The following is a 50,582-nucleotide window of genomic DNA, read 5'->3' as shown; positions in this document are numbered from 1 at the left end:
GCTTTAAAGAAGTATAAACTAGATGATGATTATAGTTCTAAAGCTTATGTGAGCTTTGGGAAGTATTTTTGAGTTTTAGCAAGAAGTTTTTCTTGCTAAGGGTGGATTTATAGAATTTAAAATAAATTCCATAAATTCATCACTATCATTAGGGCAACTTATCAAATCATAATCACATTTTGCTAAATGTTTATACTCCATACCTAACTCAAAAATCGTTTCAGAACAATCAATGCAAAAAGAAATAGGATAAATCAAAGCTTTATCGTTTAAATTTGCTAAAACATCACTTGTATTTGGTTCAAGCCATTTTACAGGGCCTAGTTTAGACTGATAAGCTAAGATAAATTCATCAAAATGATCTTTTAGCTTTTCTTTTAAAATTTCTACATGATCATTTACATGCTTTTCATATAAATCACCTTTGTCAATAATGCTTTGTGGTAAAGAATGCGCTGAAAAAATCAAAATTTTGGCATCAAATTTATTTTTTTTAGCCAAAATGTGCGAAACTATCATCTCATTATAAAGCTCATTTTTGTAAAAAATATCTATAGTTTTTACTTTTGCTTGAATTTTTTGCTTTGAAATTTCATTTTGCAGAACTTCTAAAGATGAAGTTACTGTGGTGCAAGAATGGTGCGGATAAAGTGGAAAAAGAATGATTTCATCACTTTCATTTAAAGTGTATTTTTGCAAAATTTCTGTGGCAAAAGGAGGCACATAAAGATTTACAAAATCAAATTTAAATTCATCTTGTTTTAAATTAAGCTTGTTACACAGGCTTTGAGTAAGTTCGTTTAAAGGGGATTTTCCACCCATTTTTTTATAGTTTTCTTGCATGGCTTTAACGCGAGCCTTTGTTATGATCCATGCTACAAATTTTCTTAAAAATCGATTTTTGATTCCTAAAATATAAGGATCATTAAACATATTTTTTAAAAAAACTTCACAATCTTGTAAATTCGTAGCTCCGCCCATATTTAAAAATAAAACTAATTTCACGCAAACCTTTCTAAAATTTCTTGAACTTTGTAAGCATCGCTCGTGCTGGCTAAATGATTGGGTTGATTATCGATAAGTTTTAACAAAGCTTCGTGTTCTGAAAAAAGTGGACTTTGTTGAGTAAGTTCTATAAAATTTCCATCTTTTAATAAAGAAAAGTCATTTAAATTGGCTTCATAAAAATGATTTTTAGTAATAAGATGAATTTTTCTTAGTTTTTGTGTGCTATTCCAACTTTGATGTATGCTAGCAATACATTTTTCAAGCTCACATAGAATAATGCTTTCACTTTCTCTTGTTTGATCTTGGGTGTATTTTTTAAGCAAATTGGTTTTTGTTATTTCTTGTTTGCTTAAAAAACAAAGCAAATCAAGATCATGCACAGCCAAATCTTGCAAAATCCCTACATCGCTGATTCTTTGCGGGTAGAGTGAAAATCTTTGTATGTTAATGCTGATAATTTCTTCATTTTCAAGCTCTTTTTTTAGGGCTAAAACCGCAGGATTAAATCTTTCACAAAAACCTACGCCTACTTTTACGCTGTATTCTTTAGCTAAATTTGAAATTTCGTCTATTTCTTTTAAATTTAGAGCTAAAGGCTTTTCGATTAAAACGCATTTGCATTGTTTAAAAACTTTTTTTGCTATTGCTAAATGTGAATTTGTAGGTGTTGCTATGATGATAATATCATTATTTTGATTTAAAAATTTATCCAAATCATCATAAAAAATATTATCAAAAATATTTAGATTTGGATTTTTGCAAAGATCAAAAAGTGCATTAAGTTTAAAATGAGAATTTTTACTAAGTTCATTTAAGTGGTTTTGCCCCATTTTTCCAAGGCCTATGATACCTATTTTCATGGAATTAATCTTTAAAAATACAAATAACTTGCTCTTGCTCTTCTTCACTTAAAAAAGGTGAAAAAGGCAAAGACAAGATGTGTTCGCTTGCATATTCTGAATTTTTAAGTTCTAAATTTGAAAACTCACTAAAGCAAGGTTGTTTATGCAAAGGGGTTGGATAGTGTATAGCATAAGGTATATTAGTTTTTTCAAATTTTTGCAATACACTAGCTCTATCTTCAACTAAAACGCTGTATTGTGCATAAGCGCTAAAAGCATTTGGATCAATTTGCGGAATTTGGCAGTTTTTTAAATTTGCATTATAAGTTTGTGCTAATTTTTGTCTTTTGTCTAATTCTTTTTCTAGGTATTTTAACTTAACATTTAAAATCGCCGCTTGTAAGGTGTCAAGGCGTCCATTTATACCTATAAATTCATGTTTATAACGCTGAGTTTGTCCGTGATTGAGTAAAATTCTTATTTTTTTAGCAATTTCATCATCATGGCAAAAAATAGCCCCACCATCGCCATAAGCTCCCAAAGGTTTTGAAGGAAAAAAGCTCGTACATGAAATTTTAGCTATAGAGCATGATTTTTCTCCTTTGAAACTTGCACCAAAACTTTGTGCACCATCTTCGATCAAAGTGATATTTTTATCTTTTAAAATTTCTTCTAAAGCCCTTAAATCACTCATTTGCCCAAACATACTTACTGCTATAACAGCTTTAGTTTTTGGGGTTATTGCTTTTTGCACTGCTTCAAAATCAAGATTGTAATTTGATAAATTTATATCTACAAAAACAGGTTTTGCGCCTACTAAGGCCACAACTTCAGCTGTTGCTATGAAAGTAAAACTAGGCACTATAACTTCATCATCTTTGCCAATATCTAAGGCTCTTAAGGCAAGATATAAAGCACTGGTTCCACTTGAACAACCTATAGCGTGTTTAACACCTAAAAAATGAGCTAAATTTTGCTCAAATTCGTTAAGCTTTGCACCGCCTATAAAAGAAGAGCTTGATAAAACGCTTTCAATTTCAGCATTGATTTCATCTTTGTATGCGAGATATTGGGCTTGAAGATTGATAAAATTCATAAAAAACCTTAGAGAAATAAAATTAAATAAAAATGTTTATTGTATTTTAGTTTTACTTAATTTAAAGTAATTTTGGTATGATATGTTTTTATAAAAATTTCTTTAGGAAAATTCATGGATATTAGAAAAGCTTATTTGGATTTTTTTGCATCAAAAGGACATGAGATAACCCCATCAAGCCCTTTAGTTCCTGATGATGCAACTTTACTTTTTACTAATGCGGGTATGGTGCCTTTTAAAAGCATATTTACAGGAGAAATTCCACGCCCAAACCCTCCACGCAAAACAAGCTGTCAAACTTGTATAAGAGCGGGTGGAAAGCACAATGACTTAGATAATGTTGGCTATACCGCACGCCATCATACTTTTTTTGAAATGCTTGGGAATTTTAGTTTTGGAGATTATTTTAAAGAACAAGCCATAGCTTATGCTTGGGAATTTGTAACTGAAGTTTTAAAACTACCTAAAGACAGACTTTATGTAACCGTGCATGAAAACGATGATGAAGCTTTTAATCTATGGCAAAAACACATTCAAAAAGAAAGAATTTACAAATTTGGCGATAAAGATAATTTCTGGCAAATGGGCGATACTGGTCCTTGTGGTCCTTGTAGTGAGATTTTTTATGACCAAGGAGAAGAGCATTTTAACTCAAGCGAAGATTATATGGGTGGAGATGGGGATAGATTTTTAGAAATCTGGAATCTTGTTTTTATGCAATACGAAAGAAGCGCTGATGGAGTGCTTAGCCCACTGCCAAAGCCAAGCATTGATACAGGAATGGGGCTTGAAAGAGTAACAGCAATTAAAGAAGGTAAATTTAGCAATTTTGATAGCTCGCTTTTTATGCCAATCATCAATGAAATTTCAAAACTTTGTAATAAAACTTATATTTATGAAAGCGGAGCAAGTTTTAGAGTCATAGCTGATCATATAAGATCAAGTGTATTTTTGCTTGCACAAGGGGTAAGTTTTGATAAAGAAGGTAGAGGTTATGTTTTGCGTCGTATTTTGCGTCGTGCTTTAAGACATGGATATTTGCTAGGTTTTAAACAAGCTTTTATGTATAAACTAGTTGATATTGTGTGCGATTTAATGGGCGGACATTATACCTATCTTAATGAGAAAAAAGACTTTATAAAAGAACAAATTCGCCTTGAAGAAGAAAGATTTTTAAGCACTATAGAAAATGGGATTGAAATTTTTAATGAAGAGCTTAAAAACACCAAAGAAATTTTTAGCGGAGAAGTAGCCTTTAAGCTTTATGATACTTATGGTTTTCCGCTTGATTTAACGGCTGATATGCTAAGAGAAAAAAATCTTAAAGTTGATGAAGAAAAATTTGAACTTTTAATGAATGAGCAAAAAGCACGCGCTAAGGCTTCTTGGAAAGGAAGTGGGGATAAAACTGCAAGCGGAGATTTTAAAAACTTGCTTGAAAAATTTGGAGAAAATCATTTCGTAGGTTATGAAAAAGCAGAATGCGAAAGTAAAATTTTAGCCCTTTTAGATGAAGATTTTAAAGAAGTTTCCATCCTTAAAGATGCAGGTTGGGTGATGCTTGAAAACACACCTTTTTATGCAACAAGTGGGGGGCAAAGTGCTGATAGTGGATTTATAGCTAAGCGTGAAGTTTTAGATACGCAAAAGTTTTTTAATCTCAATCTTAGCTTTGTAAAAGCAGGCGAAGAACTAAAAATTGGCGATATAGTTCATGCAAAAATCGATACAGAAAAAAGAGAGCAAATCGCACGTCACCACTCAGCTACTCATCTTTTACACCATGCTTTAAGAGAAATTTTAGGTTCTCATGTAAGCCAAGCAGGATCTTTAGTTGAAAGCAATAAACTAAGATTTGATTTCACTCATCATAAAGCTTTAAGCAAAGAAGAACTAGAAAGCATTGAAAAAAGAGTCAATGAAATGATTATAAACTCAAGTGAAGCTATTTTAGAAAATATGCCTTTAGAAGAAGCTAAAAAAAGCGGCGCTATAGCATTGTTTAATGAAAAATACCAAGGCAATGTGCGTGTTTTAACTCTAGGTGAAAGCAAGGAGCTTTGCGGGGGAACTCATGTTAAAAATACTGCTCAAATAGGAAGTTTTTACATAGTTAAAGAAAGCGGTGTGAGTGCTGGAGTTAGACGCATTGAAGCTGTGGTTTCTAAAGCGGCTTTAGAATTTGTAAAAAATCAATTTGAAGAACTTTCCAAAGCAAAAGATGAGCTCAAAAATAATGATATTTTAAGCGGGCTCAAAAAGCTTAAAAATGAAATTTTAAGTTTAAAAAATGAGCTTAAAAACTCAAGTAAAACCGAGCTTGATTCTAAAAATATTCAAGGTGTTGAAATTTGCGTAAAACGCGTAGATAATGGCGATATTAAAGCTATGATTGATGATTTTAAAAACAAATTTGCTAAAGCGGTGATTTTACTTATCCAAGTAAAAGATGAAAAAATCACTTTGGCAGCTGGCGTTAAAGATGTGCCTTTAAAAGCAGGAGCTTTAGTTAAAGAAGCGGCGCAAATTTTAGGTGGAAATGGTGGCGGAAGAGATGATTTTGCTACTGCAGGTGGAAAAGATTTAAGCAAAATCAATGAAGCTTTAAAACAAAGCTTAGAAACGATAGAAAAAGCACTTTAATGTTAATTCTTGCTTCAAGTTCCATTTCAAGAGCTAACTTGCTTAAAACCGCAAAGATTGATTTTAGGCAAGTTAGTTTTGATTATGATGAAAATTTAAATAAAAATATTTCACCTTTTTTATATGTTCAAAAAATAGTTCTTGAAAAAGAAAGACAATTTTTAAGTGCTTTAGGCAAAGATTTTCAAAACCAAAATTTGCTTTTTGCAGATAGTATAGTTTGTATAGATGAAAAAATTCTTACCAAAGCAAAGGATAAAAAAGAAGCTTATGAAATGCTTGCCTTGCAAAATGGAAAGTATGCAAGTATTTTATCGGCTTTTTTGCTTGTAAAACCTGAAAAAAGAGTTTTTTCTCTTTCAAAAACTACGCTTTATTTTAAAAATTTTGATGAAAATGCTTTAAGAGATTATGTAGAAAATGATCTTTATAAAGGCAAGGCGGGTTGTATTATGTGTGAGGGTTTTCATCAAAATTTCATCACCCAACAAGTAGGAAATCTAAGCACTGCTTTAGGGCTTGATATCCAAACTTTAAAGGCTTATTTATGAAAATATTAAAATATATTTTTTCATTTTTTACTCTTTTGTTTATAGCTGGATTTATTTATGTGGCTTATCTTTTCACAAGTGCTGATACTGAGGGTTATACTTTTAAAGAATACAAACCTCCTCTTACAACACAAATTTACGATAGAAATGGCAAGCTTGTGGCTAATATTTTTGAACAGCATCGTTTTTACGCTCCTTATGAAGAGCTTCCTCCACGCCTTATAGAAGCTTTAGTTGCTATAGAAGATACAAGCTTTTTTGAACATAATGGAGTTAATATCGATGCCATTTTTAGAGCTGCTGTAAAAATCATAAAAAGCGGTGGAAAAACCATGGAAGGAGCTTCCACTCTTACCCAGCAATTTATTAAAAACACAGAATTAACCCCAGAAAGAACTATTACGCGTAAAATTCGCGAAGCTTTGCTTGCTTATAAAATGGAAACCATTTTAACTAAAGAGCAAATTTTAGAAAGGTATTTAAATTTTATCTTTTTTGGACATGGGTATTATGGAGTAAAAACCGCAGCTTTGGGGTATTTTCATAAAAATTTAAATGAATTAAGCCTTAAAGAGATTGCTATGTTGGTAGGTATGCCAAAAGCACCTAGCAGTTATGATCCTACAAAGCATTTAGATCTTTCCATCTCAAGAGCAAATAATGTTATTTCAAGAATGTATAATCTAGGTTGGATTTCAAAAGCAGATTATGATACAGCCATTAAAGAAATTCCGCAAGTTTATGATGATACGCTTACTCAAAATGCTGCTCCTTATGTCGTAGATGAAGTGATTAAACAATTAAGCCCTAATATCAAAGACTTAAAAACAGGTGGATATAAAATCATTTTAAATATAGACTTAGATGTTCAAAATATGGCGCAAAATGCTTTGAAATTTGGTTATGATGAGATAGTAAAACGCGATAAAGATGCAAATTTAAGCACTTTAAACGGAGCTATGGTCGTGGTAAATCATCAAAGTGGCGATGTTTTAGCTTTGGTAGGTGGGGTTGATTATGAAAAAAGTAATTATAACCGTGCTACTCAAAGTATGCGTCAACCTGGAAGCTCTTTTAAACCTTTTGTGTATCAAGTGGCGATTAATTTAGGATATTCGCCTATGAGTGAAATTGCTGATATTTCTAGAATTTTTGAAGGTGGAGCGGGTAATAATGAGGATTGGAAACCTAAAAATGAAGGGGGTAAATTTTTAGGTTTAATTACTTTAAAAGAAGCTTTAACAAGATCAAGAAATTTAGCTACCATTAATCTCGCACTTGATATGGGGCTTGATGTTCTTTACTCTAAACTAATGGAATTTGGATTTAAAGATATACCGCCTAATTTATCAATCGTATTGGGAAGTTTTGGTATTTCTCCTTTGGAGTATTCGAAATTTTATACCATGTTTGGGAACTATGGTACGATTAAAGATCCTCAAATTATCAGACAAGTTCAGGATAAAACCGGTAAAACCATCATGGAATTTAACTCAAATGAGCGTAAAGTCAGCGATGAAGCGCAAAGTTTTCTGGTTTTAGATATGATGAGAAATGTTGTTGAAAAAGGCACAGGGCGTAATGCAAGAGTAAAAGATATAGAAATAGCAGGAAAAACAGGAACAACGAATAAAAGTGTTGATGCTTGGTTTTGTGGACTTACGCCTGAAATAGAAGCAATCATTTGGTATGGAAATGATAATAACAAGCCTATGCGTTATACAGAAGGTGGGGCTAGAACAGCTGCTCCTGTGTTTAGAGAATTTTTAACTCAATATATAGAAAAATTCCCTGATACAACTAGAAAATTTAGCATTCCTAATGGGGTTTATCGTGGAAATTATAAAGGAGAAAGTGCTTATTATACCACCAAATCACCATTACCAAAAGCAAATATGAAATTTAATGAAAGCGAGATTATATTTTGAAAGTAGAAAGATCTACTTTCAAAATGATTAAGCTTTTTTGATGATTATTTCATCATCTTTTGCATCAATGATAATGCTATCATTTTCATGAAGTTCATCAGCAAGTATCATATCGCTTAATTTATCTTCTATAAGATCATAAATAGCTCTTCTTAAAGGTCTAGCACCAAAATCAGGGTCAAAACCATCTTTAGCGATTAAAAGGGCTGCATTTTCGCTTAAACTTGCTTTTATTCCCTTGTTTTCTAAGCTCATTTGTAAATCTTTAAATAAAAGCTTGACTATTTCATAAGCTTCATCTTTTCCAAGTGGATTAAAGGTGATAATATCATCTAAGCGGTTTAAAAACTCAGGTTTAAAGAAATTTTTTAACTCATTTTTTACCGCATCTTCTTGTTCTTTTCCGCTTAAATTCATAATAGCACTTGAGGCAATATTAGAAGTTAAAATGATAATGGTATTTTTAAAATCCACTGTTACACCTTTGCTATCGGTTGCTCTACCATCATCTAAAATCCCTAAAAGCACATTAAATACATCTTTATGTGCTTTTTCAACTTCATCAAACAAAAGCACGCTATAAGGTTTTCTTCGCACAGCTTCAGTAAGCTCTCCACCTTCTTCATGTCCTATGTATCCTGGAGGCGCACCTAAGAGTCTTGAAACGCTATGTTTTTCCATAAATTCACTCATATCAAAACGAATCATTGCTTTTTCATCATCAAATAAAAATTTTGCCAAAGCTTTAGCTGATTGTGTTTTTCCTACCCCTGTTGGCCCTAAAAATAAAAAGCTTCCTATAGGTTTATTGTCCGCATTAAGTCCTGCTTTGTTACGTTTAATGGCTCTAGCTAAAGCACTTAAGGCCTTATCTTGTCCTATGACACTTTCTTTTAAATGTTTTTCCACTTCTAAGAATTTTTGTTTTTCAGAAGTTAACATTTTTTGCACGCTAATACCCGTCCATTTGCTTAAAATTCCAGCAACCAAATCCTCATCCACTTGATTTTTAAGTAAAACTCCATTTTCACTCATTTTTTTCCATTTATCTTCTAAGATTTCTACTTCTTTTTCAAGATTTGGAATTTTTCCATACTCTAGCTCGGCTGCTTTTTGAAATTCACCTCTAGCTTTAGCCAAAGAAGCTTCATTTTTAAGCAGATCAATTTCTTTTTTCTTAGCACTTATACCATCAAAAACACTTTTTTCATTTTCAAACTGTGAATTTAGGGCATTTTGTTTTTCTTTTAAATTGGCTAGTTCTTTTGCGATTTCATCAAGTCTTTTTTGATTTTTCTCGTCATTTTCCATTTTTAAAGCTTCATTTTCAACTTCTAAAGTTTCTATATCTTTGCGTACTTTTCTTAAAGAACTTGGTTCGCTTTCAATTTGCATTTTCAGTTCAGCTGCAGCTTCATCGATTAAATCAATGGCCTTATCAGGTAAAAAACGATCCGCTATATAACGCTTTGAAAGTTTAGCTGCAGCTACTAAAGCACTATCATTTATAGTTACATTATGATGAATTTCAAGCTTTTCTTTTATACCCCTTAACATAGCCAAAGCCTCATTAACACTTGGCTCACCTACATTTACAGGTTGAAAACGGCGTTGCAAGGCTGCATCTTTTTCAAAATATTTACGATATTCTTTTAAAGTAGTTGCGCCTATAGTATGGAGTTCACCTCTTGCAAGAGCGGGTTTTAAAATATTTGCCGCATCCATACTGCCTTCACTTGCTCCAGCTCCTACTATAGTGTGAATTTCATCGATAAAAAGAATGATATTTTCACTTTTTATCACTTCATTAACGACAGCTTTTAATCTGTCTTCAAATTCTCCTCTGTATTTTGCACCTGCAATTAAAGCACTCATGTCAAGAGCGATAACTTTTTTATTTTGCAAAGATTTTGGAACATCTTTTTTAATAATTCTTTGTGCTAAAGCTTCTACTATAGCTGTTTTTCCTACGCCTGGTTCACCTAAAAGTATAGGGTTATTTTTGGTTTTGCGTATTAAAATTTGCATTAAACGTTCGATTTCTTCTTCTCTGCCTATAACAGGATCAAGTTTACCTTCGCTTGCTTTTAAGGTTAAATCTATACCAAATTTATTTAAGCTGTCTAAGGTTTCATCGCTTGTTTTGCTATCGATTTTGCGTCCCGCTCTTAGACTTTCAAGCTCTTTTTGAAATTCTCTTAAATCTAAAAATTGCGCCAAAATTTCTTTAATAGGACTTTTTTGACTTTCACTTATAAGCCAAGTATCCACACTTAAATAACTATCTCCATTAGCACTCATCAATCCTTTAGCATTTTCTAATGAATTTATAAGTTCATTGGAAAAGCGTATATTTTCACGACTTGCATTTGAACTCGTTGGAAGTTTTGAAATTCTACTTTTAATTTCAAGTTCTAAGGCTTCTTTAGAAATATTTAATTTATTTAAAATTTGATTTAAAATACTTGTACTATCTACGCTTAAAGCCCATAAAAGATGTAAAGGTGCAACTTCATTATTTTTAGAATGTATAGCTAAAGATGCTGCGCTTTCAAGGTTTGAAAGCATATTATCAGTTAAAAAATCTTGTATATTTGCCATGTTTTATCCTTTATTTAGTTTATATACTTGCTATTATATAACTTTAGTCATATAATGTCAAGTTGATTGAGTAAAATTTTTTAAATAATAGGACAAATAACTAATTTTAGATTATTTCATAAACATATCTATAGCCTTGTTTAATTCTTCTATACTTTGAATATCATTTTCTTCTACAGCATGTACCATACAATGAGCTAAATGTTCTTTTAAAACTACTTTTGCAGTATTGTTAACTTCGGCTTTTACAGCAGCAAGCTGGATTAAAATTTCACTACAGTCTTTGTCATTTTCAACCATTCTTTTAATAGCGCTTAAATGCCCTATGGTTCTACTTAGACGATTGCAAACTGCTTTAAGATGTTTTTGAGAATGTGTATGAGTATGTTTTTCTTGGCACATTGTATTAACTTTCTTTTTGGAATTTTTAGTCTATTTTAACATATTTTTAAGAATTTAAATTTATTTACGAAGTTTTAAGCAATTTTTATTAAAATTTACTCTTTAAACTAAAACTCAATGATGGAGCTTATTTTGAAAACAAAACGATTTTTTGCGGGTCTTGCAGGCTTTGCCACTACTTTTATTTTATGTCTATTTTTAACAAGTCATTTACAAGCTAAAGTTGATCAAAAAGAAGAGCAGGTTCAAAAACGCCTAGAAGCTTTAGATAAGCTTACAAAAACTCTTGCCATAGTAGAGCAATACTATGTGGATGATCAAAATATCAGCGATTTGGTGGATAAATCTTTATCAGGACTTTTAAGCAATCTTGATGCGCATTCTTCTTTTTTAAATGAAAAAGATTTTAATGATATGAAAATTCAAACCAATGGCGAATTTGGTGGCCTTGGTATAACCGTAGGTATGAAAGATGGCGCTTTAACAGTTGTTTCTCCTATAGAAGGAACACCAGCAGATAAAGCAGGGATAAAATCAGGAGATATTATTTTAAAAATTAATGATGAGGCCACTTTAGGAATTAATCTCAATGATGCTGTAGATAAAATGCGTGGTAAGCCAAAAACTCAAATCACTTTAACCATTTTTAGAAAAGGTGCAACAAAACCTTTTGATGTTACACTTACAAGAGAAATTATTAAGATAGAAAGTGTTTATGCAAAAATGATAGAAAATGAAAACATTCTTTATCTTAGGGTTACAAATTTTGATAAAAATGTTGTAGATGTGGCAAGTAAAGAACTTAAAAAATATCCTAATGTTAAAGGAGTTATTTTAGATCTTAGAAATAATCCTGGTGGACTTTTAAATCAAGCCATAGGACTTGTAAATTTATTTGTAGATAAAGGTGTTATTGTTTCTCAAAAAGGACGCATCGCAAGTGAAAATCAAGAATATAAAGCCGATCCTAAAAACAAAATTTCTAATGCTTCTTTGGTTGTGCTTGTAAATGGTGGAAGTGCTAGTGCAAGTGAAATTGTAAGTGGAGCTTTACAAGATCTTAAACGCGGTGTTATTGTGGGTGAAAATACTTTTGGAAAAGGTAGTGTTCAGCAAATCATACCTATTAATAAAACTGAAGCTTTAAGGCTTACTATTGCAAGATATTATCTTCCAAGCGGGCGTACTATTCAAGCAGTGGGTGTAAAACCTGATATTGAAGTTTTTCCAGGTAAAGTAAATACTCAAGAAGATGGTTTTTCTATAAAAGAAAGCGACTTAAAACAACATTTAGAAAGTGAGCTTGAAAAAATAGATAAAAATAAAAAAGAAGATAAGCAAGAAAATAAAGACAATAAAAATCTAATCAGTCAAAAACAAATCAATGATGACGCACAGTTAAAATCAGCTATTGATACTATTAAAATTTTAAATATCAAACAAGGACAATAAAATGACAAAAAAAGAAATGCTCTACGAAGGAAAAGGTAAAAAACTTTTCAAAACTGATGATGAAAATTTACTAATTAGTGAGTTTAAAGATGATTTAACTGCTTTTAATGCAGAAAAAAGAGGCAATGAAAGTGGAAAAGGTGCATTAAACTGTAAAATCAGTACTGAAATTTTTCATTTGCTCGAAAAAAATGGGATTAAAACCCATTTGGTAGAAACTATAAGCGATACAGAACAAGTGGTTAAAAAATGTAAAATTGTTCCTATTGAAGTTATAGTACGCAATGTTGCAACAGGTTCTCTTACAAAAAGACTGGGTATTAAAGATGGTACTGTGCTACCTTTTGCTTTGGTGGAATTTTGTCTTAAAGATGATGCCTTAGGCGATCCTTTTATCAATGATGAGCATTGTTTGATTTTAAATTTAGTGCAAAATGAAGCTCAAATTAGTGAAATTAAAAATATGGCTAGAAAGATTAACTCTATTTTAACTCCATTTTTTGATAATAAAAATTTAAGGCTGATTGATTTTAAAATTGAACTAGGTTTAACCAAGGATAATGAGCTTGTTTTAGCTGATGAAATAAGCCCTGATAGTTGTAGATTTTGGGATAAATTTAGCAATGAAAAATTAGATAAAGATAGATTTCGTCAAGATCTAGGTAATGTAAAAATGGCTTATGAAGAAGTTTTAAAAAGAATATTAAATTAAGGAAAAATATGGAAGTTATTGTAAATATTTCTTTAAAAAATGGGGTTTTAGATCCACAAGGCAAAGCGGTGGAAAAAGCTTTGCATTCTTTAAATTTTAATAGTGTTAAAGAAGTAAAAATAGCAAAACAAATCAAAATTTCTCTTGATGAGAAAGATGAAAAATTAGCCAAAGAACAAGTAAAAAAAATGTGTGAAGAGTTGTTGGTAAATAGCGTCATTGAAGATTATGAGCTTGTAATTGAGAAAGAGTAAAATGAAAGTTGCTATTATTAGATTTCCAGGGACAAATTGTGAATTTGATACAGCTTATGCCTTTGAAAAACTTGGAGTAAAAACGCAGATTGTTTGGCATGAAGAAAAAGAATTTGATGCAGATTTAGTTGTTTTGCCAGGCGGATTTTCTTATGGAGATTATCTAAGATGTGCAGCTATTGCAAAACTTGCTCCTGCTATGCAAGGTGTTTTTAATCATGCAAAAAAGGGAGGATATATCTTAGGCATTTGCAATGGTTTTCAAATTTTACTTGAAAGTGGTCTTTTAAAAGGTGCAATGAAGCATAACAACAATCTTAGTTTTATCTCAAAAAACCAAAATTTAAGAGTAGTTTCTAATGATAATGCCTTTTTGAAAAATTTCAAAAAAGATGAAATTATTAATTTACCAATTGCTCATGGAGAGGGAAATTATTACGCTGATGAGGCTACTTTAAAAGAATTGCAAGATAAAGATCTTATTACTTTAAAATACGAGCCAAATTCAAATGGTTCTGTATTTGATATCGCAGGAATTTGTGATGAAAACAAAAAAATCTTTGGACTCATGCCACATCCTGAGCGTGCTTGTGAAAAAGTCCTAGGTAATGATATAGGTTTGAAAATGCTTAAAGGCTTTTTATTTTGAAAATTTTATTAACTTTAATTTTTAGTGTTGTTGTATTGTTTGGCAGGGGTGAAATTTCTGTATTTAGTGGCCAAGATGAAAATATGCAAAAAGAATTACAAAAATTACCCCAAGAAGAACAAAAAATTTATCAAAATATTCCGCCAAGTGATGAAAACAATGACTTTGAAAGCAATGTAGATGATCCTTTTGTAGCTAAAGGGAGTTTGGTTCTTACAAATGATGAATATCCAAGTAGGGTATATGTTGGAGAAGTTTTTCCTATTACGATCTATGCTCGCACTACGGAAAATACAAAATTTGATTTTAACATAAGCGTAGAAAAAACTAACTTATCTTTTTTAAATCCAGATGCAAAATGGGAATTTATCAATAACGAATATAAAACAACTTTATGGTTTGAAGCCAAAAATTCAAATGCTAGTTTGAGTAAAATTTCTATCAAACTTCTTAGAAATAATGAAGCTTTTCAAGAGGCTGATATCAATCTTAATCCTATCAAATTTGAAAATACTTTATCCAATAAAGATTTTTCACACCTTGTGGCAAGTTCTTTGGAAATTAAAAAAGTTAAAGCGAGTTATTTTGATGATGCTAATATCATTATGATGGTAGAACTAAACGCAACCAATACAAATCTTAAAAGCTTTTTTATAGAAGGAATTCAAAAGCAAGGTATTGAAAATTTAAAAGGGGATTTTAATGCTTCTAGTGCTTTTTATTATGCTATTTTGCCATTAAGTAAAACAAATTTTGAATTTTCGTATTTCAATAAGGACAGTAAAAAGCTTGAAAATATAAATTTAAAACTAAAAATTAGTGACGATGAGATCAGCACTCAGAGTGATTTAAATCCTGTAAATAAAGACTTAAATATTTATAAACAATATACCTTATGGTTTTTAGCGGTTTTATTTGGAGCTTTATTTGTATGGAGAAAAAATTACATTATTCTGGCTTTGGCAGTTGTTTGTTTTGCACTTAGTTTTCTTGTAGATACCAATACTCAAAATGCAATTATCAAGGCTGGTTCTAGGGCTAAAATTTTACCCACAGAGCCTTCAACTTATTTTTATACGGCAAATGCAGATGAAAAAGTAGAAGTTTTAGGCAAAAGACAAAATTATATTAAAGTACTGTTTTCTGATGGAAAAATAGGTTGGGTTAATAAAGATGATTTACAAAAAAATTAAAGCTCTTTATTTTTGGATTTTTTTTGTTTTAAGCGTTGCTTTGGTGGTTTTTTGTTTTTGCTTTACAAAATCTCAAAACACACTTTGGAAAATCCGCAAAATTTGGGCTAAATTTCAAAGATATACCATCTCTTATAAACAAGAAATCATTGGCACTTTTAATCCACAAGCTCAGATGATTTTAATGAATCATCAAAGTGCTTTAGATATCATTGCTTTAGAAGAATTATATCCTAAAAATTTATGCTGGATTGCCAAAAAAGAATTAGGAGAAATTCCTATTTTCAAAGTCGCTATGAAAAAACCAAAACTTCTTTGTATAGATAGAAAAAATCCGCGTGATTTAGTACGAGTTTTAAAAGAAGCAAAAGAAAGAATTAGTGAAGATAGGGTTTTGGCTATTTTTCCAGAAGGAACTAGATCTAAAAATGAAAAAATGCTTAAATTTCAAAGTGGAGCAAAAATTTTGAGTGAAAAATTAAATCTTAAAGTTCAACCCATTTTAATTGTGGATTCTGCAAAAATTTTAGACACAAAAAGTTTTAGTGCAAGTAGCGGAGTGCTTAAAATCATTTGTATGGATTTAGTCGATACAAATGATGACAAATGGCTTGAAAACACTAGAAAAAAAATGCAAGAATTACTCGATCAAGAAAGAGCTAAGCTTTGCTAAATACCCTTTTAGTTGTTGGTTTTGGGGGATTTATAGGAGCAATCTTAAGAATGTTTTCTATTAATTTAGTGAATAAATTTTTTCCTTATTCTATCAGCCTTGGAACTCTTTTTGTTAATGTTTTGGGTTCTTTTATCATAGGACTTTTGTTTTCTTATGCACAAAATAAAGGTTTATCTCCTTTACTTAAAAGCTTTATAAGTACAGGTTTTTTAGGAGCTTTTACAACTTTTTCTACTTTTTCTTATCAAAATTTACTTCTTTTGCAAAGTGGAAATTATTTTAATTTTACGTTAAATATTATCTTAAATGTCTTTCTTTGCTTATTTGCCGCATGGCTTGGTTTTATAATTTTCAAATAAATCTTTAAATTTACTTTAGAATTTGTATTTTTTGCTAAAATACCACTTTAAAAAATTACAAAGGAAATTAAAATGCAATTTCAAACCGAAGTCAATCAGCTTTTACAGCTTATGATACATTCTTTATATTCTAATAAAGAAATTTTTTTAAGAGAGCTTATTTCAAACGCAAGCGATGCTTTAGATAAGCTTAATTTTTTGAGCGTAAGTGATGATAAATATAAAAGCTTAAAATTCGAACCTAAAATTGAAATCAAAATTGATAAAGATAAAAAAACTTTAAGTATTAGTGATAATGGTATAGGTATGGATAAAGATGATCTTATCAACAACCTTGGAACCATAGCAAAAAGCGGCACTAAAAGCTTTTTAGAAAATTTGAGTGGTGATGCTAAAAAAGATTCTCAACTCATAGGACAATTTGGAGTAGGTTTTTATTCTGCTTTTATGGTGGCTAGTAAAATCGAAGTTTTAAGCAAAAAAGCTTTAGATGATAAAGCTTATCTTTGGAGTTCTGATGCAAATGGTTATGAGATTGATGACGCTAACAAAGAAGAACAAGGAACAAGCATTACTTTATACTTAAAAGATGATGAGTTTGCTAATGCTTATAAAATCGAAAGCATTATAGAAAAATATTCTAATCATATTCAATTTCCAATTTTCATGGAAAAAGAAGAATTTACTCCTGCTAAAGAAGGCGAAGAAGAAGGAAAAACTGAACTTAAAATTTCTCAAATCAATAAAGCCAACGCTTTATGGAGAATGCAAAAATCAAGCCTTAAAGTAGAAGATTATGAAAGATTTTATGAGCAAAATTTTCATGATTCAAACAAACCTTTACTTTATCTTCACACTAAAAGTGAAGGAAAATTAGAATACAATTCTTTATTTTTCATACCACAAAATGCACCTTTTGATTTATTCCGTGTGGATTATCAAAGCGGCTTAAAACTTTATGTAAAACGCGTATTTATCAGCGATGACGATAAAGAACTTTTACCAACTTATTTGCGTTTTGTGCGTGGGATTATCGATGTAGAAGATTTACCACTTAATGTAAGTCGTGAAATTTTACAAGAAAATCAAATTTTAAAAGGCGTTAAAGAAGCTAGCGTTAAAAAGATTTTAGGCGAACTTGAAAAACTCAAAAACAATGATAAAGAAAAATACTTATCTTTCTTTAAAACCTTTGGTAAGGTATTAAAAGAAGGACTTTATGGTTTTGGCGGAGAAAAAGATAGTCTTTTAAAACTTATGCTTTATAAAAGCACTAAAGGTGAAAATTTACGCTCTTTAGAGGAGTATAAAAATGACCTTCAAGGCGAACAAAAGGAAATTTTTTATATAGCAGGAAATAATGAAAGTTTATTAAGAACCTCTCCTTTGCTTGAAGAGTATAAACAAAAAAATATAGAAGTTTTACTCATGGATGATGAGATTGATTCTTTAGTAACTCCTATGCTAGAATTTGAAGGTTTGAAATTTGTAGCCATTAATCAAGTAGAAGATAAAAATGAACTAAGTGATGAAGAAAAAAATACTTTTGCTCCACTTGTAGCTAAATTTAAAGAACTTCTAAAAGATCAAGTTGAAGATGTAAGACTAACCAGTCGTTTGAAAGATAGCCCAAGTTGTATAGTTTATGATAAAAATAAACCTGATTTTGCTATGCAACAACTCTTAAAACAAATGGGTCAAGAGCAAAATTTCAAACCTATTTTAGAAATCAATCCAAAACACGCTATTTTTACAGGTCTTAAAAACAACGAAAGTTTTAGTGCAGATATAGCAACCCTAGTTTTAAATATGGCAAAACTAAGCGAAGGTATGGGAGTGGATAATCCTGCTGAATTTAATGCAAGCCTTACAAAAATTATCAATAAGGCTTTTTCATGATAGAAAATATCCCTGCAAGTCTTTGGACAAAGCAAGATTTAAACGCATATCAAATTTTTGATGTGCGTACTCCTTTAGAATGGGAAGAAGGTATTTTACCTAATGCGCAATGTGTGGCTTTATATGATAATCAAGGGCTTTTAAATGCTAAATTTTTAGATGAATTTCAAAGTAAAAGAGATGAAAGTAAAAAACTTGCTTTTATTTGTCGCAGTGGCCATAGAAGCATGGTTGCAGCTGAATTTATAGCTGAAAAATTGGGACTTGAAAGCATCAATTTAGATGGCGGAATGCTAGCCCTTAAGGGTTATTAATGCTAGGAATTTATTTACTCATAGCAGCTTTGTCTTTTTTAGCTCTTTATTTTGCTGTTAAAAAGCTTACTTTAAATATAGACGAGCAAACCCTTTTGGAGCCTATTAAAATGGATGTTTATCCGAAATTTTGCGATTTAATCGATGAAAAAATCAGAGAATTTAAAGAAAATGTCCAAAATACTAATTTAGCATTAAAAAATTCTGATCAAAAAGATGAATTTTTAGAAAAACTTGGGGATTTAAGCAGAGAGTTGACTTTCATACAAACCATGAATTTAAGCAATAAAAATGATAGTATCTGGCAAAATGAACTTTTTTCTTTTTTAAAGGAATTAGAAAATTTATTGCTTGAGTATCTAGAAAAAGGCGAAGAAGAAGCCGAAAATTTAAGAGAATTTCTGATGAATGAATTTGAAAAACTAAAAGGTTAGGCATTGCAAGAGGAAAGAAATTCTTTAAAATATTTTAAATTTATTTCATGGAGTATTTTTACTTTAGTTTTGATTTTTATTTTAATTCGTTATGACGAGCTTGCCAATCTTTTAGCAGGAGTGGCAATATTTCTTATTGGAATGACTAATTTAGGTATAGGTTTTAAAGCTTTTAGTGGTGGTTTGCTTGAAAAAATTTTAGCGAAGTCAACCGATACAAAGATAAAAAGTATACTTTTTGGTACTTTAAGTACTTTAATTATGCAATCTTCAACTTTAGTTTCTATTATTACGATTTCTTTTTTGAGCGCAGGGTTTATTTCTTTGGGTGCGGGCATAGGGATTATTTTTGGAGCAAATTTAGGAAATACGGCAAGTTCTTGGCTGATTGTTGGTTTGACAAATATTAAAATTTCAATGCTAGCTATCCCACTTTTGATTATTGGAGTATTATTTTTCTTTCAAAAAGATAGTGTTTTAAAAGGTTTAGGTAATATTTTTATTGGTATAGGATTTTTCTTTTTGGGTGTGGATTATATTAAAAGTGGTTTTGAAAATTTTAAACATATAATTGATCTTTCTCGTTTTGATTTTGCTGGGTTTAAAGGAGTTTTTGTTTTTTTAGGATTAGGTGCTTTGCTTACAGGAGTTATACAATCAAGCACAGCTACAATGGCTATTATTGTCGCTGCTTTACTTGCAGGACAAATCAGTTTGGAAAATTCCTTAGCAGCAACTTTAGGTACTAGTGTTGGAGGAGTTGTAACGGCTGTTTTAGCTTCTTTAAGTACCAATATTGAAGGAAAGAAATAATTGTATTTTTAATTTTGGTATAGCTTTTTTAATAGTGCTTATTTTTCCTTATTTTATACATTAAGATAAGAATAAAGACAAGCCTTTATATCTTGATAGTAGTTTGGTTAAGTTTAGTGACACAGCCATCGAAGCTTTAAGGAAAGAAAGCGAGCATCTTTATAACAATACCTATGCAATTGTTGCTCATGCTATAGGTTTTAGTCGTAAAGATATACAAAGTGATAAAAGTTTTAAAGAAATTTTAGAAAATAAAAAGTGGTTTAGTAAAAATGTGGATTTGGACTATTTGTATCAAACTAGGATAAAGGTTCTTTTTGAAGCTATTATCGATTTTTCAACTAAAGCACAAGTTTATATTAACGATGAAACAAAGAATCATAAAATTTTTACCTTTAAGATGGCAGCTAAAAATTTAGCCGAAACAACTAAAAATTTAAAAATTATCCAAGCAAATATTAAGAAATATTCTAGTTCTTCTAATGAATTTTTGGCTTTAGAGTACAATAAAATTAGATCGAATTTAGGAGAGCTTTTAAGAAGTATCGAAGAGCTTAGAGTGGTTGAAGATCGTGAAAAGCTTTATTTGATTATTAAAAATCTTCAAAAAGGAAAAGAAATTTTAAAAGAAATTGATACTTTAACCTTGGGCAATGTTGAACATCTTATTTCAGTAAGAAAAATCACAACAGCTGAAGGAATTTCAATACTTAATGATACAACTTTTGCTGCTAAGATTGCTGAAGAACTTATAGGTGCTGTTGAGGTGATATTTTCTAAAGATATATCAAACTAGTTGTTTGTGCTAGTTTGGTTATTGTCTTGTATAGGCGTTAGAAATTCTTCATTGATTAAAATATCAACAACATCTTTAAACATAGGCAAAGCACTTTGTGCAGCATAATAACTATAAGGTTTAGTAGGATGTCTTACGAGAACTCCTATGGTATAGGCGTGATTTAAATCATTTGCAAAACCAAAAAAGGATGCATTGTAGCGATTTGAGGTATAACCTTGTCTTTCGGCTATTCTTGCCGTTCCTGTTTTACCTCCTGCAATAATACCTTGTGTAATTGCCTTTTTTCCTGTTCCTTTTTCTATAACATTTATAAGAACATTTTGCATCGTTTTAGCGGCTTCGCTAGAAAGAATTTTTTCTTTTTTTACATCATCATCAAGATTTGTAAAGCGTCCATTTTGATAGAATTTTTCAGCTAAACGTGGTGTGATATAAAACCCATCATTGTTGAAAACATTATAAGCTGCAAGGAGTTGTATAAAGGTTGTTTTAAGTCCATAACCATAACTTAAAACAGATTTTTCTATATCTCTTAAGCGCTTAGGATTTGGAATTTCTCCTTTTTGTTCATAGGGTAGATCAATACCACTTTTTTCGCCAAATTTAAATATTTTAAGTCCTGATACGATTTCTATATTGTTAAGTCTTTTAGCAATTTGTATCATGCCTATATTTGAAGAATATCTTATAACTTCCTCCATAGTCATTTTGTCCATTTTGTGATCGTCTTTGATGGTAAAACGTCCTAGCTTGTAAGAACCGCCATAAGTATTAATCACTTCATCCATTTTTATTTTACCAAGTCTTAAGGCTGTTGTAAAGATAAAAGGTTTGATAACAGAACCTGCTTCATAGCCGTATTCTATAGCGCTTGCATTAAGAACTGATAGATCTTTTCCACGATTTTGCGGATCATAGCGCCTTGAGCTTGCTAGAGCTAAAATTCTTCCTGTTTTGCTTTCCATTACTCCAACTATGATTTCATTGGCTTTTAAATCCTCATTTCTTTGATCTATAGCTTTCTCTATACTTTTTTGCAGTTTTAAAGAAAGATTTAAATATAAATCACAACCATTGATCTTTTTTTGCTGTAGTGAATTTAGATTTAAAATAATATTTCCACCTATATCTTTAAGTCCTTGAATTTTTTCATTTTGAACAGGGCTTAGACATTCATCGTAGTATTTTTCTAAACCTTTAACTCCTATATTTTTTAAAATTCCACTTTCTGGATCTAATATCATTTTGGTATAACCGATAATAGGAGTAAAAGAATCTTTTGACATGTAAATTCTATCTTCTTCATGTTCGATGATATTTAATCCTCTTGTTTCAACTCTTCCAGAGTTGTTTGTAAAAGCTTTGAAAAAACCTTGTATATAAAGTTTTTTAGCAAGGTCTTTAAGATAGCTTGCTTGCTTGGAATCTAAGTTTTGCAAAAGAACAAAATTATAAGAGCGTTTTTTTTGATTTTGCATTCTTTTTTTAATATCTGCTACTTGATCGTTACTTATTCCACTATAAATTTGAAAAAGCTTTAAAAATAGATCAAATTTATCTTTGTTAATACTTCTAAGATCAATTTCAGCGCGATAAATTTGTTTAGAACTTGTGATAGTAAAATTATCTTTGGTTATAATCGATCCTCTTAGAGCAAGAGCGTATTGATCTTTTTCAGTGTTAGGTATATGACGTTTTGATGTAAGAAAAAAAGTAGAGCTGATAAAAATAATCATAAACAAAAGTGCCATGCAGTAGGCAAAGGCAACTTTTGAAACCCTATTTTTTTTATATTCTTGCATTAGGGTTTAAATTTGAGTTCTTGTGATTTCTTTATAAGCACTGATCGCTTTATTTCTTACTTCTAGCATAAATTTCATGCTGCTTTCAGCTTTAGTGATAGCTATAGCTGCTTGATGTAGATCTTTTACTTGTCCTGTGGCAATGTCTGTCATTGCAGCTTCTCCACTTTCTTGTGCTTTGTTTAAATCATCGATTTCATTTTTAAGCATCTTGGCAAATTCATCACCAATTCCTGTGGAATTTTGACTTTTGTTGGTATTTGAAATATTATTATTTAATCTTAAATCATTAATATTGTTCATTTTTTATTATCCTCTTAATAAATCAATCGCACTTTGAGCTATAGTTTTTGCACTTGTAAAAGCACTTACATTGGCTTGATAAGCTCTTGTAGCTTCAATCAAATCTGCCATTTCAATGACAGGGTTTACATTTGGATACGCTACATAACCTTCAGCATTTGCATCAGGATGGCTTGGATCATACTTCATACGAAAATCTTTGTCATCTCTGACCACTTTATCCACTACAACACTTTGAATAGCAGGTTTAGCTTCTTCTGGCGAACTTGGATCATTTAAAGGATTTTCATATTTTAAAAAATTATTATCTTTGTTAATTTGCTCATTTAAAAGCTTATCAAAATCTGTTGCTTTAAAGATCACTTCGCGTCTTCTATAAGGCCCACCTTCAGCTGTTCTTGTAGTATTTGCATTAGCTATATTAGAGCTAATAACATTCATTCTAAAACGTTGAGCACTTAAACCATAACCACTAATATCAAAATCACTTAAGTATGCCATAATTTACCTTTAACTTAATTTAGAGCTTGCATCAAGTATAGAACTAAAGATATTGCTTTGTCTTCTTAAAACTCCATCAAGAGCTGTTATCATAACTGTATTTTTACTCATTTCTGTGGTTTCTACATCTAGATCAACAGTATTTGCATCATTTCTTGCTAAATGACCATCTCTTAAGTAAATAGTAGATTTACTGGGATCAGGGAATTTCCAAGGTTTTTGATGCCCTTCTTCAGTTACGGCTAATTGCAATTCTTTATTATCATTTTTTTTGAAAATTTCATTTGCACGATTTACCAAAGCTGTTTCAAATTCAATATCTCTTGCTTTATAAAAAGGAGTATCAACATTTGCAAGATTGGCATTGATGAGTTGATTTCTTAGATTTCTACCCGCTAAAGCACCAGTGACCAGTTCTTTTGATTTAAATGGGTTAATCATTTTTTATCCTTTTTATAATTTTTAATATTAACAAGCAAATACTGTTCCAATTTAACTATTTTGTATAAAAATATCAAAATTATTTTCCTTTTTGTAAATTTATGGCTTTATTGTGATCATCTATATTTGTGCTAAAAATATGAGCTCCAGTATTTTTATCACGCACAAAATATAAATAATCTGTCTTTAAAGGAAAAATAGCTGCACGAATAGCAGCTAAAGAAACATTACAAACCGCTTCTTTAGGCAATCCTGTAAATTTATAGGTATTATAAGAGCTATTATCTTGTCTTATTCTTTGTGGGGTAACTTTTACATGGGAGTAAATTCCATAATTTAAAGTTCCATCCATTTGAAGCTTCATACCTTTTTTAAGTCGATTATAAATTACGCTTGCAACTATAGGCATTTCATTGTCATTAGCAGCTTCTTTTTGTATTACAGAAGCGATGATGATATATTGGTGCCATTTTTTTGGATTATAATCACCAAAAATTTTCTCAGAAGTTTTTTTATTGGAAATTTCAGCATGGTTTAAAAGCATTTGAATGAGTAGATTTTCTGTAATGCCTTTTGGGATTTTATAAGTTTCTGGTAAAAAAACTCCTTCATCATAAGGAGCTTGAGCTTGAAATTCTTTTAAAAGCATATCTTTATCAAGTTCAAGTTGTTTGGCTGCTTGTTCTAAAAAGATTACGCTTGTTTCTCCTGGGATAAGAGTAATGGTTTGAAGTGCTGCTTTAGCAATAGTGAGTTTATGTAGAAATTCAGCCCTATTTAAATCTTTTGCACCTATGTTGATCCAGCCTGATTGAGGGTGTCCTAAAAAAAATAAAATATATTTATCAATACTACTCATCTGATATTTATTTTGCTTTAAATATGTTATAATTTGAGAAATTGAACCTTGGGGAATAAATACCACAGAATTGCTTTTTAAAGGCTGAGTTAGATAATAAAAAATCCCCAAAATAAATATCAAAAAGAAGTTGCGTATGAAAAAGAAAATTTTATATATTGTTATATTTTTTGTTGTGCTTATATTAGCTTTGTTTATAGTGCTTAAAAATGGGATTGTCATCTCTAGTATCCAATTTGATTTTTTAAAATTGGAACAATTATATATTAAATTAGATAAAAAATTAATTGTACGAGCAAAAAATATCACTATAAATGAGACTCAAAATTCCGAAATTTCATCACAAACTCACTCTTCTGATAATGCTTCAACAGAGATTTTAAAAATAACAAAAAATTTAAAATATCTATATACTTTTGTTGAAGAGATTGATATACAAAATTTAAATATAAAAGATAATCATGTGCGTATTTTATTTAAAGATAATGAATTTTTTATAGATAATGATTTGTTATTTTTAAAATTAACATTACAGCGTCAAAATAAAGAACTTATAGCTGATATTAAAAAACTTTTATTAAAAGATTATGATTTAAATATTGATGGAAATTTAAGTATCAATACTAAGAGCGAGTTTTATTATTTTCAAGGTAGAGCAAGTGGAGAATTGCTTGACTTTAACGCAAGTATTTCTTACAAAGATAAAAATTTAGCTTATAAAATAGAAGATTTAAACATTAGAAATATTACGGAAATTTTTAAAAGAGTTAATAAAAGAATAGAACTTCCACAGAGTTTAAATCTTTGGGTAGTATATAGGGCTAAGGGAGAATTTTATCATTTAGATTATTTGCAGGGATTTATAGATTTTGCTAAAGATAATTATTATTTAGACAATATTAGTGCATCAGGTTATGTTAATAATGTCAAAGTTCGCTTGGATGATAAAATGAATGCTATTGAAATTCCGAAGCTTGATTTAAATTTAAACAAACAAAAGCTTGATTTTGTCTTTAATAAAGCTTTCTATAATGGTGCTGATTTAAGTTCTAGTAAGGTTTATCTATATGATTTATTTGATGAAAAAAAAGCTGGGATTTATTTGCGCATTAAATCTGATAATCTAAAATTTGACGAAAAACTTGCTAAAGCTTTAGAGGATTATCATTTTTCATTACCTTTTTATCAAAAAAGCGGAAAAATTAAAAGTGATTTGGAGCTTAAAATTGATTTTCATGATAAGGGTGAAATTTCTTATAGTGGTATTTTAGCTTTAGAGAATGTTAGTATTTCTTTGGCTGATTTTAATATTACAAAAGCATTTGTAAAATTAAATCAAAATGATTTAAATATAGAAAATGCTAGTGTTAAAAATGGCTTTTTAGAGGCTGATTTTAATGCTAAATTTGACTTGCAAAAACAACAAGGAAATTTCAATACTCAGATTTCAAGGCTTTATTTTGACAATGGGGAGCTTTTAGATTTAAAAAATCAAAATGTAGAAGTAAAATTAGATTATTCGCAAAATGTTAACATTAGCATTCCTCAGTGGAATTTGATTTTAAATTTTAAAGATGGACTTGAGGCTAATCTTAATAATCCTAAGATTTTATTTTCATTTTCTCCATTACTTAAAAAGTTTGGGTTTATCAATGCTAAAAATGTTTATTATAAAACTTTAAATTTTGAAGATTTCAATGCAAGTGTTAATGATGCTTATTTCAAAAATAATTTACTTATCAACGGTCAAACTCCTTATGAAAATGATAGCTTTGATATTGTAAAAAATAAGGGCATTATGGAAATTCATACTCAAAGTGATACAGCAAGTGCTAAAATAAGTTCTGATAATAAAGAAATTCATTTGAAAAATTTAAGTTATATTTATAGAAAAGATTCCAACTCTTCAAATTCAACATTTGATATTTCTACTAATACCCAAAATATTAGTTTTGGTGGAGCAAATGTAGCTTTAATTTTGCCAGATTCTAATAAAACTTTGGCTTTTGATAGGGTAGAGGCTGATTTAAAAGGTAATGCTTTGAATCTTAAAGGTTCTAGAGGAAATGCAAAATTTGATCTTTATTATTCTTCTAATGATTTAAATTTAAACGTTAGCAATATTGATGATAATTATTTAAATGAGTTTTTACAAAAACAAGCTGTTCAAGATGGAGTGTTTAACTTAAGTATAAAAGGAAGTGGATTGGAGTATTTTGATGGACAGATCGATTTTAAAAATACTTATGTGAAGGATTTAAGAGGTATAAATCAGCTTATTTCCTTTATCGATACTGTACCAAGTTTATTGATGTTTAAATCTCCAACTTTTAATCAAAAAGGTTTAAGCCTGCATGATGGAAAGATTATTTTTAATAGAAAAAAAGATCTTTTAAGTGTTTCAGCTATTAATTTAAACGGCGATAGTGTAGATATATATGGTTTAGGATCAGCAAATTTAAGATTAAATACAGTGGATTTTAGTTTAGAGCTTAAAACTTTAAAATCAGCTTCAGAAGCTATATCCAAGGTTCCAATTTTAAATTATGTAATTTTAGGTAAAAATCAAGAAATTAGCACAAACTTAAAAATAGATGGAAGTATAGATGACCCTAAATTTCATACCGAAATTTTAACAGATACTCTAAAAACCCCTTTTAATCTTATTAAAAATATCATACAACTTCCTGCTAATTTACTTAATTAAAAATATTTAAAGTTTGTTTGAAAACTAAAACAAACTTTAAACTTACTCTTGCATTTTTTTTTATTTGTAATATACTTAAAAATGAAAATAAAAATAAGTATTTTAAAGGACTAAAAATGCAAATTACTTATACCTTAACAGATGAGTCCCCAGCTCTTGCGACTTATTCGTTTTTGCCTATAGTGAAAGCTTTTTTAAGTAGGGCACATATAGGAGTAAAAACCTCGGATATTTCTTTGTCTGGAAGGATTTTAGCTACTTTTAGTGAGTATTTAAAAGAGGAACAAAGATGTGAAGATGCTTTAGAGCTTTTAGGCGAGCTTGTCAAAAGATCGGATGCAAATCTTATTAAAACCCCAAATATTTCAGCTTCTATTCCTCAGCTTAAGGCGGCGATTAAAGAATTGCAAGATAAGGGTTATATGTTACCAAATTACCCAGATGAGCCAAAAAATGATGAAGAATTGCAAATTAAAACAAAATATCAAAAAGTTTTAGGTTCAGCGGTTAATCCTGTATTAAGACAAGGAAATTCAGATCGTCGTTCAACAAAAGCGGTAAAAGACTATGCAAAAAACAATCCTTATCGTGTGGTTGAGTTTAATCCAAACTCAAAAACTCGTGTTTCTTACATGAAAGAAGGGGATTTTTTCTCTAATGAAAAAGCGGTTTTAATCGATCAAGATTGTGTGGCTAATATAGAATTTACAAGCGTTGATGGTAAAAAAGAAATTTTAAAAGAGGGCTTAAAACTTGAAAAAAATGAAATTTTAGACGCTACTTTTATGGATGTGCAAAAACTTCAGGAATTTTATGCAAAAGAAATTAAAGCAAGCAAAGATGATGATGTGCTTTTTTCTTTGCATTTAAAAGCTACAATGATGAAAGTAAGTGATCCTATACTTTTTGGTTATGCGGTAAAAGTATTTTTTAAAGAATTATTTATCGAATTTCAAGATGAATTTGAAAAATTAGGCATTAATCCAAATAATGGTTTAAGTGAGCTTTTAAGTAAGATCGAAAATTCAAGCAAAAAAGATGAAATTTTAAAAAAATACAATGAAATTTTAGCTAAATCTGCAGATATTTCTATGGTAAATTCCGATAAAGGCATTACAAATCTTCATGTTCCAAGTGATGTTATCGTTGATGCTTCTATGCCTGCAATGCTTAAAAATGGCGCAAGATTGTGGGATAAGGAAGGTAAGGAAAAGGACACAAATGCCGTAATTCCTGATCAAACTTACGCAACTATTTATGAGGCGGTTATTGAAGATTTGCATAAAAATGGTACTTTGAATCCTTCAAAACTTGGCAGTGTATCTAATGTAGGTTTAATGGCTAAAAAGGCTCAAGAATATGGCTCGCACGATAAAACCTTTGTGGCTAAAGAAGAAGGAACTTTTAAAATAGTTTCTAACGGTAAAGTTTTATTAGAACATAAGGTTAGAAAAGGTGATATTTATAGAGCTAATCAGGCTAAATTTGATGCGGTGTTAAATTGGATTGATTTAGGTATAGAAAGATCAGAACTTAGTGGAGCCGAAGCTATTTTTTGGTTAGATAGCAAAAGAGCTAGTAATAAAATCATGATAACTTTGGTACAAAATCGTTTAAAAGAAAAGGGTAAAAATATAGCCATTTTAACTCCAAAAGAAGCTTGTTTAAGAAGTTTAGAGTTAATCCGAGAAGGTAAAGATGTTATTTCTATCACGGGTAATGTTTTAAGGGATTATTTAACCGATCTTTTTCCTATTTTAGAGCTTGGAACAAGTGCAAAAATGCTTTCTGTTGTGCCTATGTTAAAGGGTGGAGCTATGTTTGAAACAGGAGCAGGGGGTTCAGCACCTAAACAAGTAGAACAATTAGTCGAAGAAAATCATCTGCGTTGGGATAGTTTGGGTGAATTTTTGGCTTTGCAAGCAAGTTTGGAATTTTATGCAAATAAGTGTAGTAATCATAAAGCTAAGGTTTTAGCAGAATGTCTTGATGAGGCTATAGGCGAATGGCTTGAAAATAATAAAGCTCCATCAAGAAAAGTTAAAGAAGATGATAATAGAACAAGTCATTTTTATTTAGCAATGTATTTTGCAAATCATTTAGCAAGACAGGCAAGTGATATGGAGCTTCAAAGCTTTTTTAAAGATATTGCCCTAGAGCTTTCTTCTAATGAAGAAAAAATCAGAGCCGAATTTAACGATGCACAAGGTGTGAAAGTGGATTTGGGTGGGTATTATAAATTTGATGATGAAAAAGCAAATAAAATCATGCGCCCAAGTGCAACTTTTAACGCTATTTTAGAAAAAATAGGATAAAGATGAAAATCACTGTTATAGGGGCTGGCAATGTAGGCTCAAGTGTAGCTTATGCTTTGATTTTAAGAGAAATAGCAAATAAAATTGTTTTAGTAGATATCAATGAGGATTTACTTTACGCAAAAGAACTAGAGCTTACTCAAAGCATAGCCGCTTTAAATTTAAATATAGATTTACTTTGCACTAAAGATTATACTCATACCAAAAATTCAGATATAGTGCTTTTTAGTGCAGGTTTTGCTAGAAAAGATGGGCAAAGTAGAGAAGAATTGCTTCAGTTAAATACAAGCATTATGCTTGATTGTGCTAAAAAAATTAAAGATTTTACAGAAGATCCGCTTTTTATTATTTTAACTAATCCTGTGGATTTTCTACTTAATACTCTTTATGAAAGCGGGATTTTTTTATCAAAGAAAATTATAGCCATGGCAGGAGTTTTAGATAATGCAAGATTTAAGTATGAACTTGCCAAAAAACTTAATGTCAAAATGTCAAGCGTGGATACAAGACTTATTGGTTTTCATAATGATGATATGGTTTTGGTAAAATCTTACGCAAGTGTTAAAAATAAAAATATAAGCGAATTTTTAAATGAAGAGGAATTTGAGGATTTAGAAAATGAAGTTAAAACAGGTGGAGCTAAAGTAATCAAACATCTTAAAACTTCAGCTTATTTAGCCCCTGCTAGTGCTTGTATAAGAATGCTTGAGTCTATAAGAAGTGGCGAATTTTTACCTATGAGTGTGATTTTACATGGAGAATTTGGAGTGCAAAACAAAGCCTTAGGAGTTATGGCAAGATTAGGACTTGAAGGTGTAATTGAAATCATGAAAATGGATCTTAGTTTGCAAGAAAAAGACAAATTAGAAAAATCTTTAATCAAATATCAATATAAAGGAGAATAAATGAACATACATGAGTATCAAGCAAAAGCAATTTTTGCAGACAATGGCATCCCTACCTTAAAGGGAAAAGTTGCATTTAGCGTAGATGAAGCTGTATCTAATGCTAAAGAATTAGGCGGTAGTGTTTGGGCAGTTAAAGCTCAAATTCACGCAGGAGGCCGTGGTCTTGGTGGTGGTGTTAAAATCGCTAAGAATTTAGATGAGGTAAAAGATTACGCAAGTAAAATTTTAGGAATGAATTTAGTAACTCATCAAACAGGACCTGAAGGTAAGCTCGTGCAAAAACTTTATATAGAAAGTGGCGCTAATATAGTAAAAGAGTATTATTTGGCTATTTTATTTAATAGAATGGCAGAGCAAATTACCATTATCGCTTCAAGTGAAGGAGGGATGGATATAGAAAAAGTAGCCAAAGAAAGCCCTGAAAAAATTGCAAAAGTAGGTATTGATCCACAAATTGGATTTAAAATGTTTCATGGACTTGAAGTAGCGAGAGTTTTAGGACTTGATAAAGATGAAGGCAAAAAACTCATTTCTATGATAGCTAAACTTTATAAGCTTTACATGGATAAAGATATGAATATGCTTGAAATCAATCCTTTAATTAAAACTGCAGAAGGGGATTTTTATGCCCTTGATGCAAAATGCAGTTTTGATGATAGTGCGCTTTATCGTCATCCTGAGATTGCTGAACTTAGAGATATTACTGAAGAAAATCCTGCTGAAAGAGAAGCGGCTGAATTTGGCTTAAGCTATGTGAAATTAGATGGAGATGTAGCTTGTATGGTAAATGGTGCGGGTCTAGCAATGGCAACTATGGATATTATTAATTATAGTGGTGCAAAACCTGCAAATTTCTTAGATGTAGGTGGGGGAGCTTCTCCTGAAACTGTTGCAAAGGCTTTTGAAATCATTTTAAGAGATAAGAATGTAAAAGTTATATTTATCAATATCTTTGGTGGTATTGTTCGTTGTGATAGGATAGCAAATGGAATTTTAGAAGCTACTAAGAATGTTGAGGTAAATATTCCAATTGTAGTGCGTCTTGATGGTACTAACGCAGCAGAAGCAAAGACAATTTTAGATAATTCAAATCTTAAAAATATCAAAGCAGCAACCAATCTTAAAAACGGTGCAGAGCTTGTAAAAAGTTTAGTAGGATAAGGATGGAAAATGAGTATATTGGTTAATAAAAATACAAAAGTAATAGTTCAAGGTTTTACGGGTAAAGAAGCAACTTTTCACGCTGAGCAATGCATGGCTTATGGTACAAATATAGTTGGAGGTGTCACCCCTCATAAAGGTGGACAAACTCATTTAGGTAAACCAGTTTTTGATACCGTTGCAGATGCGGTTAAAGCAACAAAGGCTGATGTGAGCTTGATCTTTGTACCTGCTTTTGCTGTGGGTGATAGCGTGATTGAAGCAGCTGATGCGGGTATTAAGCTTGCAGTTGTAATCACAGAACATACGCCTGTAAAGGATATGATGTTTGCTAAGCAATATGCCAATAAAAAGGGTATGAAAATCATTGGGCCAAATTGTCCAGGTATTATCACTTCTGAAGAATGTAAGTTAGGTATTATGCCAGGTTTTATTTTTAAAAAAGGTTGCGTGGGGCTTATTTCAAAAAGTGGAACTTTAACTTATGAAGCTGCTAATCAGGTAGTTCAAGGTGGTTATGGAATTTCTACTGCAGTAGGAATTGGTGGTGATCCTATCATAGGTCTTGCTTATAAAGAACTTTTAAGTGAATTCCAAAAAGATGATGAAACTAAAGCTATTGTAATGATAGGTGAAATTGGTGGTAGTTTGGAAGTGGAAGCGGCTAAATTTATTAAAGAAAATATTAGCAAACCTGTGGTAGCATTCATTGCAGGTGCAACTGCTCCAAAAGGTAAAAGAATGGGGCATGCAGGTGCCATAGTAGGAAGTGCTGATGAAAGTGCTGCAGCTAAAAAAGAAGCTTTAAAAAGCTATGGAATTCATGTGGTGGATTCTCCGGCTTTAATTGGTGAAGAAATTCAAAAAATATTAGGTTAATAAAGGAAAAAACATGAGTATGACAGCTCCAAAAGATACCCCTGTTTGGGTAGATGAGCATAGATGTAAAGCATGTAATATTTGTGTTAGCTATTGCCCCGCTGGGGTTTTAGCTATGCGTGATGATGTGCATGCGGTTTTAGGACAAATGATAGAGGTGGTACACCCTGAATCCTGTATAGGCTGTACTGAGTGTGAGACACATTGCCCTGATTTTGCTATTATGGTGGCAAAAAGAGATGAATTTAAATTTGCCAAACTTACTGCTGAGGCTAAAGATAGAGCCGTAGCCGTAAAAAATAACAAATACAAAAAATTAGCATAGGAAAAATAATGAGAGAAGTTATAGCAACAGGTAATGTTTTAATCGCCAAAGCTGCGATTGATTGTGGATGTAAATTTTTTGGAGGTTATCCTATTACTCCTAGTAGTGAGATAGCTCATGAATTAAGCCATATGCTTCCCGCAAATGATGGAACTTTTATACAAATGGAAGATGAAATTTCAGGTATTAGCGTGGCTATTGGTGCGGCAATGAGTGGAGTAAAATCCATGACTGCAAGTAGCGGTCCAGGAATTTCTTTAAAAGCAGAGCAAATAGGACTTGCATTTATTGCTGAAATTCCACTTGTGATTGTAAATGTTATGAGAGGTGGTCCTTCGACAGGTCTTCCAACTCGTGTAGCACAAGGAGATTTGTTTCAAGCTAAAGCGCCAACTCATGGGGATTTTGCAAGTATTGCTATTGCTCCTGCAAGTCTTGAAGAAGCTTATACAGAAACCATTAGAGCATTTAATTTAGCTGAAAAATATATGACTCCTGTATTTTTACTTATGGATGAAACTGTAGGGCACATGAATGGTAAAGCAGTTTTACCTGATTTAAAAGATATTAAAATTTATAACCGCAAAAAATTTGAAGGAGATAAAAAGGATTACAAGCCTTATGCAGCAGGAGAAAATGAGCCTGCAACTTTAAATCCTTTCTTTACAGGTTATCGTTATCATGTTACAGGACTTCATCATGGAGACATAGGTTTTCCAACTGAAGATGGAGCTATAGTGAAAAAAAATATGGAAAGACTCATAGGTAAAATTAAAAACAATCAAGAAGATATTTGCACTTATGAAGAATATATGCTTGATGATGCTGAATTTTTAATCATTGCTTATGGAAGCGTAAGTCGTTCAGCAAAAGAAGCTATACAAAGATTAAGAGAACAAGGGATTAAAGCGGGACTTTTCCGTCCAATTACTCTTTATCCAGTGGCTGAGAAAAAAATTGCTGAAGTTGTAAGTAAATTTAAAAAAGTAATGGTAAGCGAGCTTAATATGGGACAATATCTTGAAGAGATTGAAAGAGTAACTTCGCGTCGCGATTTTATTAGCTTGCACCGTGCAAATGGTCGTCCTATCACTCCAAGTGAAATTATTGCTAAGGTAAAGGAGAATATATAAATGGCTTTTAATTATGATGAATATCTAAGAGTAGATAAAATGCCTACTCAGTGGTGCTGGGGATGTGGCGATGGTGTTGTTTTAAAATGTATTATCCGTGCAATAGAAAAACTTGGTTGGAATATGGATGATGTTTGTCTTGTTTCAGGTATAGGTTGTAGCGGTAGAATGAGTTCTTATGTAAATTGCAATACAGTTCATACTACTCATGGTAGAGCGATAGCTTATGCAACAGGTATTAAATTAGCCAATCCTAGTAAACATGTTATTGTAGTAAGCGGAGATGGAGATACTTTAGCAATTGGTGGAAATCATACCATACATGGTTGTCGTAGAAATATTGATTTAACCCACATTGTGATCAATAATTTTATCTATGGACTTACGAATTCCCAAACAAGCCCAACCACCCCAAAAGGTTTTTATACAGTAACAGCTCAATTTGGAAATATTGATCCAAATTTTGATGCGTGTGAATTAACTAAAGCTGCAGGAGCTTCTTTTGTGGCAAGGGGTAATGTGATCGAAGCTAATAAGCTTGAAAATTTAATTTATAAGGCTTTAGCGCATAAGGGTTATAGTTTTGTAGATGTTTTTTCAAATTGTCATATTAATCTAGGTAGAAAAAACAAAATGGGCGAAGCTGTAGCTATGCTTGATTGGATTAAAAATCGCGTTGTGGATAAAGCTAAATTTGAAAGCATGGATTTTGAAGAAAGAAAAGATAAATTTCCAACAGGAATTTTACATGAGGATAATTCTCAGCCAGAATACTGCCATGCTTATGAAGAAGTGCGTCGTGCGGCTAAGGAAAAAAGAATGGTGGATTTAGGAGCTTTAAAATGAAATATCAATTAAGATTTGGCGGTGAAGGTGGACAAGGTGTTATCACCGCAGGAGAAATTTTGGCAGAAGCAGCCATTAAAGAAGGTCGCCAAGCTTTTAAGGCTTCTACTTATACTTCGCAAGTGCGTGGCGGTCCTACTAAGGTGGATATTATCATTGATGATAAAGAAATTTTATTTCCTTATGCTGTAGAAGGGGAAGTAGATTTTATGCTTTCGACTGCAGATAAGGGTTATAAAGGTTTTCGTGGGGGTGTAAAAGAAGGAGGCATTATAGTTGTAGAGCCAAATTTAGTACATCCTGAAAGTGAAGATTATAAAAAATGGCAAATTTTTGAAATTCCTATTATTACTATAGCTAAAGATGAGGTGGGAAATGTGGCTACTCAATCAGTTGTAGCACTTGCAATTGCTGCTTATATGAGTAAATGTATAGATTTAGATGTTTTAAAAGAAACTATGCTTCATATGGTTCCTGCAAAAACTCGTGACGCAAATGCTAAAGCTTTTGATCTGGGTGTAAAATACGCCACTCAAGCAAAACCACATTCATAATAAATTCCGCACTATGCGGAATTTAACTTCTAAAATTTCACACATTGCAAATAAAATTTAAATTTTAATTATTTTAATTTAGCTACTTTTAACGATTAAAATTTTATAATCAAAAACTTATATTTTCAAGGAAAATTAATGGATTTTTTTGATGAAATGTTTAATAAAACTCCAAAAGAAAAATTTATAGAAATTATACAAAATGGAAATTTAGGAGCCTTAGAAAAAGTTTTTGAGGAATTTTTTGCTGATCATATTGCCATGGTAGAACTTTTAGAAAAACAAGGTTTAACAGAAATGGATGTAAAAAATTTCATATTAGAAAATGGTGATTTCATAGAAGAAAGACAAAATGATATTTATATAGAATTGGGCGCAAAAATTTTAGGGCACGAAGGCTAAAATTGTTTAAAATAAGCCCCTATTTAATTTGTATTTTTTTTATTTTTAGTAATGTTTTAGCATCTGAACCGACTTTTGATTATACTTATAAATTTATACTTAAAAAAGATGAGAGAGCTAGTGTGCAGATTAAAGAAATAGGCTATGAAGATAAGGTGCAAAATTTTGATTTTTATTGGACTTTGTTTGATAATACTAATATCATCGTACATTCGAAATTTCGCAAATATCCGCGTCAATTTGTGATGAGTTTAAGAAGAAATTTAGATTGGGTAACTCAAACTTTAATACCTGATTATACTAATCCACATATTGATAGAGCAAGACTTATTTTAGAATTTAGTGGTTATAATAAAGGTTTGGCAACTTTTACAGTTTATATAGAAGATAAGGAATCTCGTTTAATGGTAGAATTTTTAGATCCGAGAAAAAAAGCTTTACAAAATCCACCGCAAAACAATCAGGTTGTTCCTATGATTAATTTTAACGAACCTCAGGTAAAGCCATTAACAAGCAAAGACAATAATAATAGCAATTAACAAGGAAAAGATAGTGCAAAAAATAGATGAATTAATAAAACAGTTTTTACAAGAGCTTGGCTATGAACCTATTTTAAATATGCTTTCAAATGTAAAATCAGGGAAAAAATTACGCTCTAAATTATTATTAGCTATCGCAGATGAAAGTGAGATTGCTTTTAAAATTTGTGCAGCTATAGAATTGATACATCTTGCTAGTTTGTTACATGATGATATTATCGATGAGAGTGAATTAAGGCGTGGAGCAAGATCTGTTAATGCTGAATTTGGTACAAAAAATGCTCTTATGTTGGGTGATATTTTGTATTCAAAAGCCTTTTATGAATTAAGCAAAATGGATGCTAGATTCTCAAGTATTATTTCAGATGCTGTTGTAAAGCTTGCTATAGGCGAACTTATGGATGTTGATTTGGGAGAGAAATTTAATATCAATAAAGAAGCTTATTTGAAAATGATTTATAATAAAACAGCTGTTTTGATCGAAGCAAGTGCGAGATGCGGAGCTATTTTGGCTGGACTATACGAGAAAGATTTTGCAGAATATGGTAAAAATTTAGGACTCGCTTTTCAGATGATTGATGATATTTTAGATATTAAGAGTGATGAAAAAATTCTTGGAAAACCTGCTATGAATGATTTTAAAGAGGGTAAGACTACCTTACCTTATATTTATCTTTATGAAAATTTGCAAGAACAAGATAGGATATATTTGCAGACTTTATTTAAAAAAGATTTAAATGAAAATGAAAAAGAATGGCTAAAAACCAAATTTGAAGAACAAAAAGCTTTAGAAAAAGCTATTTTAGAAGCTAAAACTTATGCCAAAAAGGCTAGTAAAGCGATTGAAAAATATGATAATAACAAGCTTAATGATATTATTAAAGCTATGATAGATAGGGAATTTTAATGTATTATTGTATATCTTTTACTCATAAAAATACAGATATTGCCTTAAGGGAAAAGTTAAGCTTTTCCAATGAAGCTAAAAAAAGTGAGTTTTTAAAAATCATTAGCACTCATGAAAATATTGAAGAATGTTTGGTTATAAGTACTTGCAATCGTGTTGAAATTGTTGCTTTTGTAAAAATGGCCTGTGCGGAGTTTATTGTTAAATCTTTGGCTTTGCTTTGTGATGTTGATAAAGATATTTTACTTGAAAAAGCTGATATTTTTGAAGATAGTGGAGCAATCTACCATCTTTTTTCTGTAGCAAGTTCTTTGGATAGTTTGGTGGTTGGAGAAACTCAGATAGCAGGACAATTAAAAGATGCCTTTGCTTTTGCAGTAAAAAATAGTTTTTGTGGAGTGTACCTTTCACGAGCAGTGCATAGTGCTTTTAAATGTGCTGCTAAGGTACGCAATGAAACTCAAATTTCTAAAAATCCTATTTCTGTGGCCAGTGTTGCCGTGGCAAAAGCAAAAGAACTTGCAGATTTAACACAGAAAAAAGCTGTTGTTATTGGAGCTGGAGAGATGGGAGAGCTTGCGGCAAAACATTTAATTGCTGCGGGTGCTAAAGTGATTATTTTAAATCGTGATTTACAAAAAGCCAAAGATTTGTGCGAGAGACTTGGTGTTTTAAGTGAATATGATAGTTTAGAAAATTTAAAAAAATATTTAAATCAATACGAGTTTTTTTTCTCAGCTACTAATGCACCAAATGCTATTATTACAAATTCTTTAATAGAAGAACTTCCTTGCAAAAGGTATTTTTTTGATATTGCAGTTCCAAGGGATATTGATATTAATGAAAATGAAAATATATTTGTTTTTGCCGTAGATGATCTTGAGGTTGTAGTTCAAAAAAATTTAGCGTTAAGAGAACAAGAAGCTCGTATGGCTTATGGAATAATAGGTCGTGAAACAGGTGAATTTTTTAGATATTTAAATGATTTGGCTTTAATGCCTATTATTAAAGCTATACGCTTGCAAGCTAAAGAATATGCAGATAAACAGCTTGAAATTGCGTTAAAAAAAGGATATTTGAAAAAATCTGATAAAGAAGAGGCTAGAAAGTTGATTCATCAAGTTTTTAAGGCTTTTTTACACACGCCTACTGTAAATTTGAAACATTTACAAGGTAAAATGCAAAGCGATACAGTGATTAATGCTATGCGTTATGTTTTTGATTTGCAAAATAATCTTGAAGGTTTAAATCAATATAAATGTGAATTTGATATGGAGAATAATGATGAGATTTGCTAAATTTTATGCACCAAGTTTAAAAGAAGCGCCAAAAGATGCGAGTTTACCTAGTCATATTTTTTTAACGCGTGCGGGTTTTGTAGAACAAATTGGTAGCGGACTTTATAATTTCTTGCCTTTGGGAAAAAGAGTTTTAGACAAGATTAAAAATATAGTTAAAGAAGAAATGGATAAGGCTGGAGCACAAGAAGTAAATCTTAGTTTTATCACTCCTGCAAGTTTGTGGCAAGAAAGTGGGCGTTATAATGTTTTTGGAAAAGAACTTTTGCGTTTTAAAGACAGAAAAGAAAATGAATTTGTTTTAGGTCCAACACATGAAGAAGCTATGCTTTCTTTGGTAAAAAACAAAATCACAAGCTATAAACAACTTCCTTTGCACTTATATCAAATTGGACTTAAATTTCGTGATGAAGCAAGGCCTAGATTTGGGCTTTTAAGATGTCGTGAATTTTTAATGAAAGATGGATATAGTTTTCATGCTAATGAAGAAGATTTAGGGCGTGAGTTTGAGCTTATGTATAAAACTTATTCTCAAATTTTACAAAGAATGGGGCTTGATTTTAGAGCAGTTGAAGCTGATAGTGGGGCTATTGGTGGAAGTGGTTCTAAGGAATTTATGGTTTTGGCAAAAAATGGGGAAGATGATATTTTAATCTGTGAAAATTGTGATTATGCGGCTAATGTTGAAGCTGCAAAAAGAGCTAAAAAAACTTGTCAAGATGAGCGTCCTGAAGCAAATTATGCAAGTAAATTTCACACTCCAAATATTAAAACTATAGATTCTTTAGCACAATTTTTTAAAATCAATGCTTTTTATACGATTAAAGCAGTGGTAAAAAAAGCTATTTATGAAAATGAAAGCAAATTAGTTGTGTTTTTTATAAGAGGAAGTGATGATTTGCAAGAGGTTAAGGCTCAAAATGCTTGCAGTGCCCTTGAACTAGTCGATGCGAGCGAAGAAGAATTGGAAAAAGCTGGCTTAGTAGCTGGTTTTATAGGTTTTGTGGGATTAAAAGATATAGATTTTTATATAGATTTTGAGCTTGAAAACGAAAAGCAAATGATTATGGGTGCGAATGAAAAAGATTATCATTTAATCGGTATTGATGTTGTAAATTTAAATAAAGATCGTTTTAAAGATTTGATTGAAGTTAAAGAAGGGGATTGCTGTGCTAAATGTGGAGCAAAATTAAAACAAAGCAAAGGTATAGAAGTAGGGCATATTTTTAAACTAGGACAAAAATATTCCAAAGCGATGAATGCAAATTTCTTAGATGAAAATGGCAAAAGCCAGCCTTTTTATATGGGATGTTACGGCATAGGTGTTTCACGCTTGTTGGCTGTAGCTATTGAAGCAAGTCATGATGAAAAAGGATGTATTTGGAATAAAACTTTAGCTCCTTTTGTGCTTGAAGTTATTGTTTCAAATCTCAAAGATGAAAAGGCTTTAGAATTTGCTAATAAGCTTTATGAGGATTTAACTAATCTTGGATTAGAAGTATTGCTTGATGATAGAAATGAGCGTTTTGGGGTTAAAATGAATGATTTTGAACTTATGGGCTTTCCTTATGCGTTAGTTATTGGTAAAGGATTAGAAAATAATGAAATAGAGCTTATCCAAAGAGAAGGTTTGGTAAAAGAACTTATAAAAACTGATGAACTTATGGAAATTCTTAAAAAGAAAGTGTTATGAATTATAAATTAAGTTTAAGCCCTTTATTTGTACTTGAAATTATTGCAAGTATACTTTTTATAGTGTTTTTTGGTTTTGGTAATTTTTTATTTTTCATACTTTTGAGTATGATTTTTGGTGCGGTTTTATTGGGAATTTTTTGGAAAAATATGCTTGAATTTCAAATGGGTGGCTTAAAGGATATGTTAACACAATTTTCTTTTGTTATCGCAGGGTTTTTGCTTGTTTTTCCAGGGATTATTACAAGTGTTTTTGGAATTTTTGTATTTCTTTTTGGTATTGCTTTGAAATTAATAACTAAATCAAAATATCAATACACTAAGCAAGAGTATCAAAATTCTAATGAAGAAATTATTGATGTTGAAATTATAGAGGATAGAAAATGAAGCTTATTATCGCAACAAGAAAAAGTCAATTAGCTCTTTGGCAAAGTGAGCATGTAGCCCAAATTTTAAAAAACACACATAAAATTGAAGTGCTTTTAGAAGGTTTTAAAACAAAAGGCGATGTTTTGCTGGATTCTCCTTTGGCAAAAATTGGTGGTAAAGGACTTTTTACAAAAGAACTTGAAGAAAGTATGTTAAGAAAAGAAGCGCATTTAGCGGTGCATAGTTTAAAAGATGTGCCTAGTTTTTTTCCTCGAGGTTTAGTTTTGGCAGCGGTAAGTAAAAGAGAGCAAAGCAATGATGCTATGCTAAGTCAAAATTATAAAGATTTTCTTTCTTTGCCAAAAGGTGCAAAAATAGGCACTACTAGTCTTAGACGTAAAATGCAGCTTTTATTGTTAAGACCTGATTTAGAGATTATTTCTTTGCGTGGTAATGTTAATTCTCGTATAGAGAAATTAAAAAATAATGATTTTGATGCGATTATTTTAGCTATGGCGGGAATTAAACGCTTAAATTTAGATAAGCAAGTGAATTTTGTTTATGAATTTAGCAAAGATGAGCTTATTCCTGCGGCTTCTCAAGGAGCTTTAGGTATAGAAAGCATAAATGATGAAAAAATTTTAGAACTTTTAAAATGTTTAAATGATGAAAATGCTTTGATTGAAACAAGCATTGAAAGAGAATTTATTGCTACTTTAGAAGGGGGTTGCCAAGTTCCTATAGGTATTAACGCAGAGCTTTTAGGAGATGAAATTTGTGTGCGAGCGGTACTTGGACTACCCGATGGAAGTGAAATTTTAAAAGATAAAAGAATGATTAAAAAGAATGATTTTAAAGGTTTTGGAGAGAGTTTGGCTAAGGAGTTTATTGCTAAAGGTGCTAAAGAACTTTTAAAAAAAGCTGAGAGTATGATATGAAAGAATTTATTCAAATTTTAAAAGAAAATGATCTTTTAAGGGTAATTGAAGAGCCTGTAGATGTAGATCTTGAAATCGCTCATTTAGCCTATATAGAAGCTAAAAAAGGAGAAAAAGGTAAGGCTTTATTGTTTAAAAATCCTATAGATAAAAAATTAAATAAACAATATAAATTTCCTGTTTTGATGAATACTTTTTGCAATGAAAAGGCTTTAAATTTAGCTTTTGGGCGTGATTGTGAAGAGGTGGCTGAAGAAATTTCAAAACTCACCAAGCTTCATATTCCTACGAGTTTTAAAGCAAAAATGGATTTTTTTATGAATTTGTTAAGTTTTAAAAATGTTCCTCCTAAAAGACTGAAAAAAAATAAAGCCTTGTATGATTATGAAATTTTAAACTCACTTGAAGAACTTCCAGTGCTTAAAACTTGGGAAGATGATGCGGGTAAATTTATCACCATGGGGCAAGTTTATACACAAAATTTAGATAAAACTCAAAATAATCTTGGAATGTATCGTTTGCAAATGAGTGATAAAAATGAACTTTTAATGCATTGGCAAATTCATAAAGATGGAGCAAATTTTTATCACGAATACAAAAATGCTGGTTTTAAAAAAATGCCTGTAAGTATAGCCATAGGTGGAGATCCGCTTTATATTTGGTGTTCTCAAGCACCTTTACCTAAGGGAATTTTTGAACTTTTGCTTTATGGTTTTATTAAAAAAACTCCTGTAAAACTTACTCCTTGTGAGAATGAAATTTTTGTACCTTATGATAGTGATGTGGTTATTGAAGGTTATGTGGATTTAGAAGAATTTAAAATCGAAGGTCCTTTTGGAGATCATACGGGTTTTTACACTCCTGCTGAACTTTTTCCTGTGATGAAAGTAGAAAAAATTTATGCTAAAAAAGATGCGATCTATCAAGCAACGGTTGTAGGAAAGCCTCCTTTAGAAGATAAGATCATGGGACTTGGTACTGAAAGAATTTTTTTACCTTTGCTTCAAACTTCAGTACCTGATTTAATTGATTATAATATGCCTGAAAATGGGGTCTTTCATAATCTTATCTTAGCAAAAATCGATGCAAAATATCCCGCTCATGCGCAACAAATTATGCATGCATTTTGGGGAGTAGGGCAAATGAGTTTTGTTAAGCATGCAATTTTTGTGGATAAAAATGCACCTTCTTTGAAAGATTATGATGCTTTAATTCTTTATATTTTAAATCGTTTTGATACAAAGAAAATTTTAATTTCAGAAGGAATTTGTGATCAATTAGATCATGCTTCACCTAATTCTTGTTTTGGGGGTAAAGCAGGACTTGATGCTTGTGAAGAAATACAAGTTGAAGAGCTTGAAATTTTAGAAGATGAAAAATTACTAGAACTTTTTAAAACTAAGGTAGAACTTTTAAATTTAAAGCAATTTTATAAAGAAAGTAAAAGTCCTATAGTTTGTATTTTGCTTGATAAAAAAGAAAAAATTGAGCAAAGTTTTGACAAACTTTTAGAATTTAAAAAACATTTTAGGATTTTAGTGTTTTTAGATGCTGAAAATAAGCTTGAAAATTCTTATATGCTTGTTTGGCGTGTGGTAAATAATATAGATGCTAAAAGAGATATTTTTATCAAAGAAGAAAGACTTGGAGTAGATGCAAGTGCTAAAGGTGAAGCTGAGGATTATTTAAGAGCTTGGCCTAAGCAAACAGATTGCACTAAAAGCGTCATAGAAGATTTGATCTTGCGTAATATTTTAGAAAATAATCCAGATCTTTTTAATAAATTTGAAATTTTTTAAGATAATTGAGATTTTTTTTAAAATTTTGGCACAGTTTTTGCTTATTGTTTTTTATTATTGAAAAATAAATTTTTCTTTACTAGGTGTTCATAAATTTATAAATTTGTCGATATAAGCTTTTAACCAGCAATAGGAAATTTTAAAAAGGATTTTAAAATGGAAATATCGAAGGCAAATGGGCAAATGGATACAGCTTTGGCAAACATTAGCCAAAGAACAAGTGAGACACAGGCTAGTTTAAACATTCAAACCGATAGAAGTCAAGGCCAAGGAGGCGATGATGGACAACAACAAGGTGTGAGTGAAAAGTTGGCTGATATTACAAAAAAGTTAAATGAGCAAATGGATTCTCTAGATACCAATGTTCGTTTTGGTTATAGTGATAAAATCGGTTCTATGTATATTAGCGTGACTGAAAAAAGCACTGGAAGGGAAATTCGTCAAATTCCTAGTGAAGAGGCTATGAGATTAGCTGAGTATTTTAGGGATGTGATAGGAATGATATTTGATAAGGAGAGTTAAAAATGGCATTTGGTAGTCTAGCTAGTTTAGGATTTGGTTCTGGGGTTTTAACTCAAGATACTATAGATAAATTAAAAGAAGCAGAGCAAAAAGCTCGTATTGATCCTTATACTAAAAAAATTGAAGAAAATACAACTAAACAAAAAGATTTAACAGAAATCAAAACTAAATTACTAAGTTTTCAGACGGCTGTTTCATCATTAGCCGATGCTACGGTTTTTGCGAAAAGAAAAGTTGTAGGAAGTATTAGCGATAATCCTCCAGCAAGTCTTACAGTTAATTCGGGTGTTGCTTTACAAAGCATGAATATCAATGTTACTCAACTTGCACAAAAAGATGTGTATCAAAGCAAAGGATTAGCAAATGACAGCGGTTTTATTAATGCAAATTTAACTAGAACCACCGATCTTACTTTTTTTTCAAATGGCAAAGAATATACTGTTACGGTAGATAAAAACACAACCTATAGAGATTTAGCTGATAAAATTAATGAAGCTAGTGGAGGAGAGATTGTCGCTAAGATTGTAAACACAGGAGAGAAAGACACTCCTTACCGCTTAACTTTAACCAGTAAAGAAACAGGCGAAGACAGTGCGATAAGTTTCTATGCGGGAAAAAAAAATTCGAATGGTCGGTATCAAAGTGATTCAGAGGCAGAAAACATATTCAAAAATCTTGGATGGGAATTAGATACAACGAGTTCTATTAATCCAGCTAAGGATAAAGGTTATGGCATTAAGGATGCTTCTTTGCATATCCAAACTGCGCAAAATGCAGAATTCACACTTGATGGCATTAAGATGTTTAGATCAAGTAATACTGTTACCGATCTTGGTGTAGGAATGACTTTAACTTTAAATAAAACAGGTGAAATTAATTTTGATGTACAGCAAGATTTTGAAGGTGTGACAAAAGCTATGCAAGATTTGGTGGATGCTTATAATGATTTAGTAACCAATCTTAATACTGCAACTGACTATAATAGTGAAACTGGAACAAAAGGAACTTTACAAGGCATCAGTGAAGTAAATTCAATACGCTCAAGCATTCTTGCTGATTTGTTTGATTCTCAAGTTGTTGATGGAACTACTGAAGATGCAAATGGTAATAAAGTAAACACTAAGGTTATGCTTTCTATGCAGGATTTTGGCTTAAGTTTAAATGATGCAGGCACTTTGAGTTTTGATTCTTCTAAATTTGAACAAAAAGTTAAAGAAGATCCAGACTCTACTGAAAGTTTTTTTTCAAATATTACTAAATACGAAGACATTAATCACACAGGAGAGGTAATTAAGCAGGGAAGTTTGAATCAATATCTTGATTCTAGTGGCACTGACGATAAAGGTTTAGAATTTAAACCAGGAGGTTTTACTATAGTTTTTAATAATCAAACATACGATTTATCTAAAAATTCTGATGGTACTAATTTTAAATTAACAGGAAAAACAGAGGAAGAATTGCTTCAAAATTTAGCTAATCATATAAACAGTAAAGGTATTGAAGGCTTAAAAGTTAAGGTTGAATCCTATGATCAAAACGGTGTTAAAGGGTTTAAGTTGAATTTTAGTGGAGATGGTAGCTCGGATTTTTCAATCAAAGGAGATGCTAAAATTCTCAAGGAATTAGGTTTGTCTGACGTAAATATAACCTCTAAGCCTATAGAAGGTAAAGGTATTTTTTCAAAATTAAAAGCCACGTTGCAAGAGATGACTGGAAAAGATGGTTCAATTACAAAATATGATGAGAGTTTGACAAATGATATTAAATCATTAAATACCTCTAAAGACTCAACTCAGGCTATGATTGATACAAGATACGATACAATGGCGAATCAATGGTTGCAATATGAGAGTATTTTAAATAAACTCAATCAACAGCTAAATACTGTAACTAATATGATTAATGCGGCAAACAATTCTAATAATTAAGGATAAAAAAGATGCAAAATAATTTAGCCTATAATGCTTATTCTCAAAATCAAGTGGGGATAGAGTCTCCGCAAAAACTTATTGAAATGCTTTATGAGGGAATTTTGCGTTTTTGTGCAAGAGCTAAAGTAGCCATAAGAAATGAAGATATAGAACAAAGAGTGTATTTTGTAAAAAGAACCACGGCTATTTTTATAGAGCTTATTAATACTTTAGATTATGAAAAAGGCGGAGAAGTGGCGCATTATTTAAGCGGACTTTATACAAGAGAAATTCAACTTTTATCTTTGGCAAATTTAGAAAATAACGAAGATAGAATCAATGAAGTTATAAATGTAACCAAAGGTTTGCTAGAAGCTTGGAGAGAAGTGCATAACAATGAAACAGTGGCTCAGTGATTTTAAACTTGCATTAATCCAAGAAAATATCAATAAACTTGAAAATTTACTTGATGAACTTGATATGAAAGCTTTTATTAAAAATTTAGCCAAAGAATCGCCTTCAGAAGATTTTTTAAAAGAAAATGCAAATGATGTATTTCATCAAGTTCAAGCTCTTTTGCGAGAAGCTGTTATACTGATTGAACAAAAGAAAAAAACAAAAGCTGTTGAAATTCAAAAATTTCAAAAAGCGTTGACATATTTTAAATCTTAAAAAAGCATAGCGATAAGCCGAGTTCTGTCTTGAATGCTCATTTATCTAGTTTTGTTTTTGCAAACAAAATCAAGCGAAGGGTTAAAACAAAGACGCTAACCATCCCTTCTTGCTGCACATTGGGTTTACATAGCCGAAATTGTTACCAAAATCGCTGGTGGGCTTTTACCCCGCCGTTTCACCTTTTCCACTTGCGTGGTAGTTTTCTTTCTGTTGCACTATCCCTTAGGTTGCCCTAGCCATCTGTTAGATGGAATGTTTGTCTTTAGCAGCTCGGACTTTCCTCTTCTAAAAAGAAGCGAGCATTTACTATGCTTTAAAGTTGGATTTTAACGTAATTTTACTTATTTTTTCATCAAATAAAATAATTTTATTGTGATATCAATCAAAATTTGATAGAATTATTTTTTATTTTTTAACAAAGGAAATTTATGGCATCTTATTCAATGGGTGATTTAAAAAAGGGACTTAAAATAGAAATCGATGGAATTCCTTTTAAAATAGTTGAGTATCAGCATGTAAAACCAGGTAAAGGTCCTGCTTTTGTGCGTATTAAAATCAAATCTTTTATTGATGGTAAAGTACTTGAAAAAACTTTCCATGCAGGCGATAAATGCGAAGCTCCAAATTTAGAAGATAAAACTATGCAGTATCTTTACGATGATGGTGAAAATTGTCAATTTATGGATACGCAAACATATGAACAAGTAGCTATCAGTGATGATGATGTAGGTGAGGCAAAAAAATGGATGCTTGATGGTATGATGGTAGATGTGCTTTTTCATAATGGTAAAGCTATCGGCGTAGAAGTTCCACAAGTTGTTGAACTCAAAATCATCGAAACAGCTCCAAATTTTAAGGGTGATACTCAAGGATCAAATAAAAAACCAGCTACATTAGAAACAGGTGCAGTAGTGCAAATTCCTTTTCACGTGCTAGAAGGTGAAGTTATACGCGTTGATACTGTGCGTGGTGAGTATATAGAAAGAGCGAACAAGTAATACAAAAAAGCTTTTGGACTATTCCAAGGCTTTTTTAAATTTATATAAAATTTATTTTGTTACTTAATTTCTCATTCCATTCTTAAAAATATTTTTTTAAACTTTTCTTCAATTTAAAATTTCTATAATATTTCTAATTTATATTGTGGAGATGGTTGATGGAATGGTTACTTCTTGCTTCTATACCTTTGATTGTTTTAGGTTTTGCTTTAAAGATTAACCCCTTTTTAGTGGTAACTTCAGTTGGAATTTATGCTGGACTTGTTTCAGGTTTTGATTTTGTTAAGGTTGTTAGTGATATAGGAAAATCTTTTGTAGATAATCGCTATGTTGCTATAATTTGGCTTATTTTACCTTTACTTGCTGTTTTGGAACGCAAAGGCTTAAGAGAGCAGGCTAAAAATTTAATATCCAAAATAAAAGTTGCCAGTACAGGACGAATTTTAATGTGTTATTTTGTTTTTAGACAAGTTACTGCAGCTTTAGGGCTTTTATCTTTAGGCGGACATGCACAGATGATAAGACCTTTAATAGCCCCTATGGCAGAAGCTGCAGCTAAGCTTAAATTTAAAAACTTAACACATAAAGATAGTCAAAAAATCAAAGCCTTTTCTGCGGGAACGGATAATGTTGCTGTATTTTTTGGAGAGGATATTTTTATAGCCGTGCATTCTATTTTATTTATTAAAGCTTTTTATGAGAGCAATGGTATTATTGTTGAGCCATTGCATTTATCAGTTTGGGCTATACCAACTGGAATTTTGGCTTTAATTATCCATTGTTCTAGACTTTATTTATTTGATAAAAGATTAGAAAAAACTTATAAAGGGTTGAGTGATGATAAGTCTTGATTTGCTTTATTATATTGTAGGAATTTTATTTTTAGTTTTTGGAATTTTAAGTTTTTCTAATCAAGCTAAAGATATAAAATCAAGAATAAGCGGCGGGGTATTCTGGATAAGTTATAGTTTTACTTTTTTACTAGCAGGAGTTTTGCCTCATTTTGTGATGGGTTGTATAGTGATTTTACTAGCACTTATAGCAGGATTTAATTTATTAAAACCAGCAAAGATTGAAGTTAGCAAAGAAGAAAAAGAATACGAGATAAAACATGCAAATATTTATAAAAATAAACTTTTTATTCCTGCTTTAATGGTTCCTTTGATTACACTTATTGGGACTTTTTTATTTCCCTATTTGAGTTTTTTTGAAAATAAAAATGCTACATTGATGGCTTTGATTATAGGTATAATTATTTCTTCAGTAGTTGCTTGTTTTATGTTTAAGGCTTCTCCTAAAAGAGCCGTTAAGGATGCAGCACATACTATGGATCACATTAGTTGGGCGGCGCTTTTGCCGCAAATTTTGGCTACACTTGGAGTAGTTTTTGTTTCTACAGGAATGGGCGATCAAGTATCTAAACTTTTATCTAGTTATATTAGTTTAGATAATGCTTTTATTGCAATAGCTGTGTATTGTATTGCTATGGCGCTTTTTACTATAGTAATGGGTAATGCTTTTGCAGCTTTTCCTGTGATTACTGCTGCTATTGCTTTGCCGATTTTAATCATACAAATGCATGCAAATCCTGCTATTATAGGTGCGATTGGAATGCTTAGTGGATTTTGCGGAACTTTAATGACGCCTATGGCTGCAAATTTTAATATAGTTCCTGCGGCACTTTTAAATTTGGATGATAAAAATGGCGTAATTAAAGCCCAGTTTATGTCAGGACTTGTTTTGCTTGTGGCTAATATCTTTTTAATGTATTTTTTAGCTTTTAGATTTTAAGGAGAAACAATGGAAAAATTTATAAAACAATTTAGCTTTATTGCACTAGAAAATATTTTTAGAGAATTGCCAAATAAAATTACACATTCTTTTAATGATATCAATGATATTAAACCACCAAAACTTATGTATCCTATATTTTATGGTTCTTATGATTGGCATTCTAGCGTGCATTCTCACTGGCTTTTGGTGAAAATTTTAAAAGATTTTTCTCATTTTGCTCCAAAGGATGAAATCATCAAAGCTCTAGATTCTCAATTTAGCAAAGAAAAAGCAGAAGGAGAGCTTAAATATCTTCAAAACCCTGCACACAAAGGTTTTGAAAGACCTTATGGATGGGGATGGTTTTTAAAACTGGCTTTGGAGATAAATTTACTTGCTAAGGAAAATGACAAAGCTGAAATTTGGGTTAAAAATTTAGAAGGCATAGCTGATTTTTTTGTTAAAGAATTTAAGGAGTTTTTGCCTAAGATGGATTATCCTATACGAGTTGGAACCCATTTTAATAGCTCTTTTGCTTTGTATTTTGCTTTAGAATATGCAAGATTTAAAAAAGATCAAGAATTAGAGTATTGCATCATCCAAAGTGCTAAAAAGTGGTTTTTAAATGATAAAAATATGCAAGCTTTAGAGCCTTGTGGAGATGAGTTTTTATCTCCTGTTTTGATGGAAGCGGTGCTTTTAAGTACTGTTTTACCTAAAAATGATTTTGTAAAATTTTTTAAAGTATATTTGCCAAATTTAGAAGCAAAAGAGCCTGCAACTTTATTTACCCCTGTGAGTGTGAGTGATAGGAGCGATGGTAAAATAGCACATCTAGATGGGCTAAATTTAAGTCGTGCTTGGTGTTTTAAAATACTTTCAAATTTTTGCGATGAAAATTTAAAAATTCTTTTAAGAAATAATGCTACAGAGCATTTTGATAAAGCCATAGCTCATATAGAAGATGATTATCTTGGGTCGCATTGGCTAGGAAGCTTTGCTTTGCTTGCTATGGATGTGGATATTTTATAAAAATTTCATAAGATGAGTAAATTTGTTACTAAATAGATATTTTTTAAATTTAGATTTTGTTTTTATGCTTTGAAAAATATATTTTTTGATATTATAAGCCCTATAATATTTTAAAGGATGATAATGGTTTTTTTAATCATCTCTAGTATTATAGTGGCTATTATTTTGGGCTATATTACTAGACATAATGTTGGAATTTTTGCTATGATTTTTGCTTATATTATAGGAGCTTTTTTTATGGATTTAGCTCCTAAAAAAATCATAGCTTTTTGGCCTATTTCTATATTTTTTGTTATTTTTGCTGTTTCATTGTTTTATAATTTTGCAACCGTAAATGGAACTCTTGAAAAATTAGCTGGACATTTGATG

General features: G+C 31.0%; 48 protein-coding genes, 1 other RNA gene and 2 pseudogenes (1 of these 51 cut by a window edge). 40 read left to right on the top strand and 11 right to left on the bottom strand.

The features are described 5' to 3' along the window. Positions 1 to 75: 75 nt before the first annotated feature. The 3 genes from hemH to ELQ04_RS02860 are packed head-to-tail and all read right to left on the bottom strand — an operon-like array spanning position 76 to position 2,946. Positions 76 to 1,005: a ferrochelatase gene (gene hemH, locus ELQ04_RS02870; RefSeq protein WP_002938066.1), complete on the bottom strand. Its 930-nt coding sequence runs from the start codon at positions 1,003 to 1,005 to the stop codon at positions 76 to 78. Beyond that, complete coding sequence (locus ELQ04_RS02865; protein WP_044778138.1) at positions 1,002 to 1,868, bottom strand: Gfo/Idh/MocA family oxidoreductase; 867 nt, start codon at positions 1,866 to 1,868, stop codon at positions 1,002 to 1,004. Before ELQ04_RS02865 ends, hemH begins: the two co-directional genes overlap by 4 nt. A gap of 4 nt (positions 1,869 to 1,872) precedes the next feature. Beyond that, positions 1,873 to 2,946 carry a DegT/DnrJ/EryC1/StrS aminotransferase family protein gene (locus ELQ04_RS02860; RefSeq protein WP_002938071.1) on the bottom strand — a complete coding sequence of 358 codons (1,074 nt, stop codon included), beginning with the start codon at positions 2,944 to 2,946 and terminating at the stop codon, positions 1,873 to 1,875. Between the two features lie 114 nt (positions 2,947 to 3,060). Here ELQ04_RS02860 and alaS point away from each other — a divergent pair, with 114 nt between their 5' ends. The 3 genes from alaS to ELQ04_RS02845 are packed head-to-tail and all read left to right on the top strand — an operon-like array spanning position 3,061 to position 8,068. Continuing rightward, the gene (gene alaS / locus ELQ04_RS02855; protein WP_002938073.1) at positions 3,061 to 5,589 is read left to right on the top strand and encodes an alanine--tRNA ligase; all 2,529 of its coding nucleotides are present in this window, start codon (positions 3,061 to 3,063) and stop codon (positions 5,587 to 5,589) included. Then, positions 5,589 to 6,140 (top strand): septum formation inhibitor Maf, encoded by a 552-nt coding sequence (gene maf / locus ELQ04_RS02850; protein WP_002938074.1) that lies wholly within the window; start codon positions 5,589 to 5,591, stop codon positions 6,138 to 6,140. Before alaS ends, maf begins: the two co-directional genes overlap by 1 nt. Next, complete coding sequence (locus ELQ04_RS02845) at positions 6,137 to 8,068, top strand: penicillin-binding protein 1A (protein ID WP_002867666.1); 1,932 nt, start codon at positions 6,137 to 6,139, stop codon at positions 8,066 to 8,068. Before maf ends, ELQ04_RS02845 begins: the two co-directional genes overlap by 4 nt. A gap of 27 nt (positions 8,069 to 8,095) precedes the next feature. Here the strand turns inward: ELQ04_RS02845 and ELQ04_RS02840 are convergent, their stop codons facing one another. Together ELQ04_RS02840 and ELQ04_RS02835 are read right to left on the bottom strand one after the other, a co-directional pair. Beyond that, positions 8,096 to 10,669 carry an AAA family ATPase gene (locus ELQ04_RS02840; protein ID WP_044778139.1) on the bottom strand — a complete coding sequence of 858 codons (2,574 nt, stop codon included), beginning with the start codon at positions 10,667 to 10,669 and terminating at the stop codon, positions 8,096 to 8,098. A gap of 111 nt (positions 10,670 to 10,780) precedes the next feature. Next, complete coding sequence (locus tag ELQ04_RS02835) at positions 10,781 to 11,071, bottom strand: metal-sensing transcriptional repressor (RefSeq protein ID WP_002855280.1); 291 nt, start codon at positions 11,069 to 11,071, stop codon at positions 10,781 to 10,783. A gap of 117 nt (positions 11,072 to 11,188) precedes the next feature. On the opposite strand from ELQ04_RS02835, the gene ELQ04_RS02830 reads away from it, so the two are divergent. From ELQ04_RS02830 to ELQ04_RS02780, 11 genes and pseudogenes are all read left to right on the top strand, one after another. Continuing rightward, positions 11,189 to 12,523 carry a S41 family peptidase gene (locus ELQ04_RS02830; protein ID WP_002856815.1) on the top strand — a complete coding sequence of 445 codons (1,335 nt, stop codon included), beginning with the start codon at positions 11,189 to 11,191 and terminating at the stop codon, positions 12,521 to 12,523. Between the two features lies 1 nt (position 12,524). Continuing rightward, positions 12,525 to 13,235, top strand: coding sequence for a phosphoribosylaminoimidazolesuccinocarboxamide synthase (gene purC / locus ELQ04_RS02825; protein ID WP_002854922.1), 711 nt, complete (start codon positions 12,525 to 12,527; stop codon positions 13,233 to 13,235). 8 nt (positions 13,236 to 13,243) lie between these two features. Then, positions 13,244 to 13,489: a phosphoribosylformylglycinamidine synthase subunit PurS gene (gene purS, locus ELQ04_RS02820; protein WP_002857003.1), complete on the top strand. Its 246-nt coding sequence runs from the start codon at positions 13,244 to 13,246 to the stop codon at positions 13,487 to 13,489. Between the two features lies 1 nt (position 13,490). Beyond that, a pseudogene (gene purQ, locus ELQ04_RS02815) lies at positions 13,491 to 14,163 on the top strand (phosphoribosylformylglycinamidine synthase I). Next, the gene (locus ELQ04_RS02810; RefSeq protein WP_002893747.1) at positions 14,135 to 15,331 is read left to right on the top strand and encodes an SH3 domain-containing protein; all 1,197 of its coding nucleotides are present in this window, start codon (positions 14,135 to 14,137) and stop codon (positions 15,329 to 15,331) included. Before purQ ends, ELQ04_RS02810 begins: the two are co-directional and overlap by 29 nt. Next, positions 15,312 to 16,004: a lysophospholipid acyltransferase family protein gene (locus ELQ04_RS02805; RefSeq protein WP_002882469.1), complete on the top strand. Its 693-nt coding sequence runs from the start codon at positions 15,312 to 15,314 to the stop codon at positions 16,002 to 16,004. Before ELQ04_RS02810 ends, ELQ04_RS02805 begins: the two co-directional genes overlap by 20 nt. Continuing rightward, the gene (gene crcB / locus ELQ04_RS02800; protein WP_002892340.1) at positions 15,998 to 16,366 is read left to right on the top strand and encodes a fluoride efflux transporter CrcB; all 369 of its coding nucleotides are present in this window, start codon (positions 15,998 to 16,000) and stop codon (positions 16,364 to 16,366) included. The genes ELQ04_RS02805 and crcB overlap by 7 nt, the downstream gene beginning before the upstream one ends. 72 nt (positions 16,367 to 16,438) lie before the next feature. Beyond that, positions 16,439 to 18,265 (top strand): molecular chaperone HtpG, encoded by a 1,827-nt coding sequence (gene htpG, locus ELQ04_RS02795; protein ID WP_004316550.1) that lies wholly within the window; start codon positions 16,439 to 16,441, stop codon positions 18,263 to 18,265. Then, positions 18,262 to 18,579 (top strand): rhodanese-like domain-containing protein, encoded by a 318-nt coding sequence (locus tag ELQ04_RS02790; protein ID WP_002870957.1) that lies wholly within the window; start codon positions 18,262 to 18,264, stop codon positions 18,577 to 18,579. The genes htpG and ELQ04_RS02790 overlap by 4 nt, the downstream gene beginning before the upstream one ends. Continuing rightward, positions 18,579 to 19,013 (top strand): hypothetical protein, encoded by a 435-nt coding sequence (locus ELQ04_RS02785; protein ID WP_002893739.1) that lies wholly within the window; start codon positions 18,579 to 18,581, stop codon positions 19,011 to 19,013. Before ELQ04_RS02790 ends, ELQ04_RS02785 begins: the two co-directional genes overlap by 1 nt. A 3-nt stretch (positions 19,014 to 19,016) precedes the next feature. After that, a pseudogene (locus ELQ04_RS02780) lies at positions 19,017 to 20,622 on the top strand (Na/Pi symporter). Here the strand turns inward: ELQ04_RS02780 and ELQ04_RS02775 are convergent. The 5 genes from ELQ04_RS02775 to mltG all read right to left on the bottom strand — a co-directional run bounded on the left by ELQ04_RS02775 (position 20,619) and on the right by mltG (position 24,753). Further along, positions 20,619 to 22,427: a penicillin-binding protein 2 gene (locus ELQ04_RS02775; protein ID WP_002880961.1), complete on the bottom strand. Its 1,809-nt coding sequence runs from the start codon at positions 22,425 to 22,427 to the stop codon at positions 20,619 to 20,621. The pseudogene ELQ04_RS02780 and the gene ELQ04_RS02775 sit on opposite strands and share 4 nt — an antisense overlap. A gap of 6 nt (positions 22,428 to 22,433) precedes the next feature. Then, positions 22,434 to 22,730 carry a flagellar hook-basal body complex protein FliE gene (gene fliE / locus ELQ04_RS02770; RefSeq protein WP_002856884.1) on the bottom strand — a complete coding sequence of 99 codons (297 nt, stop codon included), beginning with the start codon at positions 22,728 to 22,730 and terminating at the stop codon, positions 22,434 to 22,436. 6 nt (positions 22,731 to 22,736) lie between these two features. Further along, entirely contained in the window at positions 22,737 to 23,231 is a 495-nt protein-coding gene (flgC, locus tag ELQ04_RS02765; protein ID WP_002855235.1) for a flagellar basal body rod protein FlgC, read from the bottom strand. Positions 23,232 to 23,240: 9 nt separating this feature from the next. Then, complete coding sequence (gene flgB, locus ELQ04_RS02760; protein ID WP_002854879.1) at positions 23,241 to 23,672, bottom strand: flagellar basal body rod protein FlgB; 432 nt, start codon at positions 23,670 to 23,672, stop codon at positions 23,241 to 23,243. Between the two features lie 79 nt (positions 23,673 to 23,751). Then, positions 23,752 to 24,753: an endolytic transglycosylase MltG gene (gene mltG, locus ELQ04_RS02755; protein WP_032595074.1), complete on the bottom strand. Its 1,002-nt coding sequence runs from the start codon at positions 24,751 to 24,753 to the stop codon at positions 23,752 to 23,754. On the opposite strand from mltG, the gene ELQ04_RS02750 reads away from it, so the two are divergent. From ELQ04_RS02750 to ELQ04_RS02650, 21 genes are all read left to right on the top strand, one after another. Beyond that, positions 24,668 to 27,238, top strand: a complete 2,571-nt coding sequence (locus ELQ04_RS02750; RefSeq protein ID WP_044778140.1) for a DUF3971 domain-containing protein — start codon at positions 24,668 to 24,670, stop codon at positions 27,236 to 27,238. The two genes, mltG and ELQ04_RS02750, sit on opposite strands and share 86 nt — an antisense overlap. 116 nt (positions 27,239 to 27,354) lie before the next feature. Further along, a complete protein-coding gene (locus tag ELQ04_RS02745) occupies positions 27,355 to 29,553 on the top strand; it encodes an NADP-dependent isocitrate dehydrogenase (protein ID WP_004316542.1) in 2,199 nt (732 codons plus the stop codon). A 2-nt stretch (positions 29,554 to 29,555) separates the two neighbouring features. After that, positions 29,556 to 30,458, top strand: coding sequence for a malate dehydrogenase (locus ELQ04_RS02740; RefSeq protein ID WP_004316540.1), 903 nt, complete (start codon positions 29,556 to 29,558; stop codon positions 30,456 to 30,458). Next, positions 30,459 to 31,622, top strand: coding sequence for an ADP-forming succinate--CoA ligase subunit beta (sucC, locus tag ELQ04_RS02735; protein ID WP_002880972.1), 1,164 nt, complete (start codon positions 30,459 to 30,461; stop codon positions 31,620 to 31,622). It begins immediately after the preceding gene. Positions 31,623 to 31,631: 9 nt separating this feature from the next. Beyond that, the gene (gene sucD / locus ELQ04_RS02730) at positions 31,632 to 32,501 is read left to right on the top strand and encodes a succinate--CoA ligase subunit alpha (protein WP_002855278.1); all 870 of its coding nucleotides are present in this window, start codon (positions 31,632 to 31,634) and stop codon (positions 32,499 to 32,501) included. A 13-nt stretch (positions 32,502 to 32,514) separates the two neighbouring features. Next, complete coding sequence (locus ELQ04_RS02725) at positions 32,515 to 32,826, top strand: 4Fe-4S binding protein (RefSeq protein ID WP_002854819.1); 312 nt, start codon at positions 32,515 to 32,517, stop codon at positions 32,824 to 32,826. Between the two features lie 8 nt (positions 32,827 to 32,834). Beyond that, complete coding sequence (locus ELQ04_RS02720) at positions 32,835 to 33,959, top strand: 2-oxoglutarate synthase subunit alpha (protein WP_004316535.1); 1,125 nt, start codon at positions 32,835 to 32,837, stop codon at positions 33,957 to 33,959. After that, complete coding sequence (locus ELQ04_RS02715) at positions 33,960 to 34,805, top strand: 2-oxoglutarate ferredoxin oxidoreductase subunit beta (protein WP_002854895.1); 846 nt, start codon at positions 33,960 to 33,962, stop codon at positions 34,803 to 34,805. Next, the gene (locus ELQ04_RS02710; RefSeq protein WP_002864641.1) at positions 34,802 to 35,359 is read left to right on the top strand and encodes a 2-oxoacid:acceptor oxidoreductase family protein; all 558 of its coding nucleotides are present in this window, start codon (positions 34,802 to 34,804) and stop codon (positions 35,357 to 35,359) included. The genes ELQ04_RS02715 and ELQ04_RS02710 overlap by 4 nt, the downstream gene beginning before the upstream one ends. Positions 35,360 to 35,497: 138 nt before the next feature. Next, a complete protein-coding gene (locus ELQ04_RS02705; RefSeq protein WP_002854834.1) occupies positions 35,498 to 35,761 on the top strand; it encodes a DUF2018 family protein in 264 nt (87 codons plus the stop codon). Positions 35,762 to 35,763: 2 nt separating this feature from the next. Next, positions 35,764 to 36,300, top strand: a complete 537-nt coding sequence (locus tag ELQ04_RS02700) for a hypothetical protein (RefSeq protein ID WP_004316533.1) — start codon at positions 35,764 to 35,766, stop codon at positions 36,298 to 36,300. Between the two features lie 13 nt (positions 36,301 to 36,313). Further along, positions 36,314 to 37,207 carry a hexaprenyl-diphosphate synthase gene (locus ELQ04_RS02695; protein WP_004316530.1) on the top strand — a complete coding sequence of 298 codons (894 nt, stop codon included), beginning with the start codon at positions 36,314 to 36,316 and terminating at the stop codon, positions 37,205 to 37,207. Beyond that, on the top strand, positions 37,207 to 38,505 hold the full coding sequence (gene hemA / locus ELQ04_RS02690) for a glutamyl-tRNA reductase (protein ID WP_134224431.1): 1,299 nt from the start codon (positions 37,207 to 37,209) through the stop codon (positions 38,503 to 38,505). Before ELQ04_RS02695 ends, hemA begins: the two co-directional genes overlap by 1 nt. Further along, positions 38,489 to 40,198 (top strand): proline--tRNA ligase, encoded by a 1,710-nt coding sequence (locus ELQ04_RS02685; RefSeq protein WP_079396635.1) that lies wholly within the window; start codon positions 38,489 to 38,491, stop codon positions 40,196 to 40,198. The genes hemA and ELQ04_RS02685 overlap by 17 nt, the downstream gene beginning before the upstream one ends. Continuing rightward, on the top strand, positions 40,195 to 40,584 hold the full coding sequence (fxsA, locus tag ELQ04_RS02680) for an FxsA family membrane protein (RefSeq protein WP_004316522.1): 390 nt from the start codon (positions 40,195 to 40,197) through the stop codon (positions 40,582 to 40,584). The genes ELQ04_RS02685 and fxsA overlap by 4 nt, the downstream gene beginning before the upstream one ends. Continuing rightward, positions 40,581 to 41,504: a hydroxymethylbilane synthase gene (hemC, locus tag ELQ04_RS02675; RefSeq protein WP_004316518.1), complete on the top strand. Its 924-nt coding sequence runs from the start codon at positions 40,581 to 40,583 to the stop codon at positions 41,502 to 41,504. Before fxsA ends, hemC begins: the two co-directional genes overlap by 4 nt. Continuing rightward, entirely contained in the window at positions 41,501 to 43,303 is a 1,803-nt protein-coding gene (locus ELQ04_RS02670) for a menaquinone biosynthesis decarboxylase (RefSeq protein ID WP_004316515.1), read from the top strand. The genes hemC and ELQ04_RS02670 overlap by 4 nt, the downstream gene beginning before the upstream one ends. A gap of 156 nt (positions 43,304 to 43,459) precedes the next feature. Next, positions 43,460 to 43,825 carry a FlaG family protein gene (locus ELQ04_RS02665; protein ID WP_004316512.1) on the top strand — a complete coding sequence of 122 codons (366 nt, stop codon included), beginning with the start codon at positions 43,460 to 43,462 and terminating at the stop codon, positions 43,823 to 43,825. A gap of 2 nt (positions 43,826 to 43,827) precedes the next feature. After that, positions 43,828 to 45,753 (top strand): flagellar filament capping protein FliD, encoded by a 1,926-nt coding sequence (gene fliD / locus ELQ04_RS02660; RefSeq protein WP_134224429.1) that lies wholly within the window; start codon positions 43,828 to 43,830, stop codon positions 45,751 to 45,753. Positions 45,754 to 45,764: 11 nt separating this feature from the next. Beyond that, on the top strand, positions 45,765 to 46,151 hold the full coding sequence (gene fliS, locus ELQ04_RS02655) for a flagellar export chaperone FliS (protein WP_002856740.1): 387 nt from the start codon (positions 45,765 to 45,767) through the stop codon (positions 46,149 to 46,151). Next, on the top strand, positions 46,132 to 46,407 hold the full coding sequence (locus tag ELQ04_RS02650) for a hypothetical protein (RefSeq protein ID WP_044778143.1): 276 nt from the start codon (positions 46,132 to 46,134) through the stop codon (positions 46,405 to 46,407). Before fliS ends, ELQ04_RS02650 begins: the two co-directional genes overlap by 20 nt. Here the strand turns inward: ELQ04_RS02650 and rnpB are convergent. Further along, positions 46,405 to 46,725, bottom strand: an RNA gene (gene rnpB / locus ELQ04_RS02645) — RNase P RNA component class A. The two genes, ELQ04_RS02650 and rnpB, sit on opposite strands and share 3 nt — an antisense overlap. A gap of 113 nt (positions 46,726 to 46,838) precedes the next feature. Here rnpB and efp point away from each other — a divergent pair. From efp to ELQ04_RS02620, 5 genes are all read left to right on the top strand, one after another. After that, on the top strand, positions 46,839 to 47,408 hold the full coding sequence (gene efp, locus ELQ04_RS02640; protein ID WP_002855210.1) for an elongation factor P: 570 nt from the start codon (positions 46,839 to 46,841) through the stop codon (positions 47,406 to 47,408). A gap of 158 nt (positions 47,409 to 47,566) precedes the next feature. After that, a complete protein-coding gene (locus ELQ04_RS02635) occupies positions 47,567 to 48,259 on the top strand; it encodes a DUF969 domain-containing protein (protein WP_002856730.1) in 693 nt (230 codons plus the stop codon). Beyond that, a complete protein-coding gene (locus ELQ04_RS02630) occupies positions 48,246 to 49,199 on the top strand; it encodes a DUF979 domain-containing protein (protein WP_004316506.1) in 954 nt (317 codons plus the stop codon). Before ELQ04_RS02635 ends, ELQ04_RS02630 begins: the two co-directional genes overlap by 14 nt. A 9-nt stretch (positions 49,200 to 49,208) precedes the next feature. Then, positions 49,209 to 50,213, top strand: a complete 1,005-nt coding sequence (locus ELQ04_RS02625; RefSeq protein ID WP_004316504.1) for a DUF2891 domain-containing protein — start codon at positions 49,209 to 49,211, stop codon at positions 50,211 to 50,213. A gap of 117 nt (positions 50,214 to 50,330) precedes the next feature. Then, positions 50,331 to 50,582 carry the 5' portion of an SLC13 family permease gene (locus ELQ04_RS02620; protein ID WP_074469300.1) on the top strand. 1,041 nt of this gene lie beyond the right edge of the window, so 252 of the gene's 1,293 nt are visible here — the first part of the coding sequence; its start codon is at positions 50,331 to 50,333; its stop codon lies off the right edge, out of view.

The organism is Campylobacter sp. CH278 (assembly GCF_004378845.1).
Lineage (GTDB): Bacteria > Campylobacterota > Campylobacteria > Campylobacterales > Campylobacteraceae > Campylobacter_D > Campylobacter_D jejuni.
This window is presented reverse-complemented; position numbering and strand designations above follow the sequence as displayed.

Coding starts and splice junctions, on each gene's coding strand:
- ELQ04_RS02790 (WP_002870957.1), top strand. CDS start 18,262: ATGATAGAAAATATCCCTGCAAGTCTTTGGACAAAGCAAGATTTAAAC.
- ELQ04_RS02725 (WP_002854819.1), top strand. CDS start 32,515: ATGAGTATGACAGCTCCAAAAGATACCCCTGTTTGGGTAGATGAGCAT.
- fliS (WP_002856740.1), top strand. CDS start 45,765: ATGCAAAATAATTTAGCCTATAATGCTTATTCTCAAAATCAAGTGGGG.
- maf (WP_002938074.1), top strand. CDS start 5,589: ATGTTAATTCTTGCTTCAAGTTCCATTTCAAGAGCTAACTTGCTTAAA.
- ELQ04_RS02635 (WP_002856730.1), top strand. CDS start 47,567: ATGGAATGGTTACTTCTTGCTTCTATACCTTTGATTGTTTTAGGTTTT.
- sucD (WP_002855278.1), top strand. CDS start 31,632: ATGAGTATATTGGTTAATAAAAATACAAAAGTAATAGTTCAAGGTTTT.
- fxsA (WP_004316522.1), top strand. CDS start 40,195: ATGAATTATAAATTAAGTTTAAGCCCTTTATTTGTACTTGAAATTATT.
- ELQ04_RS02775 (WP_002880961.1), bottom strand. CDS start 22,427: ATGCAAGAATATAAAAAAAATAGGGTTTCAAAAGTTGCCTTTGCCTAC.
- mltG (WP_032595074.1), bottom strand. CDS start 24,753: ATGACAATCCCATTTTTAAGCACTATAAACAAAGCTAATATAAGCACA.
- ELQ04_RS02750 (WP_044778140.1), top strand. CDS start 24,668: ATGAAAAAGAAAATTTTATATATTGTTATATTTTTTGTTGTGCTTATA.
- ELQ04_RS02685 (WP_079396635.1), top strand. CDS start 38,489: ATGATGAGATTTGCTAAATTTTATGCACCAAGTTTAAAAGAAGCGCCA.
- alaS (WP_002938073.1), top strand. CDS start 3,061: ATGGATATTAGAAAAGCTTATTTGGATTTTTTTGCATCAAAAGGACAT.
- hemC (WP_004316518.1), top strand. CDS start 40,581: ATGAAGCTTATTATCGCAACAAGAAAAAGTCAATTAGCTCTTTGGCAA.
- ELQ04_RS02630 (WP_004316506.1), top strand. CDS start 48,246: ATGATAAGTCTTGATTTGCTTTATTATATTGTAGGAATTTTATTTTTA.
- ELQ04_RS02830 (WP_002856815.1), top strand. CDS start 11,189: ATGATGGAGCTTATTTTGAAAACAAAACGATTTTTTGCGGGTCTTGCA.
- ELQ04_RS02720 (WP_004316535.1), top strand. CDS start 32,835: ATGAGAGAAGTTATAGCAACAGGTAATGTTTTAATCGCCAAAGCTGCG.
- ELQ04_RS02665 (WP_004316512.1), top strand. CDS start 43,460: ATGGAAATATCGAAGGCAAATGGGCAAATGGATACAGCTTTGGCAAAC.
- ELQ04_RS02705 (WP_002854834.1), top strand. CDS start 35,498: ATGGATTTTTTTGATGAAATGTTTAATAAAACTCCAAAAGAAAAATTT.
- ELQ04_RS02805 (WP_002882469.1), top strand. CDS start 15,312: ATGATTTACAAAAAAATTAAAGCTCTTTATTTTTGGATTTTTTTTGTT.
- ELQ04_RS02650 (WP_044778143.1), top strand. CDS start 46,132: ATGAAACAGTGGCTCAGTGATTTTAAACTTGCATTAATCCAAGAAAAT.
- sucC (WP_002880972.1), top strand. CDS start 30,459: ATGAACATACATGAGTATCAAGCAAAAGCAATTTTTGCAGACAATGGC.
- ELQ04_RS02860 (WP_002938071.1), bottom strand. CDS start 2,946: ATGAATTTTATCAATCTTCAAGCCCAATATCTCGCATACAAAGATGAA.
- purC (WP_002854922.1), top strand. CDS start 12,525: ATGACAAAAAAAGAAATGCTCTACGAAGGAAAAGGTAAAAAACTTTTC.
- ELQ04_RS02625 (WP_004316504.1), top strand. CDS start 49,209: ATGGAAAAATTTATAAAACAATTTAGCTTTATTGCACTAGAAAATATT.
- ELQ04_RS02715 (WP_002854895.1), top strand. CDS start 33,960: ATGGCTTTTAATTATGATGAATATCTAAGAGTAGATAAAATGCCTACT.
- ELQ04_RS02835 (WP_002855280.1), bottom strand. CDS start 11,071: ATGTGCCAAGAAAAACATACTCATACACATTCTCAAAAACATCTTAAA.
- ELQ04_RS02865 (WP_044778138.1), bottom strand. CDS start 1,868: ATGAAAATAGGTATCATAGGCCTTGGAAAAATGGGGCAAAACCACTTA.
- fliE (WP_002856884.1), bottom strand. CDS start 22,730: ATGAACAATATTAATGATTTAAGATTAAATAATAATATTTCAAATACC.
- ELQ04_RS02710 (WP_002864641.1), top strand. CDS start 34,802: ATGAAATATCAATTAAGATTTGGCGGTGAAGGTGGACAAGGTGTTATC.
- flgC (WP_002855235.1), bottom strand. CDS start 23,231: ATGGCATACTTAAGTGATTTTGATATTAGTGGTTATGGTTTAAGTGCT.
- flgB (WP_002854879.1), bottom strand. CDS start 23,672: ATGATTAACCCATTTAAATCAAAAGAACTGGTCACTGGTGCTTTAGCG.
- ELQ04_RS02670 (WP_004316515.1), top strand. CDS start 41,501: ATGAAAGAATTTATTCAAATTTTAAAAGAAAATGATCTTTTAAGGGTA.
- htpG (WP_004316550.1), top strand. CDS start 16,439: ATGCAATTTCAAACCGAAGTCAATCAGCTTTTACAGCTTATGATACAT.
- efp (WP_002855210.1), top strand. CDS start 46,839: ATGGCATCTTATTCAATGGGTGATTTAAAAAAGGGACTTAAAATAGAA.
- hemA (WP_134224431.1), top strand. CDS start 37,207: ATGTATTATTGTATATCTTTTACTCATAAAAATACAGATATTGCCTTA.
- ELQ04_RS02745 (WP_004316542.1), top strand. CDS start 27,355: ATGCAAATTACTTATACCTTAACAGATGAGTCCCCAGCTCTTGCGACT.
- ELQ04_RS02840 (WP_044778139.1), bottom strand. CDS start 10,669: ATGGCAAATATACAAGATTTTTTAACTGATAATATGCTTTCAAACCTT.
- ELQ04_RS02740 (WP_004316540.1), top strand. CDS start 29,556: ATGAAAATCACTGTTATAGGGGCTGGCAATGTAGGCTCAAGTGTAGCT.
- purS (WP_002857003.1), top strand. CDS start 13,244: ATGGAAGTTATTGTAAATATTTCTTTAAAAAATGGGGTTTTAGATCCA.
- ELQ04_RS02785 (WP_002893739.1), top strand. CDS start 18,579: ATGCTAGGAATTTATTTACTCATAGCAGCTTTGTCTTTTTTAGCTCTT.
- ELQ04_RS02845 (WP_002867666.1), top strand. CDS start 6,137: ATGAAAATATTAAAATATATTTTTTCATTTTTTACTCTTTTGTTTATA.
- fliD (WP_134224429.1), top strand. CDS start 43,828: ATGGCATTTGGTAGTCTAGCTAGTTTAGGATTTGGTTCTGGGGTTTTA.